This window comes from Rathayibacter sp. VKM Ac-2835, from assembly GCF_013266705.1.
Classification (GTDB): Bacteria; Actinomycetota; Actinomycetes; order Actinomycetales; family Microbacteriaceae; genus Rathayibacter.
This window is the reverse complement of record NZ_JABSNQ010000001.1, coordinates 113231-170901: the sequence shown is the minus strand read 5'-3', so window position 1 is coordinate 170901 and position 57671 is coordinate 113231. Positions and strand designations below refer to the sequence as shown.

The window sequence follows — 57671 nt, the reverse complement described above, 5'->3', positions numbered from 1 at the left end:
ACGAGGGCTTCGACGCGACGCTCGGGTCGGGCGTCTCGGTCGGCCACAACGCCGTCCTGCACGGCTGCACCCTCGAGTCCGACGTGCTCGTCGGGATGAACGCGACCGTTCTGAACGGCGCGGTGATCGGCTCCGGGTCGCTCGTCGCCGCGGGCGCCGTCGTCCTCGAGGGCACGGTCGTGCCGCCCGGCTCCCTCGTCGCCGGCGTGCCGGCGAAGGTCCGCCGGGAGCTGTCCGAGCAGGAGCGCGACGGGATCCGCGGGAACGCCGCGTCGTATCTCGTCCTGGCCGATCTGCATCGGGGAGCGGCCACCGCCGGCGGAACGGCCTGAGGCGGTCAGGGAGCGCCAGGGGACCGAACGGCGCCAGAAGTTCCGGAGCCGGCGGGGCCGTTCTCTATCGTTCGGGGACAGGTTCCGCCGACGCTCTCCGGTGCGCGGTCGCCGCCCTCGGATCGACGGCTCTCACGTCGATCGGACACCTCCGCCTCCGTCCCCGACCACTCTTCTCGAGGAGAACCGTGTCCCAGCACCGACCCCGCCGTTCGCCCCTGATCGCCCTCGCTCTCGCCGCGGCGGTCCTCGCCGGAGGGGCGGTCGCCCCGGCCGCGTCCGCTGCGGCGCCGCCCGACCTGTCCGTCGTCGCCTTCGGCGACTCGATCACCCGAGCCGCGGCGACCTGCGGCACGGAGGACGACTGCCCGGTCAACTCCTGGGCGACCGGTTCCGCGCCCGAGGTCCGCTCCATCGCGACCCGCCTCCAGGAGGTGGACCCGCAGCGCACGGTCACGACCGACAACCGCGCGAAGTCCGGCAGCCGGATCGCCGAGGTCTCGGCGGCGGTCACCGCGGCACAGGCGGCGGGAGCGGCCCCGAACGTGGTCACTCTCCTCATCGGCGGGAACGACCTCTGCAGTCCGGAGGTCCCGGCCGGGCCCGACGGCTACGCGATGACGACCGCCGCGGACTTCTCCGCCTCGGCGTCGACGCTGCTCGGGCAGATCAGCTCGACGTGGCCCCGGGCGACCGTGCTCCTCGGGTCGATGCCGGACATCGCGTCGGAGTGGCAGGCCGTCCAGGGGACACCCGGGAAGCTCTTCTGGGGGCTGTTCAGCGTCTGCCGGACCACTCGCGGCGCCAAGGCCGACAACCACGTCCAGAAGGGGGCGGCCTACGAGGCGGCGGTGGCCGCCGCCGCGGAGCGCACGCAGCAGTACAACGACGCCCTCGTCGCGGCGTGCTCCGCAGCGGGACCCCGCTGCGTCTGGGACGGCGGCGCTCTCACGCGGACGCCCGTCACGAAGGACGTCCTCTCGACCGTCGACTACTTCCACCCGAACGTCGCCGGCCAGGCGCTGGTCGCGAGCGTCCTGTGGGGCCCGGCGGCGGTCCCCGGCTGGGCGGTTTCACAGCCCTCGGCTCCTCCGGTCCCTGCGGACATCCCGACCCTGGATGAGATCGGCACCGCCGATTCGAGCTACGGAACTCCCGACCACTCGAGGACGCGGGTCGGCATGCCCGAGAACGTGACCGAGAGGGTGAAGCTCGGCCGCCCGGCCGGAGCGCAGCCGTCCGAGGGAACCGGGTCTCCGGCGGAGATCCCGCAGCCCGTGAGCGTCGGCCGCTAGCGCCGAGGCGGCGCGATCGTCATCGGATCACGCCAGATGATCAGGAACGGACAGGGGCCCAGGAAGCGCCAGTTGATCGGTTCGCGCCACAAGGTGGCGGGAGGTGGAGGGCCGGAATTACCGTTCCCCACTAGGTTCCGCCGACCTCGTCGCGAGCCGTCCTGCGGCCACCCGGCCGACGGAGCCGAAGGCCGATCGGTCTCGCTCCGCCCTCCTTCATCACCGCCTTCGAGAAGAGCCATGTCCGTCCGTTCCCGCCTGTCCACCCTCGCCCTCGCAGCTCTGCTCCTCGCCGGAGGAGCGGCCGCCGCCCCGTCCGCCGTCGCCGCGAAGGCCCCCGCGCTCTCGGTCGCCTCGTTCGGCGACTCGATCACCCGCGCCGCCACCACCTGCGGGGGCCGGGGAGACTGCCCCGTCAACTCCTGGGCCACCGGGTCCGCTCCCGCCGTCCACTCCGTCGCGACCCGCCTTCAGGAGCTGAACCCGGGTCGTCGCGTCACGGCGACGAACTACGCGAAGTCGGGCAGCAGGGTCGCGGGAGTCGCCTCGGCGGTCTCCGCCGCGGCGGCCGCTGGGGCCCGGCCCGACGTCGTGACGCTGCTCATCGGCGGCAACGATCTCTGCCACCCCGATCTCCGCGCTGCCGCCGACGGCTACGCGATGACGCCCGCCGACGCGTTCGCCGCGTCCGCGACGAGTGCGCTGCACCGGATCAGGTCCGCCTGGCCGGAGGCGACCGTCCTCGTCGGGTCGGTCCCGGACGTGGCGTCCGAGTGGGCTGCGGTGCAGACCGGCGCGGGTGCGAGGACCTGGCCGTCGGCCAAGCTGTGCCGGACGACGCGAGGAGCCCTCGCCGACGACGTCGTCCAGACCGGTGACGCCTTCACCTCGACGGTGGCGGCCGCGGCCGAGCGCACCCGTCAGTACGACGACGCCCTCGCCTCGGCGTGTGCCGCCCTGGGTCCGCACTGCGTCTGGGACGGCGGCGCCCTCAGTCGCACGGAGACCCGCCCGGAGATCGTCTCGAGCGTCGACTTCTTCCACCCGAACGTCCAGGGCCAGGCCCTGATCGCGCGGGTGCTCTGGGGTCCGGACGCGATACCCGCCTGGGCGGCGCAGCTCACGTCGAGGGCCTCTGCTCCGACCAGCACCTCTGCTCCGACCAGCACCTCTGCTCCGACCAGCACCCCTCTTCCGACGAGCTCTCCTGCTCCGACGGCGGCTCCTGCTCCCAGCGGCACTCGCCGAGCGGCGAAGACGGTGACTCCCGCACGACCCGCCACCCCCGCGCCCGCGGCCTCACGCACGCCGGCGCCCCGTCCGGCCCCCGAGTCGTCCGGTCGAGCGCTGGTCGGCGCGAAGGACTCGACCGCCCCGGCGGTGCGGATCACGAGCCCGATCACCGGAAGCACCGTCACCGGGAACGCCGTGCTGACGGCGGTCTCGGACGCCGACACCGCCTCGCTCGTGTTCTCGAGCGGTGGCCGCCGGATCGGCGCGGCGAAGCAGGCCTCGAGCGGTGACTGGTCGCTGACGGTCTCGACGAGAGGCTTCCCGAAGGGCGAGCACGACCTCGTGGCCATCGCGACGGACCGCTCGGGCGACACAGGGACGAGCGCCCCGGTCACCGTCACGATCCGCTGACCCGGCCGGACACCTCCGCGCGGGGGAGCGAGGCCTTGCCGCGCGGACGCCGCCGCGCCATGCTCGTCTCAGCTCCCCTCGTCCCACCCCGCTCAGCGGCGGATCACACCCGGCTCGCCGTGCCGTGCGACCTCCCCTCGACGCTCCACGAAGGCACCGCCATGCGCGCGCGTCCGAACCGCCACCCGCTCCGCTTCGCCGTCGCCCTGGCGGCCGCGATGCTCGTGCTCGCGAGCGCGGCCGTCCCGGTCGCCGCGGCCGAGCGCGCCACGATCTCGGTCCTCGCGCTCGGCGACTCCATCAGCCAGGGGAGAGCCAGCTGCACGACCAAGGCCGACTGCCCGGTCAACTCCTGGTCGACCGGTTCGGCGCCCGCGGTCCGCTCCATCGCCACCCGGTTGCAGGAGATCGCTCCGGGCAGCGTCGTCAGCACGGCCAACTACGCGAAGTCCGGGAGCAGGATCCGTGCCGTCGCTGCCATGGTGACCACCGCGGCGGCGGCGGGAGCGTCGCCCGACGTCGTGACCCTGATGATCGGCGGCAACGACCTCTGCCACGGCGACCTCTACCCGGCGGCCGACGGCTACACGATGACGACGGCGGCGGCGTTCTCGACGTCCGCCTCCAGTCTGCTGCAGCAGATCGGCAGTACCTGGCCCACCGCGACGATCCTGCTCGGCTCGGTTGCGGACGTGGCCTCGGAGTGGGCGGGACTGCGCGGGGGACCGGCGGAGCCCGTCTGGGTCGCCGGCAAGCTGTGCCGGACGACCCGCGGTGTGACCGACACGGGCGTGCCCTTGACCGGCGAGGCGCGGCCCGCCTCGGCGGTCGCCGCGGCCCTGCGCACCGAGCAGTACGACCGCGCGCTGGCCTCGGCCTGCGCCGCGGTCGGTCCGCGCTGCGTGTGGGACGGCGGCGCCTTCACCGCGACGCCGCTCACCCCCGACATCGTGTCGACCGTGGACTGGTTCCATCCGAACGCGCGCGGTCAGGCGCTGATCGCCGACGTGCTCTGGGGCCCGGAGCGAGTGCCGGCCTGGGCAGCGCGCTTCGCCGCGCCGCCGTCCCCGCCGCTTCCGTCCGTGACGCCGGCACCGACTCTCGAGCCGACGGCGACTCCGACTCCGGCTCCGGAGCCGACGGGTACCCCACTGCCGACGGACACTCCGGTTCCGGCGGGCGGTCCCCTTCCGACGGTCACGCCCACGGCGACCGCACCCGCGGAGCCCGAGCCCACCGCCGCCCCGACAGCGCAACCGACCTCCGCGCCCAGCTCGCCCGCGACACCTGCGCCCACTCCGTCCGCGACGCCGACGGCGGACACTCCGGCACCGACTCCGATTCCGACTGCGGCGCCGACGCCGATCCCGACTCCGAGCCCGACCTCGACCCCGACTCCGACGCCTACGCCGTCCGCGATGCCGACGGCGACGCGCACGCCGACGGCGACCCCGACCCCGACGCGCACGCCGACCCCGACCCGCACTCCCTCCGCGACACCGACGCCGACTCCGGTCCGCGACACGACCGCCCCCGTCGCGCGCATCACTAGCCCGGCCGCCGGCAGCACGGTCGTCGGAACGGTCACGCTGGTCGCGGTCTCCGACCCCGACACCGCCTCGCTCGTCTTCTGGTCCGGCACGACCCGCATCGGAGCCGGGAAGCAGGCCGCTGACGGCAGCTGGGCGCTCACGGTCTCGACGGGCGGATTCGCGAAGGGATCGCACCCGGTCACCGCGAAGCCGGTCGATCGCGCGGGCAACATCTCGACGAGCGCGGCCATCACCGTCACCGTCCGCTGACCAGGGGCGGCGCACCGAAGGATTCGACTTGTGCCGCGCCTCACCTATGGGGGGAGCAGCCCGGTCGTGAGGCGGCATCGAGCTGCGGTGGTGTCGGCCAGGCTCGGATCAGCCGGCCCCGCCGGAGAGGTCCGGCTCCCGCAGCGGTCCTTCATCGGGCGGGATCCGGCCGTTCCCCTCCCCGTCCCCCCGGTCGCCCGGTCGACTGAGCCCGCGCCCCCGCGGTGCTCCCTCGCCGCGGCGCCACGTCGTCCCACGAGAGCAGAGTCATGCCTCCGCGCCCGGCCCGCCGTTCCCCCCTGTCCGTCCTCCTTCTCCTCCTCGCGCTCCTCGCCGGCGGTGCCGCCGTCCCCGCCGCAGCCGCCGAGTCCGCGTCCACCCTCTCGGTCGTCTCCTTCGGCGACTCCATTACCCGCGGGGCCTCGAGCTGCGGCACACGAGCCGACTGCCCGGTCAACTCCTGGTCGACCGGGAGCGCGAGCGCGGTCCGCTCGATCGCCACCCGGCTCCAGGAGGTGAACCCGGGCAGCGTCGTCACGACGGCGAACTACGCCAAGTCGGGCAGCCGGATCAACACCGTGCCGGCGACCGTGACCGCCGCTGCCTCGGCCGGCGCGGACCCCGACGTCGTGACCCTCCTCGTGGGCGGCAACGACCTCTGCCACCCCGACCTCACCGCAGCCGCCGACGGGTACGCCATGACTCCCGCCGCATCCTTCGCCGCGTCGGCGTCGAGCATCCTGCGCCAGATCGGCTCGACCTGGCCCGAGGCGACCGTCCTCGTCGGCTCGATGCCGGACATCGCGTCCGAGTGGGCCGCCCTGCGCGGAGGCCCCGCTGAGGCGGGCTGGCCGGCGAACCGCCTCTGCCGCACGACCCGCGGCGCGACGGCCGACAACGTCGTCCAGACCGGAGACGCCTTCGCGGCGGCGGTCACCGCCGCAGCGCAGCGCACGCAGCAGTTCAACGAGGCGCTCGCCACGGCCTGCGCGGCCGTCGGCCCCCGCTGCATCTGGGACGGCGGCGCCTTCACCGCCGCCGGAGTCTCGCTCGACATCGTCTCGACCGTCGACTACTTCCACCCCAACGTCCGCGGGCAGGCCTTCCTCGCCGGCATCCTCTGGGGCCCCGAGGCGGTGCCCGCCTGGGCCGCCCCCGCGGGCACGCCGACGGCCACGCCGACGCCGACCGCGGCGCCGACGGCGACCGCGACGCCGACGCCGACCGCGGCGCCGACGGCGACCGCGACGCCGACGCCGACCGCGGCGCCGACGCCGACCGCGACGCCCACGGCGACCGCGACGCCGACGCCGACCGCGACGCCCACGCCGACGGCCACGCCCCTCCCGACCGCGACTCCGACTCCGACTGCCACGTCGGCTCCGAGCGCGACTCCGACAGCGACACCGGAGCCAGCCGACTCGCCCGTGCCGACGGCGACCCCCGCGCCGACCGCCGCTCCGAGTCCCACCGCCACGGCGACTCCGGCGCCCACGGCGACTCCGGCGCCCACGGCGACTCCGACGCCCACCCCGGCTCCGACGCGCACGCCGACGCCCACCCCCGCTCGCGACACGACGGCGCCGACCTCGCGGATCACCAGCCCGACCGCGGGCAGCACCGTCGTCGGCACGACCACCCTCGTCGCAGTCGCGGACGCCGACACCGCGTCGCTGGTCTTCTGGACCGGCAGCACGCGCATCGGGACGGCGAAGCAGGCGGCCGACGGCACCTGGAAGCTGACCGTCTCGACCAAGGGCTTCCCCAAGGGCGAGCACCAGGTGGTGGCCAAGGCGACCGACGCGGCAGGCAACACCGGGACGAGCGCCCCGGTCGCCGTCACCGTCCAGTGACCTCCGGCCCCGCCTGCTGATCGAGTAGCCCTCGCAGAGGGCGTATCGAGGTCCACCCTGCTCGGCACGGCGGGTCTCGATACGCCGCTGCGCGGCTGCTCGACCAGCAGGGGGCAGGCGCGCCGAGTCGCCTGCTGATCGAGTAGCCCTCGCAGAGGACGTCTCGAGATCCACCCCTGCTGGGTACGGCGGCCTCGATGTGCCGCTCTGCGGCTGTTCGACCGGCATCGGGGAGAAAAAGAACTGGAGGGGCTGACGAGAATCGAACTCGCATCATCTGTTTGGAAGACAGAGGCTTTACCACTAAGCTACAGCCCCGGAATCGGCGGTGGAGGTGCTCCGCCCCGGGTCGCCCTCTCGAGCGAGGCCCGTCGTCTCGACCGGGCACCAGGACACTGTAGTACAGGACGGGGAGCGGCGGCGACGCCGTCCCGCCCGCGGGTCCCGCGAGCCTGTTCCGGGCGCAGGAGTGCGGTGCAGTACACTTGCGAAGGCCATTTCGGCGTGTCGCGCCAGTGACCGTGCAGGAAGGGCTCGACGAGAGTCCTCATCGGCACGGTGCACAGCCCGCGCAACCGGGGCGTAGCTCAGCTTGGCTAGAGCGCCCGCTTTGGGAGCGGGAGGTCGCAGGTTCGAATCCTGTCGCCCCGACCACGAGTACTCATCGTGACGACATCGACCCGTGACGACCGGTCACACGGCGCCGACACCAACCAGCACAGGAGATCCCCTCACGTGAAGACCACGGTAGAAAAGCTGAGCCCGACCCGCGTCAAGCTCGCGATTTCGGTCACCCCGGACGAGCTCGGCCCCAGCATCACCCACGCGTACGGCCACATCGCCGAGCAGATCAACGTCCCCGGCTTCCGCAAGGGCAAGGTCCCGCCGGCGATCGTCGACCAGCGGGTCGGCAAGGCCGCCGTCCTCGAGCACGCGGTCAACGAGGGGCTCGACGGCTTCTACCGCGAGGCCGTCCGCGAGACCGAGGTGCGCCCCCTGGGCCGCCCGCAGGCCGACATCGTCGCCTGGCCGAGCGACAAGGACTTCACCGGCGACCTCGAGCTCGCCATCGAGGTCGACGTCCGCCCCGAGATCACCGTTCCGGACTACGACGGCCTCGCGCTGACGGTCGATGCGGCCGAGGTGACCGACGCCGATGTCGACGCCGAGCTCGACAAGCTCCGCAGCCGCTTCGGCACGCTCGTCACCGTCGACCGCCCGGCGACGACCGGCGACTTCGCGCAGATCGATCTGATCGCGACCATCGACGGCGTCGAGGTCGACACGGCCAACGCCATCTCCTACGAGCTCGGCTCGGGCGAGCTGATCGAGGGCATCGACGAGGCGCTCGACTCGCTCACCGCGGGGGAGAGCACCACGTTCACCGCTCCGCTGCTCGGCGGCGACCACGCCGGCCAGCAGGCCGAGATCGCCGTGACGCTCACCGCCGTCAAGGAGCGCGAGCTCCCCGACGCCGACGACGACTTCGCGCAGATCGCCAGCGAGTTCGACACCATCGCCGAGCTGCGCGACTCGCTCAAGGAGCAGGCCGCTCAGCAGAAGACCTTCGGCCAGGGCGGCCAGGCGCGCGAGAAGCTCGTCGAGGCCCTGCTCGAGCTCGTCGAGGTCCCCGTCCCCGCCGCGCTCGTCGAGGACGAGGTGCACCGCCACCTCGAGGGCGAGAACCGCCTCGAGGACGCCGAGCACCGCGCCGAGGTCACCGAGGCCAGCGAGAAGACCTTCAAGACCCAGATCCTCCTCGACCACGTCGTCGAGCAGGAGAAGGTCCAGGTCAGCCAGGACGAGCTCACGCAGTACCTGATCCAGGGTGCGGCGCAGTACGGCATGGAGCCGAACGAGTTCATCAAGATCCTGTCCGAGAACAACCAGATCGGCCAGATGGTCGGCGAGGTCGCCCGCAACAAGGCGCTCGCCATCGTCCTGGGCAAGGCGAAGGTCACCGACACGGAGGGCAACGCCGTCGACCTGACCGCTTTCACCGCCGTCCCCGGGGACGACGCGGACGAGACCGCCGCCGACGACGCCGCGACCGACGAGGTGGACGCCCCCGCTGCCGAGGCCGTCGAGGAGGCCGTCGTCGAGGAGGCGCCCGCCGCCGCCGAGGCGCCCGCCGCGGAGGAGGAGGCCGCTCCGGCCCCCAAGAAGAAGCGCGCCCCCGCGAAGAAGAAGGCTCCGGCCGCCGAGGAGACCCCGGCCGCCGAGTAGTCCTCGCCGCAGAACGTCAGGAGCCGCTCCCGGATCGCCGGGGGCGGCTCTCGTCGTCCCGGCCCGGGTCCGGACGCGGGTCCCGCCCGCAGTCCGCCCGGGGCGAACACCGGCCGCTCCGGCTCCGCCCCGGGCGAACACGGCGGAGTCGGCCGGGTGCCGTCCGATAGATTCGCCTCCGAAGCGACAACTGAAACGGAGCGACACATGGCCGAAATGGCGATGCCCAACAGTGTTTTCGACCGCCTTCTCAAGGACCGGATCATCTGGCTCGGTTCTGAGGTGCGCGACGACAACGCGAACGAGATCGCAGCGAAGCTCCTGCTCCTCGCGGCCGAGGACGCCGAGAAGGACATCTTCCTGTACATCAACTCGCCCGGCGGCTCGATCACCGCGGGAATGGCGATCTACGACACGATGCAGTTCGTCCCGAACGACATCGTGACCGTCGGCATCGGCATGGCGGCGTCCATGGGTCAGCTCCTGCTCACCGCGGGGACCCAGGGCAAGCGCTACATCACGCCGAACGCCCGCGTCCTGCTGCACCAGCCGCACGGCGGGTTCGGCGGCACCGCGTCCGACATACAGACCCAGGCGCAGCTCATCCTCGACATGAAGAAGCGCCTCGCCGAGATCACCGCGCAGGCGACCGGCAAGACCGTCGAGCAGGTCAACGAGGACGGCGACCGCGACCGCTGGTTCAGCGCCGAGGAGGCCCTGGCCTACGGCTTCGTCGACCACATCCGCTCCTCGGCGACCGACGTCGCCGGCGGTGGCGGAACCGCCGCCGACAGCTGAGTCCCCCCGACGCGCCGAGAGATCAGGAAGAGACAATGAACACACCCACCTTCGGCGGGACGGCCTTCGGCTCCGGAGCCGCGCCCTCCTCCCGCTACATCCTCCCCACGTTCGAGGAGCGCACGGCCTACGGCTACAAGCGCCAGGACCCCTACGCGAAGCTCTTCGAGGACCGCATCATCTTCCTCGGCGTGCAGGTCGACGACGCGTCCGCGGACGACATCATGGCCCAGCTCCTCGTGCTCGAGAGCCAGGACCCGGACCGCGACATCGTGATGTACATCAACTCGCCCGGTGGCTCCTTCACCGCGATGACGGCGATCTACGACACGATGCAGTACATCCGCCCGCACATCCAGACCGTCGTCCTCGGCCAGGCCGCATCGGCCGCAGCGGTGCTCACCGCGGCGGGCACGCCCGGCAAGCGCCTGGCGCTGCCGAACGCGCGCATCCTGATCCACCAGCCGGCCGTGCAGCAGGGCGGTGGCCAGGCCTCGGACATCGAGATCCAGGCCGCGGAGATCATGCGCATGCGCGAGTGGCTCGAGAAGACGCTGTCCTTCCACTCCAACCGCTCCCCGGAGCAGGTCAAGAAGGACATCGACCGCGACAAGATCCTCGGCGCCGACGACGCGCTCGAGTACGGACTGATCGACCAGATCCTGACCAGCCGCAAGGGCGTTCCCGCCCTCACGGTCTGAGGTCGGGAGACCGGCCGATCGTCGAAGGGCCGGGAGGCGGAGCGATCCGCCTCCCGGCCCTTCCGCGTCCGAGGGCCGATGCGCGCCCTCGAGACGTAGCAAACCGACACGGGCGGGGCAATGGTCCGCCGATCCGGCCCGCCTGCCGAGCCGCCTCGGCTCAGCGGCTAGGCTCGGACCAGAGTTCGGCGGTTCCGCATGACCGCCCTCTGCGAGACGCCCGGGGGCACCGCCGCCCGAAGGCACCGACGCACGACAAGGAAGTGGGGCATCCCCGTGGCACGTATTGGCGAAAGCGCCGATTTGCTGAAGTGCTCGTTCTGCGGCAAGAGCCAGAAGCAGGTCCAGCAGCTCATCGCCGGTCCCGGCGTCTACATCTGCGACGAGTGCGTCGAGCTCTGCAACGAGATCATCGAGGAGCGCCTCTCCGAGTCGAGCGAGGAGACGAGCCACGAGTTCGACCTCCCGAAGCCGAAGGAGATCTACGGCTTCCTCGAGGAGTACGTGATCGGCCAGGAGCAGGCCAAGCGCGCCCTCGCCGTCGCGGTCTACAACCACTACAAGCGCGTGCGGGTGCGCAACACCATCACCGCCGCGGACGCGATCCACGACGAGATCGAGATCGCGAAGAGCAACATCCTGCTGATCGGCCCGACCGGCTGCGGCAAGACCTACCTGGCGCAGACCCTGGCCAAGCGGCTGAACGTGCCGTTCGCCGTCGCCGACGCGACGGCGCTCACCGAGGCGGGCTACGTCGGCGAGGACGTCGAGAACATCCTGCTGAAGCTGATCCAGGCCGCGGACTACGACGTCAAGCGGGCCGAGACCGGCATCATCTACATCGACGAGGTCGACAAGATCGCCCGCAAGGCCGAGAACCCGTCGATCACGCGCGACGTCTCGGGCGAGGGCGTGCAGCAGGCGCTGCTGAAGATCCTCGAGGGCACCGTGGCCTCGGTGCCGCCGCAGGGCGGGCGCAAGCACCCCCACCAGGAGTTCATCCAGATCGACACGACGAACGTGCTGTTCATCGTGGCCGGCGCCTTCGCCGGGCTGGAGGACATCATCTCGTCGCGCGCGGGCAAGCGCGGCATCGGCTTCGGCGCCCCGCTGCACAACAAGCAGGACGAGATCAACATCTTCAGCGAGGTCCTCCCGGAGGACCTGCACAAGTTCGGGCTCATCCCCGAGTTCATCGGCCGCCTCCCGGTCGTCACCACCGTCACCCAGCTCGACCAGGTCGCCCTGATGCAGATCCTGACCGAGCCGCGCAACGCGCTGGTCAAGCAGTACCAGCGGATGTTCGAGATCGACGGGGTCGAGCTCGAGTTCGACCGCGGCGCCCTCGAGGCCATCGCCGATCTCGCGGTGCTGCGGCAGACCGGGGCCCGCGGTCTCCGCGCCATCCTCGAGGAGGTGCTCGGCCCGATCATGTTCGAGGTCCCGTCCTCCGACGAGGTCGCCCGCGTGGTCGTCACCCGGGCCGCCGTGCTCGACAACGCGGCGCCGACCATCGTCCCGCACGCTCCCCGCCGCCAGGAGAAGAGCGCCTGAGTCCCTCTCGCCGGGCCGTCGCGTGACCAGTTCACGCTGATTGGCCCGGCGATCGGCGTCTCGGTGCGGACGCGGTTCCCTACTCTGGCGGAGCGCATCGCCGATGCGTCCGCCGGCCCCAGCGCCCGGGCGGGTCAGCGACCGGAGGCACCGCCATCGTCCAGCCGCTCCTCGCCGGGATCGTCGCCGCTCTCACCGGCTTCTCCAGCTCCTTCGCCATCGTTCTCGCGGGCGTCGTCGCCGTCGGCGCGACCGACGTGCAGGCCGCCTCCGGTCTTCTCGCGGTCTGCGTGCTGCAGGGTGTGCTCTGCATCGCCCTGAGCGTGCGCTACCGGGTGCCGATGACGTTCGCCTGGAGCACCCCGGGCGCCGCGCTGCTCGCCGCCACCGCGACCCTGCCCGGCGGCTTCGACCGCGCGGTCGGCGCCTTCCTCGTCGCCTCCGCGCTGATCGTCGTGACCGGGCTCTGGCCGGCGCTCGGCAGGCTCGTGGCGCGGATCCCGCGGCCCCTCGCGAACGCGATGCTCGCCGGCATCCTCTTCCCGCTCGTCCTGGCGCCCGTGCGGGCCGCGGTCGAGATCCCGCTGCTCGCGCTGCCCGTCATCGCGCTCTGGCTGATCCTGCTCCGTCTCCTGCCGCGCTGGGCGGTGCCGGCGGCGATCGCGCTCGCGATCGTGCTGCTGCTCGTCACCGACGGCGCCGCCCTCGCGGGGGCGCCGCTGCTGCCGGTGCCGGTGCTCGTCGCCCCGGTCTTCGAGATCGGCGCGATGGTCGGCATCGGCCTGCCGCTCTACGTCGTGACGATGGCGGGGCAGAACATCCCCGGCATCGCGGTGCTGTCGAGCTTCGGGTTCGAGGCGCACTCGCGGCCGGCGATCGTCTCCAGCGGTCTCGCCTCGGGCGTCTCCGCGGTGTTCGGGGGAGTCCCGGTCAACTACGCGGCACTCAGCGCGGCTCTCACCGCGGGGCCGGAGGCGTCGCCGCAGCCGGAGCGCCGCTGGATCGCGTCGGTCTCGGCGGGGGCGTCCTACCTGGTGCTCGGCACGGTCGCCGGAGCGGCCGCCGCCCTGGTCTCCTCGGCCAGTCCGCTGCTGATCGAGGCCGTCGCCGGGCTCGCGCTGCTCGGCGTCTTCGTCTCATCGGTGCAGGCCGCCGTCGAGGACGCGCGACTGCGCCTCCCCGCGGCGGCGACCCTGCTCGTCACGGCGTCCGGCATCGCGGTCGCGGGGATCGGCTCCGCGTTCTGGGGACTCGTGGTGGGGCTGGTCGTGCTCACCTGGCTGCAGCCGCGCCGGGACGCCCGCCACTCCTGACCCGGGGGAGGTGCGGGAGCAGCCGTCGGCTCAGGCGAGTCCGCGGCGCCGGAGAAGCGGTTCGGTGCGCGCATCCCGCCCGCGGAACTCGCGGTAGGCGACGAGCGGATCTCGCGAGCCGCCGATCTCGAGGATCTGCCGGCGGAACCGCTCGCCGGCCGCGCGGTCGAGTCCGCCGTTCTCCTCGAACCACTCGACCGTGTCGGCGTCGAGGATCTCGCTCCAGATGTAGGAGTAGTAGCCCGCGGAGTAGCCGCCCGAGAAGACGTGCTTGAAGAACGTGCTGCGGTAGCGCGGCGGGATCGCGGGGATCAGCAGTCCGGCGGCGTCCAGCGCGTGCGCCTCGAACTCGCCGACGTCGACCCGCGGGGCCCCCGCCGGCGTCTCGTGCCAGGCGAGGTCGAGCAGCGCGGCGGCGAGGTACTCCGTGGTCCCGAAGCCCTCGCCCCAGAGCGCGGCAGCCTCGAGCTGCTCGACCACCGCAGGCGGCAGGGACTCACCGGTCTCGACGTGCCGGGCGTAGGCGGGCAGCAGCTCCGGGTGCCGGATCCACATCTCGTTGACCTGGCTGGGGAACTCGACGAAGTCGCGGAACACGCTCGTCCCGCCGAAGCGCGGGTAGCGCGTGGTCGCGAAGAGGCCGTGCAGCGCGTGCCCGAACTCGTGGAAGAGGGTCTCGACCTCGTCGACGCTCAGCAGTGCCGGCTCGCCGTCCCCGGGCGCCGAGATGTTCAGCGTGTTCACGACGACGGCGGAGTCGCCGAGCAGCGTCGTCCGGGTGCGGAGGGAGTTCATCCAGGCCCCGCCGCGCTTGGAGTCGCGCGTGAACGGGTCGAAGAGGAAGAGGCCGAGCGGCGCGCCGTCCTCCTCGACGACCTCGAAGACCCGGACGTGCGCGCTGTGCCCGATCAGGTCGGGCCGCTCCGCGAACCGGACACCGTAGAGCCCGGTGGCGGCGGCGAAGACGCCCTCGCGCAGGACGCGCTCGAGCTCGAAGTACGGGCGGAGCGCGCTGGAGTCGACGGCGTAGCGGGCAGTGCGGACCCGCTCCTCGTAGTAGGCGCGGTCCCAGGCCTCGAGCGTGAAGCGCGGCCGACCCGCGGCGTCCTGCTCGGCGTCGGCCTGCTGCTGCATCTGCTCGAGCTCGGCGCCGGCGTTGTGGGCGGCGGGGATCGCGAGCTCCTCGAGGAGGGCGCGGACGCGCTCCGGAGTGCCGGCCGTCTGGCCCGAGATCACGTACTCCGCGTGCGAGGAGTACCCCAGGAGTGCGGAGCGCTCGGCGCGCAGGGCGACGATCTCGAGCAGGAGCTCCCGGTTGTCGTGCGGTCCGCCCTCCTCGGCGCGGCCGAGCGAGGCGCGCAGGATCCGCTCGCGGACGGAGCGCTCGCGCAGGCGCGCGAGCCACGGGTGCCCGGAGTAGAGGGGGAGCGTGACGAGGTAGCCGTCGGCACCGCGATCCGCGGCGGCGCGGGCGGCGGCGGAGATCTCGGACGCGTCGAGCCCGTCGAGCTCCTCGGCGCGGTCGAGCAGCACGGCCCGGTCGTTGGTGTCCGCGAGGAGGTTCTTGTCGAATCGCGTGGTGAGGCTCGAGAGCTGCTCGTTGAGCGCGCTGAGGCGCGACTTGCCCGCGTCGTCGAGGAGTGCGCCGGCGCGCTCGAAGCGCAGGAGGACGCGTTCCAGCAGGTAGGCGGTCTCGTCGTCGAGGTCGAGGTCGGCCGCCCCGTCCGCGAGCGAGCGGACGCGCGCGTACAGGCGCGGATCGAGGGTGATCGCGTCGTCGTGCGCGGAGAGGAGCGGAGCGAGCTCCTCCTCCACAGCGTCGGTCAGCGGCGTGCGGTCGGAGGCGCCCACGGTGAAGAAGACCGCGCTGACCCGGCGCAGCTCCCGGCCGGAGCGCTCGAGCGCCACGAGGGTGTTCTCGACCGTCGGCTCGTCCGGTGAGGAGGCGATCGCCTCGATCTCGGCCCGGTGGCGCCGCAGTGCCTCGTCGAAGGCCGCGCGGTACGCCTCCGGATCGACCGCGGCGAAGTCGGGCAGCCCGTGCGGCAGCCCGCTCGGCTCGAGGAGGACGGCGACGGCGGTGGGAGTGCTCATCCAGCGAGCCTAGGGGCGCCGATGCTGCGGGCGGGGTCCGCAGTCCGGCCCTCCTGGTGAAGGCCGGCCTCGATGCGCCGCTGCGCGGCTACTCGACCAGCATGAGGGGAGCACGCTGATCGAGTGACCCGCGCAGCGGCCCGCTCATGGTGATCGAGTAGCCCCGCAGGGGCGTATCGAGATCCACCCGCATCAGGACCTGCGGAGCGGGTCAGCCCCAGTCCTCGTCCTCGCCCTCGACGCGGCCCTGCGGCTGGGTGATGTAGGCGGCGTCCTCGTCCGGGCGGTAGGTGATGGTGGTGCCGTCGTCGAGCTCGAGCACCGGCTTGCCCTCGAGCCAGGTCAGCGTCCAGCGCCAGGCGGAGCTGTCCGTGCCGGCGGAGGCGAGCTCGCCCTCTACGTCGCGGACGGCGGTGACGACGATCTCGGGCAGGGTGGACGGCGTGTCTCCGCCGACCGGCCAGCGCGTTCCGAGCTGCATGGTGCGTTCCTCTCGAGAGAAGGGAGGGGAGCGGGCCGCGGCCCGCTCCCCGGGTGATCAGGCGGTCGGCTCGGTCTCGAGCTCGATCTGCACGGACAGCGCATCGCCCTCGGCGAAGTCGAGCGCGGCGATCCGGCCGACGGCCGCGAGGTCGCCCGCGGCGAGCCGCAGGGACGCCACCAGCTCGGCCGGCGCGGTGACGACGGCGGAGCGGGCGGGCGTCTTCTGCGAGGCCTTCGCGTCGGTCTTCGCCCGGCGGATCGCGGTGAGCACGGTGCTGGCGGCGGTCAGCACGGCCGGGTCACCGCCGAGCGCGGCCTGCTCCGGCCAGGGCTGCAGGTGCACCGAGCCGTCGTGCGACCAGGACCAGGTCTCCTCGACCGCGAACGGGATGAACGGCGCGAACAGCCGCTGCAGCACGTCCAGCGCGCGGTGCAGGGCGGCGGCCGCGGAGGCGCCGTCCTCGCCGTAGGCGCGCTCCTTCACCAGCTCCAGGTAGTCGTCGCAGAACGTCCAGAAGAACGCCTCGGTGGTCTCGAGCGCGCGGGCGTGGTCGTAGTTCTCCAGCGCGGTCGTGGCGTCCGCCACCACGCCGTCGAGAGCGGCGAGCATGCTCAGGTCGAGCGGGTCGCTCACCGTCGCGCCCTCCGGCAGCGGGAAGCCGTGGATGAACTTCGCCGCGTTGAGCACCTTGATCGCCAGACGCCGGCCGATCTTGATCTGCGTCGGGTTCTGCGGGTCGAACGCGGCGTCCGTGCCCAGGCGCGAGGAGGCGGCCCAGTAGCGCACCGCGTCCGAGCCGTGCTGCTCGAGCATTCCGGCCGGCGTGACGACGTTGCCCTTCGACTTCGACATCTTCTTGCGGTCGGGGTCGACGATGAAGCCGGAGACCGTCGCGGTGCTCCACGGCGCGCGGCCGTCCTCGAGCTGCGAGCGCAGCAGGGTCGAGAAGAGCCAGGTGCGGATGATGTCCTGACCCTGGGGGCGGAGGTCGTAGGGCGCCACGAGCTGCCAGAGCTCGTCGTCGCGCTCCCAGCCGCCGGCGAGCTGCGGCGTCAGCGACGAGGTCGCCCAGGTGTCCATCACGTCGAGCTCGCCCTGGAAGCCGCCGGCCGTGCCGCGCTGGTCCTCCGAGTAGCCGGGGGCGGCGTCCGAGGACGGGTCGACGGGCAGCGACGACTCGTCGGGCACGATCGGCGCGTCGAAGACCGGGTTGCCGTCGCCGTCGAGCGGGTACCAGACGGGGATCGGCACGCCGAAGAAGCGCTGGCGCGAGATCAGCCAGTCGCCGGCGAGGCCGTTCACCCAGTTCTCGTAGCGGACGCGCATGAACTCGGGCACGAACCGCACGTCGCGGCCGAGCTCGAGCAGGCGCTCCTTGAGCGCCGCGTCGCGGGCGCCGTTGACGATGTACCACTGCCGGGTCGAGACGATCTCGAGCGGCTTGTCGCCCTTCTCGAAGAACTTCACCGGGTGCACGATCGGGCGGGGCTCGCCGACCATCTCGCCCGACTCGGTGAGCAGCGCGACCACGGTCTGCTTCGCGGAGAACACCGTCTTGCCGGCGAGCTGCGCGTACGCGGCCCGGCCGGCCTCGCTCTCGATGGCGGCGGGCGCCTCGGAGATCAGGCGGCCGTCGAAGCCGATGACCGCGCGATTGGGCAGGTCGAGCTCGCGCCACCAGACGACGTCGGTCAGGTCGCCGAAGGTGCAGATCATCGCGATGCCCGAGCCCTTGTCCTTCTGCGCGAGGTGGTGCGCGAGCACCGGCACCTCGACGTCGAAGAGCGGGGTGCGCACGGTCGTGCCGAAGAGCGCCTGGTAGCGCTCGTCGTCCGGGTGCGCCACGAGGGCGACGCAGGCGGGCAGCAGCTCGGGGCGCGTCGTCTCGATGAAGACGTCCTCCGCGCCGTCGCGGTGGAAGCCGATGCGGTGGTACGCGCCGGGCTGGTCCTTGTCCTCCAGCTCGGCCTGCGCGACCGCGGTGCGGAAGGTGATGTCCCAGAGGGTCGGCGCCTGCGCCTGGTAGGCCTCACCGCGGGCGAGGTTGCGCAGGAACGCGCGCTGGGAGGCGGCCTGCGACTCCTCGCCGATGGTGCGGTAGCTCTGCGTCCAGTCGACCGAGAGGCCGAGGGTGCGCCAGAGGTCCTCGAACTGCTTCTCGTCCTCGACGGTGAGGCGCTCGCACAGCTCGATGAAGTTGCGGCGCGAGATCGGCTTCTGGTCGGCCGCCTTGCTGCTCTTGTTGTCGCCGCCCTCGAACGGCGGCACGAAGTCCGGCGTGTAGGGCAGCGTCGGGTCGCAGCGGACGCCGTAGTAGTTCTGCACCCGGCGCTCGGTGGGCAGGCCGTTGTCGTCCCAGCCCATCGGGTAGAAGACGCTCTTGCCGCGCATGCGCTGGAAGCGCGCGACGACGTCGGTGTGCGTGTAGGAGAAGACGTGCCCGATGTGCAGCGAGCCGGAGGCGGTCGGCGGCGGGGTGTCGATCGAGTAGACGTCGGCGCGGGAGAGCCCGGTGCGATCGAACCGGTAGGTGCCGTCCGTCTGCCAGACGAGGCCCCACTTGCTCTCGAGGCCCTCGAGGGCGGGCTTGGCGGGGAGGCGGTCGGCGACGGTCATGGTTCTCCGGTTCGATATGGGCGGCACCGCGTCGGTGGTGATGATGCCTGGGTGGGGGCTCTCGGAGCGTGTCGCTCACCGGCCGCGACGATCCTACCGCGGGGCCGGGGAGGCGCGGCGGGCGGGCGCGGTCAGCCGACGACGGGCGCGAAACCGCGGCAGACCGGCGTCAGCGCCTCGTCGAGGTAGGGCACCAGCTCGCCCCGTGTCGGCCCTGCGGCCGCCCAGGCCTGCACCGCGGCGACCGCCGCCCCGACGCTCGCGTAGGCGATCGCGTGCGCCACATGGGCCGGCAGCGGACGACCGGCGCGGGCGCGCACGAACTCCGCGACGACCGCCGCCTGCCGCGCGAGCCGCGAGAGCGCCGAGGCCTGCAGCTCGTGCACGCTGCCGATCAGCTCGGTCTGGGTCAGCGCCCAGGGCACGCTGGACGGACCGAAGCCCGCGCCGACCGCGAGCAGCGCGCCGCGCAGGGCGTCCATCGTCGACGCGTCCCGCGACGCGGCCTCGAGCGCCGCCGGGAGCTCGGCGAGCCGGTCGTCGACGAGCACCCAGAAGACGTCGCTCTTCGAGGCGAAGTAGTTGAAGAAGGTGTTGCGCGAGACGCCGGCGCGCTGGGCGATCTGCTCGACCGTCGTCCCCGCGTAGCTCTGCTCGACGAAGAGATCGAGGGCGGCGTCCTCGAGCATCGATCGCGACGACGCGCGCGGCCGCCCGCGACCCGCTCCCGCTGTCCGCGCCATGACCGCCTCCGCCCCTGCCCGGCGACCGCCGACGCGCTAGGATAACGGCTGGACGACTTCGACCCGGCCATCACCGGTGAGTCTCCGGAAGAACAGCCCGGCTCCGGCCGCGGCCCAGTAGACCCGGACGGGTACGGCCCGTGACAGCCGATCGAGTGGGAACGACCAGGGACAGTCCGCGAGGGCCGGTCCTGGGCGGTTCAAGCGAGGTGGTACCGCGACCCGGCCCGGGGTCTGAGATCCGGGCGGGCCGTCCTCGTGCAGACCAGCAGCACTGCCAGGAGACCGCACGTGACCTACCCCCTGACCCCGCCCACCCCCCGCGACGCCGAGAGCACCGGCGATTCCGAGCGCATCGGAGTCGCCGCGAGCACCGGCTCCGCCTTCGGCCGCGGCGTCCCCGCGTCGCCGCGGTTCCCGGAGATCGAGGAGAAGGTCCTCGCCTACTGGAAGGCGGACGACACCTTCCAGGAGTCGATCCGCTCCCGCGAGGGCGCCCGGGAGTGGGTGTTCTACGACGGCCCGCCCTTCGCCAACGGCCTGCCGCACTACGGGCACCTGCTGACCGGCTACGCCAAGGACGTTTTCCCCCGCTTCCAGACGATGCGCGGCAAGCAGGTGCACCGCCGCTTCGGCTGGGACACGCACGGCCTGCCCGCCGAGCTCGAGGCGGAGCGGCAGCTCGGCATCACCGACAAGTCGCAGATCGAGGAGATGGGCGTCGCCGCGTTCAACGCCGCCGCCAAGGAGTCGGTGCTCCGCTACACGGGGGAGTGGCAGGACTACGTCACCCGCCAGGCGCGCTGGGTCGACTTCGACGACGACTACAAGACCCTCGACCCCACCTTCATGGAGTCCGTGATCTGGGCCTTCAAGCGGCTCTACGACAAGGGCCTCGCCTACGAGGGCCACCGCGTGCTGCCCTACTGCTGGCGCGACCAGACGCCGCTCTCGAACCACGAGCTGCGGATGGACGACGACGTCTACAAGATGCGCCAGGACCAGACGGTCACGGTCACCTTCCCCCTCGTCGGCGAGACCGCCGAGGCGCTGAACCTCACCGCCGTCCGCGCCCTCGCCTGGACGACGACCCCGTGGACCCTGCCCACCAACGCCGCGCTCGCCGTCGGCCCCGACATCGAGTACGCCGTGCTGGCGGCCGGGCCGAACGGCGCCGCCGACGGCAAGGGCGAGCCCGAGGAGCGCGAGCTCTCGGCCGAGTACCTGCTCGCCATCGACCAGGTCGGCGCCTACGCCAAGGACCTCGGCTACGAGGACGCGGAGTCGGCGCTGGCCGCCGTCTCGCGCACGCACCGCGGCAGCGAGCTCGAGGGCATCAGCTACGACCGCCTCTGGGACCACTACGCCGACATCGAGCAGTGGGGCACGCAGAACGCGTGGCGCATCCTCGTCGCGGACTACGTGACCACCAGCGAGGGCACCGGCATCGTGCACCAGGCGCCGGCCTACGGCGAGGACGACCAGAAGGTCTGCGAGGCGGCGGGGATCCCCGTCATCATCTCCGTCGACGACGGCGGCCGCTTCCTGCCGCAGATCAGCGAGGTCGCCGGCCTGCAGGTCTTCGAGGCCAACAAGCCGCTGACGCAGCTGCTCAAGGCGCAGCACCGCCTGCTCCGCCAGGCCAGCTACGAGCACAGCTACCCGCACTGCTGGCGCTGCCGCAACCCGCTGATCTACAAGGCCGTCTCCAGCTGGTTCGTCCGCGTCACCGCGATCCGCGACCGGATGGAGGAGCTCAACCAGGAGATCACCTGGGTCCCCGAGAACGTCAAGGACGGCCAGTTCGGCAAGTGGCTCTCCGGCGCCCGCGACTGGTCGATCAGCCGCAACCGCTACTTCGGCTCGCCGATCCCGGTGTGGAAGAGCGACGACCCGGACTATCCGCGCATCGACGTCTACGGCTCGCTCGACGAGCTCGAGCGCGACTTCGGCGTGCGCCCGGAGGACCTGCACCGCCCGTACATCGACGAGCTCACCCGCCCGAATCCCGACGACCCGACCGGCCGGTCGACGATGCGCCGCATCAGCGACGTGCTCGACGTCTGGTTCGACTCCGGCTCGATGCCGTTCGCACAGGTGCACTACCCGTTCGAGAACTCCGACTGGTTCGACTCGCACAACCCGGCCGACTTCATCGTCGAGTACATCGGGCAGACCCGCGGCTGGTTCTACACGCTGCACGTGCTCTCGACCGCGCTCTTCGACCGGCCGGCCTTCCGCAACGTCGTCAGCCACGGCATCGTGCTCGGCAACGACGGGCAGAAGATGTCCAAGTCGCTGCGCAACTACCCGGACGTCGCCGAGGTCTTCGACCGCGACGGCTCCGATGCGATGCGCTGGTTCCTGATGTCGAGCCCGGTGCTGCGCGGCGGCAACCTGGTCGTCACCGAGGAGGGCATCCGCGAGGGCGTGCGCCAGGTGCTGCTGCCGCTCTGGAACACCTGGTACTTCTTCTCGCTCTACGCCAACGCGTCCGTCGACGCCGCGGGCGAGGGCTACAGCGCGACCCGCCGCACCGACTCCGGGGACGTGCTCGACCGCTACCTGCTGGCCAAGACGCACGACCTGATCGAGACCGTCACCGGCCACCTCGAGGCGCTCGACTCGACCCTCGCGGCGGCCGCGCTGCGCGACTTCGCCGACGTGCTGACCAACTGGTACGTCCGCCGCTCGCGCGACCGCTTCTGGCAGGGCGTCGACGCCGAGGGCCGCGGCACGGAGGCGTTCGACACGCTCTTCACCGTGCTCGAGACGGTCTGCCGGGTCGCTGCGCCGCTGCTCCCGCTGATGACCGAGGAGATCTGGCAGGGGCTGACCGGCGGGCGCAGCGTGCACCTGGCCGACTGGCCGGACGCGGCCGAGTTCCCGGTCGACGAGTCGCTCGTGCACGCGATGGACGCCGTCCGCGGCATCTCGTCGACGGCGCTGTCGCTGCGCAAGCAGGCCGGCCTCCGGGTCCGTCTGCCGCTCGCGCGGCTCACCGTGGTCGTCGAGGACGCCGCCGAGCTGGCGCCGTTCGAGGCGATCCTGCGCGACGAGCTGAACGTCAAGGAGGTGTCGCTGGTCCCGCTGGTCGAGTCCAGCGCGGCCGACTACGGCGTCACCTCGCGCCTCTCCGTCAACGCGCGGGCCGCCGGTCCGCGCCTCGGCAAGGGCGTGCAGACCGTCATCAGGGCCGCGAAGGCCGGCGACTGGAGCGAGACCGACGGCGTCGTCACCGCCGGCGGCGTCGAGCTCGTCGAGGGCGAGTACGAGCTGACCCTCGAGGTCGGCGGCTCCGGTGCCGACGACCGCGCGATCGCGCTGCTGCCCCGCGGCGGCTTCGTGCTGCTCGACACCGCGACCACGCCGGAGCTGGAGGCCGAGGGCCTGGCCCGCGACCTGATCCGCGCCGTGCAGGACGCCCGCAAGGCCGCCGGACTCGAGGTCAGCGACCGCATCGAGCTCGAGATCGTCCTGGACGAGATGAGCATGGCGGCCCTCGAGCCGCACGCGCTCTGGATCGCCGAGGAGACCCTCGCGACCGGCTTCGCCTTCGCCGCGCTCACGACGGCGCTGGAGGGCGGCGAGGGTGCGATCGCCTTCGGGCCCGCCGGCACCGCCATCATCCGCGTCGAGAAGGTGGAGGCCTCCGATGTCTGACAAGGACCGCTACTCCGAGGAGGACGCCCGGCTCGCGCGTGAGGCGGCCGACGCCGTCTACGCGAGCCTGCTGAAGCGGCTCGGCGAGGCGAACCCCCGCCCGCGGCTCGCACCGACGCGGCGGGCCGTCGACTACATGGGCGACCCGCAGCAGGCCTACCCCGTCATCCAGGTCGCCGGCACCAACGGCAAGACGTCGACCAGCCGGATGATCGAGAGCCTGCTCCGCGCCCACGGGCTGCGGGTCGGCCTCTTCACCAGTCCGCACCTCGAGCGCTTCAACGAGCGCATCGTCATCGACGGCGAGCCGATCTCGGACCTGAGCCTCGCCACGAACTGGATCGACGTCGAGCCCTACCTCACCATGACCGACGCCGAGCTCGTCGGCCGGGGCGAGAGCACGCTCTCGTTCTTCGAGGCGCTCACCGTGCTGGCCTACGCGGCCTTCGCGGACGCCCCGGTCGACGTCGCGGTGATCGAGGTCGGCATGGGCGGCGAGTGGGACTCCACGAACGTCGCGGACGCGCAGGTCGCCGTCTTCACGCCGATCGCGCTCGACCACACCCGGCAGCTCGGCGCGACGATCGAGGAGATCGCCCGCACCAAGTCCGGCATCGTGAAGCCCGCCGCCGCCGTGGTGTCGGCGAAGCAGACCAGCGAGGCGGAGGCGGTGCTGCGGCAGGCGGCCGAGCTGACCGAGTCGACGATCGTGTTCGAGGGCGCCGACTTCGACGTCGAGTCGACCACGGTCGCCGTGGGCGGCCAGCTCGTCTCCGTCCGCGGTCTCGTCACCCGCTACGAGCAGCTGCTCCTGCCGTTCTTCGGCGATCACCAGGCCGAGAACGCGGCGGTCGCGATCGCCGCGGTCGAGACGTTCCTCGGCGGCGGCACGCAGGAGCTGACCGGGAACGTCCTCGACGAGGGCTTCGCCGCCGCGACCTCGCCCGGCCGCCTCCAGATCGTCGGCCAGTCGCCCCGCACCGTCGTCGACGCCGCGCACAACCCGCACGGCGCCGCCTCCCTCGCCGCCGCGATCGAGCGCTACTTCGACTTCGACCGGGTCACCGCGGTCATCGGGGTCCTCGCCGAGAAGGACGCGGAGGGCATCCTGCGCGCTCTGCTGCCGGTGGTCGACGAGCTGATCGTCACCACGGCGCCGAGCGACCGCGCGGTCCCGGCCGAGGAGCTCGCCGAGCTCGCTCGCACCGTCTTCCCTGCAGAGTCCGTCCGCGTCGCGGCGGACGCCGACGGCGCCCTCACGGCCGGCCGGCTGCTCGCCGCCCGCACCGACAAGGGCGCCCTGCTCGTCACGGGCTCGATCACCCTCGTCGGCCGGACGATCACCGTCGCCCGCGACGAGAACTGGCTCGGCGCGTGAGGGCCGGCCGGCCGCGCCGCACCCGGACCGTCCGCGAGAGCCTCGGCTCGATCGTCCTCGGCTTCGAGTCCGTCATCGTCTTCCTCGCGACGCTCGTCGCCTTCGGGCTGAAGGCCGCCGATCCGGTCGTCGTGCTCGTCGGGGGAGCGGTGGTCTGCCTCGCCCTCGTCGCGACGCTCGGCCTGCTGAACCGGCCGGCCGGCTTCCGGCTCGGCTGGATCCTCCAGTTCGTTATCGTGGCCACCGGTGTCCTGGTCCCGATCATGTTCGTCATCGGTGCGGCGTTCGTCGCCCTGTGGACGTACTGCATGGTCACCGGCACCAAGCTCGACACCCAGGACCGCCGCGCGGCGGACGGGCCCACCGACCCCACCCCCACCTAAGGAGACCGCTGAACCATGGCCATCCAGGAGACCCTCGTCCTCGTCAAGCCCGACGGCGTCGCCCGCAACCTCACCGGCGAGATCCTCCGCCGCATCGAGGCGAAGGGCTACTCGCTCGTCGACATCAAGCTCGTCGAGGCCGACCGCGAGCTGCTCGCCGCCCACTACGCCGAGCACGAGGGCAAGCCGTTCTACGAGCCCCTCGTCGAGTTCATGGAGAGCGGCCCCATCGTCGCCCTCCGCATCGCCGGCGACCGCGTCATCGAGGGCTTCCGCTCCCTCGCGGGCACGACCGACCCCACCACCGCCGCCCCCGGCACCATCCGCGGCGACCTCGGCCGCGACTGGGGCCTCAAGGTCCAGCAGAACCTCGTCCACGGCAGCGACGGTGTCGAATCCGCGGAGCGCGAGCTCGCGCTCTGGTTCGCCTGAAAGGCGAACCTCCGCGAGAGCTCGCGCTCCGCGGTGTTTCGCGGTAATCCGCGAAACCGCGGTCGGCTCTAGGAGGCGGGCGCGCTCCGCAGAGCGTCCTGCGTTCGGCGACGGGAAAGCGCTGACACGCGCTTTCCCGGATGCGCCTCCGAGGCGGTCGCCCGCGTGCTCAGGTCCTTCGGCGAGAGCTGCCCGAGCGGGCTGGTCCTCTTAGCTGGGGACGGGAGCGCACATGCTGATCGAGTAGCCCGCGCAGCGGACGTATCGAGATCCACCGGGGTCAGCAGGCTGGTCTGCAGGCTCCTGTCCTGACGACGGTGGGTCTCGATACGCCGCTGCGCGGCTACTCGACCAGCATGTGGCGCGCCGCATCCCGCGGAGGCCGACCGGCATGTGGCGCGCCGCGTCTGGCTTCGGTCGCCCCGCGCATGCTGAAGGCAGTGCGATGGCCCGCATGCATGCTGATCGAGCAGGCCGCGCAGCGGGCGTATCGAGATCCTCCGGGGGCGCCGTCGGCTGTCAGCCCGGCAGCGTCAGAGGTAGGACAGCACGTCCAGGCGGATCTGCGCCATCACGGCGATCGCCAGGTAGCAGACCAGCGTGATGAACGGCACCCAGCCGTACGCGGCGCCGGCGAAGCGCCGGACGGCGGCGGGGACCGGGAACACGCCCTCGCGGAGGTTGCGGAGCGTCACCAGCCAGAAGGCGGGGATGACGACGGCCCAGGTGAGCATGCACCAGGGGCAGAGCGTCCCCAGCGCGAAGATGCTCGTCGCGACGAGCCAGCCGACGAAGCCGAGCGCGAAGACGAAGCCGAGGTTGAACAGCGCCCAGAACCAGCGGTCGAAGCGCGCCCCCGCGAGCAGCCCGGCGCCGACGACGATCGGGGCGATCCACGCGGCGACGCCGATCAGCGGGTTCGGGAAGCCGAAGATCGCGCCCTGCGCCGACTTCAGGTTCGCGCTGCACTGCACGAGCAGGCTGAAGTCGCAGCCGAGGGCCTCGGACGACCCGCTCAGCGAGGTGAACTTGTCGAGCGTCAGCGTGAACGCGGCGATCCACCCGATCACGCCGAGCACGATCAGGAGCACCGCGAAGAGGACCGGACGCTGCTGGCGGGGGGCGCTCGGCACCTCGGGATCGCTGGACACCGGGGGATTATGGCACGCGGCGAATCGGCGCCTCTGGGAATGCGTGCGATAATCGGAGCCGTCGGCCCGGAAGATCCCGCGCCGGCGCGAAGAAGGTTTACCGGGCGAGCACCGGGCCACAGGAGATCGACAGCGTTCCGCGAATGAGCGCGATGGATCCCCACGTGTCGGATAGTCAGTTCCGAGGAGAAGCTGCAACCGGAGTCCTGCGCCACGTGAGCGACGGGACCGGGGGAGCGGAAGGATTCGCGGCGGGCCGAGGCCCGTCGCTCGAGAACAGCATCCGGGTCGACGGCGCGGCGCACGACCCGGCCGAGGAGTGCACCAGGAATGGTGGAAGACAACAGCACAGGCGGATCCGAACCGGACCGCGACGAGCCCCGCAGCGGGGCCAGGAAGATCAGTCGCCTCTTCGGTGGCCGTCGGACGAATCGACGGGCCGGATCGAGCGCATCAGCGACAGGGGAAACGATCATCGACACGAACGAGACCGAGCAGAACGGGTCGGACACGACCGCCGCCGACACCACCGCGGAGGTCGCAGAGGCCGAGGAGTCGGTCCCGACCGGCGCCGTCGACACCCGGACGGAGACGCCGGCGGACGCCGAGCCGGCCGCGCCGCAGGAGTCGGCTCCCCGCCGTCCGCCGCTGCCGAGCACGTCGCTCCTGTTCCAGGCGCCGATCCTGCCGGACTACGTCCAGCTCACGCCGCTCCCGCCCCGGGGCGCCCCGCTCGGCGTCCGCGACGAGCGCGACGAGCCGGAGGAGGAGCAGGGCTCCGTCCGCCGCCGGTCGCGCCGCCGCAGCGGCGAGAGCGACCGCACCGGCTCCGACGACCCCGAGAACACCGTCGTCCGGGTCCGCCAGCCGCGCGAGCAGCGCGAACCCCGTGAGGCCCGCGAGCCGGAGCTGATCACCGAGCCGCAGCGCATCAAGGGCTCGACCCGCCTCGAGGCGAAGAAGCAGCGCCGCCGGGACGGGCGCGACGCCGGCCGCCGCCGCACGGTCGTCACCGAGTCGGAGTTCCTCGCCCGCCGGGAGGCCGTGGATCGCGTCATGGTCGTCCGCTCGAAGGAGGACAGCATCCGCATCGGCGTGCTCGAGGACGGCGTCCTCGCCGAGCACTACGTCGCCCGCTCGCAGGAGGCGTCGCTGATCGGCAACGTCTACCTCGGCCGCGTGCAGAACGTCCTGCCCAGCATGGAGGCGGCCTTCGTCGACATCGGACGCGGCCGCAACGCCGTGCTCTACTCCGGCGAGGTCGACTGGGACGCGGCGAACAACGCCGGCGGCCCGCGCCGCATCGAGCTGGCGCTCAAGCCCGGCGACCGCGTGCTCGTCCAGGTCACCAAGGACCCGGTCGGTCACAAGGGCGCCCGCCTCACCAGCCAGATCTCGCTGCCGGGCCGCTACCTCGTCTACGTGCCCAACGGCTCGATGAACGGCATCTCCCGCAAGCTCCCGGACACCGAGCGCGCGCGTCTGAAGAAGATCCTCAAGGAGGTCCTGCCGGAGAACGTGGGCGTCATCGTCCGCACCGCCGCGGAGGGCGCCACGGAGGAGCAGCTGACCGTCGATGTCGAGCGCCTCACCGCGCAGTGGACCGCGCTCAGCACCAAGGCCGCGACCGGCCAGGCGCCGGCGCTGCTGCACAGCGAGCCGGACCTGCTGATCAAGATCGTCCGCGACGTCTTCAACGAGGACTTCGAGAAGATGGTCATCGCCGGCGACGACGCCCGCGAGACCATCGAGCTCTACCTCAGCCAGGTCGCCCCCGACCTGCTCGAGCGCGTCGAGGTCTACGGCGGCGAGCAGGACGCGTTCGACGAGTTCCGGATCACCGAGCAGATCGAGAAGGCGCTCGAGCGCAAGGTCTGGCTGCCCAGCGGCGGCTCGCTCGTGATCGACCGCACCGAGGCCATGACGGTCGTCGACGTGAACACCGGCAAGTTCGTCGGCTCCGGCGGCAACCTCGAGGAGACGGTCACCAAGAACAACCTCGAGGCCGCGGAGGAGATCGTCCGCCAGCTCCGCCTGCGCGACATCGGCGGCATCATCGTCGTCGACTTCATCGACATGGTCCTCGAGTCCAACCGCGACCTCGTGCTCCGCCGCCTCGTCGAGTGCCTGAGCCGCGACCGGACGAAGCACCAGGTCGCCGAGGTCACCTCGCTCGGCCTCGTGCAGATGACCCGCAAGAAGCTCGGACTGGGCCTCCTCGAGACCTTCAGCGAGAACTGCGAGGTCTGCGCGGGCCGCGGCGTGATCGTCCAGCACGACCCCGTCGTCAAGCACCGCTCGACCGCCGCCCCGCAGCAGGAGCGCCGCCGCGGCGGCAAGCCGGTGAACGAGCAGCCCTCGAACGGCCGCAACGGCTCGGCCGGGCAGAACGGCTCCCCCGCCCAGAGCGGCACGGGCGGGCAGAGCGGCTCCAAGCCGGTCAGCACCCACGCCATCACCGACGACGCCAAGAACGCGCTGGCCCAGATCGCCGCCAGCACGATCCATCCGGCCGCCGTCCGCCACGCCGCGGAGGAGGCCGTCGCCCTCGTCGACGAGGCCACGACCACCGCGGCGGAGTCGGAGCCGATCGAGCAGCCGGCCGACCAGTCCGCGGAGCGTCAGGGCGACTCGTCCGGCCGCCGCGAGCGTCCCGCCCGGGGCGAGCGCCGTCGCCGCGGTCGCGACCGCGAGCCGCGCCAGGAGACGCCCGAGTCCGGCGAGCAGCAGGAGTCCGCTCCCGCCGCCCGCGACACGACCCAGGAGGGCGCGCAGGAGGCCGCACAGGCGCCCGCGGCCCGGGCCGAGGCTCCCGTGGCTCAGGCCCCGGTCGTCCCGATCCTCGACATCCCGATCCCGCCCGCTCCGGTCGTCGCCGAGCGCCGGGTCCCCACCGCGGTCGCCGAGCACCTGCTCGACTCCGTTCTCGACGCGCTGCCCGCGCCCAAGCAGCCCGGCCAGGGCCGCGCCAAGAGCCGTCGCGTGACCACGGCGGCGCTCACCGGGATCGCGGTCGTGCCCGAGCAGACGCCGCGCCGCGCGCAGTAGCGGTCGCTCGCGAGAGTCAGTGGGGCCCGGTGCCCGGCGCGAGCCGGCGCCGGGCCCTCTCCGCGTCCCGGTCGCGGCCCTTGACCCGCAGTCCGCTGTCCCGGAGCCGCTCGACGAGCTCGCGGCTGCCCACCGGCAGCGCACCGGCCGCGAGCAGCTCCTCGCGGCGCGCCGCGGGCACGTCGTAGTGATCGAGGTCGAAGCCGCGCTCCGGCAGCCCGACCCGGCGGGCGAAGGCGTGCAGCTCCTCCAGGGAGGAGTCGCTGACGAGGTGGGCCCAGAGGGTGTCGTGGGCGGGCCAGCGCGCCGCGTCGAGGAGGATCGCCATCCGTCGATCGTAGGCGGCGCGCCTGCCCGATCCGCGGTGCGGCCTGCACTATCGTGACGGGGTCGTCGGTCGGACGGCGCCCCCTCCGGGGCGGTGCCCGTTTGACCGGGGAGCACGGATCCCGTACTCTTGACCGTTGGTGTGGCGCGATCCATGTGCTCACGCAGATTTCCGTTGCCGCTCGGCCCCTCCCGGGGTGCGAGCCGCGGTGCCGGTCCCCTCGTCTCGTACGAGAGACGGGTACGACCGGGAAGACCGGGGTCCGACCCCGTCCTTACAAGCCCCGGACAGCGCTCACGCGCCGTCCAGATGAGAAACAGGTACGAGAAGTGGTTTACGCAGTTGTGCGCGCCGGTGGCCGGCAGGAGAAGGTCGAGGTCGGCACCATCGTGACGATGGACCGCATCAAGGCCGACGAGAACGGCACCGTGCAGCTGGCTGCCGTGCTGCTCGTCGACGGGGACTCCATCACCTCGGACGCCGCGGCGCTCGAGAAGGTGTCGGTCACGGCCGAGGTGCTCGAGGAGCTCCGCGGTCCGAAGATCATCATCCAGAAGTTCAAGAACAAGACCGGGTACAAGAAGCGCCAGGGGCACCGTCAGGACCTCACGCGCGTCAAGGTCACGGGCATCAAGTAACACCCACACTTCGCTGATCTGCGGCGGGAGCCATCGCTCCGCAGAGCATCAGCACGGGGCTGCGGCCCCCCGGTCTCGAGGAGATGAGAAATGGCACACAAGAAGGGCGCAAGCTCCACCCGCAACGGTCGCGACTCGAACGCACAGCGCCTCGGCGTGAAGCGCTTCGGCGGTCAGGTCGTCAGCGCGGGCGAGATCATCGTCCGCCAGCGCGGAACCCACTTCCACCCCGGCGTCAACGTCGGACGCGGTGGCGACGACACCCTGTTCGCCCTCTCGGCCGGCGCGGTCGAGTTCGGCCAGAAGGGCGGCCGCAAGGTCGTCAACATCGTGGTGGCCGCCGCTTAGGCAGCTCTCCTCGGCCGAGCAGGCACAGGACGCAAGGGGCGGGCTTCGGCTCGCCCCTTGCGCGTTGCAGCGGCACCCGCTCTTCGGGCGCGCCGCTCCCCGCACCTCGCCCTCCGCCATCCGGCGTCGGACACTCCGGCGCCTCCATCTCCACATCGGACGGAACACACCATGGTCACCTTCGTCGACAACGTCACGCTGCATCTGCGCGCCGGGCACGGCGGGAACGGCTGCGTCTCCGTCCGCCGCGAGAAGTTCAAGCCGCTCGCCGGCCCCGACGGCGGCAACGGCGGTCACGGCGGCGACATCGTGCTCGTCGCCGATGCGCAGACCACCACGCTGCTCGCCTTCCACCGCCACCCGCACCGCTCCTCCGCCAACGGCGGCCCCGGCATGGGCGACCACCGCGCCGGCGGCAACGGCGACCTCCTCGAGCTGCTGGTCCCGGTGGGCACCGTCGTCAAGTCGCCCACGGGCGAGGAGCTGCTCGACATGGACGAGCCCGGCCTGCGCTTCGTCATCGCCCCCGGCGGCCAGGGCGGCCTCGGCAACGCCTCGCTCGCGACCACCAAGCGCAAGGCCCCCGGCTTCGCCCTGCTCGGCACCCCGGGCTGGGAGGGCGACGTCGTCCTCGAGCTGAAGACCGTCGCCGACGTCGCGCTCGTGGGCTTCCCCTCGGCCGGCAAGTCCAGCCTGGTCGCGGCGATCTCGGCGGCGAAGCCCAAGATCGCGGACTACCCCTTCACCACGCTCGCCCCGAACCTCGGCGTCGTCCAGGCGGGGGAGTCTCGCTACACGGTCGCCGACGTCCCCGGCCTGATCGAGGGCGCGAGCGAGGGCAAGGGCCTCGGCCTCGAGTTCCTCCGCCACGTCGAGCGCTGCACCGCCCTCGTCCACGTGCTCGACTGCGCCACGCTCGAGCCCGGCCGCGACCCGCTGACCGACCTCGACATCATCCTCGGCGAGCTGGCCGCGTACCCGGTCGGCGACGGCCAGGTGCCGCTGCTCGAGCGCCCGCAGCTGATCGCCCTCAACAAGGTCGACGTGCCGGAGGCGCAGGAGCTCGCCGACTTCGTCCGCGCCGACCTCGAGGCCCGCGGCTACCGCGTCTTCGAGATCTCGACGGTGAGCCACTCGGGACTGCGCCAGCTGACCTTCGCGCTCGGCGAGATCGTCGAGCAGCACCGCCTCGCCCTCGCCGCCGAGCCCAAGCCCGAGCGCATCACCATCCGCCCGCGCGCCGTCGACGAGAAGGACTACGAGATCCGCGTCGAGGGCGGCTCGTACGGCAACGTCTACCGCGTGCTCGGCACCAAGCCGCAGCGCTGGGTCGCGCAGACCGACTTCACCAACGACGAGGCCGTCGGCTTCCTCGCCGACCGGCTCGCGAAGCTCGGCGTCGAGAACGGGCTCTTCTCGGCCGGGGCCGTCGCCGGTTCCACCGTCGTCATCGGCCCGGGCGACGGGGTCGTCTTCGACTGGGAGCCCACGCTCACCTCGACCGCTGAGCTGATCACCGCCCCGCGCGGCACCGACCTCCGCCTCGAGGAGAACAACCGCAAGACGCGCAGCGAGCGCCGCGACAACTACCTCGAGCGGATGGACGCGAAGGCGGCCGCCCGCGCCGAGCTCGACCGCGAGCGCCAGGGCGGCGTCTGGCGCGTCTCGGACGAGGACGACCTGGTGGGCGACGCCGAGGAGGTCTGACTCCTCGGCACCTCCCTCGGCGAGGCGCCGTCTGCGAATACACTGGCCGGATGCCGCAGACGACCCTCGACAGCTCCGTCCTGACCGAGCGGTTCGCCGCCTCCCGCACGGCCTCCCGGTCGCTGCGCAGCGCCACGACCGACCTCAAGAACCGCGCCCTCCTCGCGATCGCCGACGCCGTCCGCGGGGCCGTCGAGCGGATCGTCCCGGCCAACGAGCTCGACCTCGCGAACGGCCGCGAGAACGGCATAAGCGCCGGCCTGCAGGACCGCCTCCGCCTCGACGAGGCGCGTCTCGGCTCGCTCGCGGATGCCGTGGTCGCGGTCGCCGGTCTCGTCGACCCGGTCGGGCAGACGGTCCGGGGCTCGAACCTGCCCAACGGCGCCTCGCTCACCCAGGTCCGGGTGCCCTTCGGCGTCGTCGGCGCCATCTACGAGGCGCGGCCCAACGTCACGATCGACATCGCCGCCCTCGCGCTGAAGAGCGGCAACGCGGTGATCCTCCGCGGCGGGAGTGCGGCCGAGAACACCAATCGCGTCCTCGTCGAGCTGCTGCAGGAGGCGGTCGCCTCGGTCGGGCTGCCCGCCGAGCTGGTCCAGACGGTCGACGACTTCGGCCGCGAGGGCGCCAAGGCCCTGATGCGCGCCCGCGGCTACGTCGACGTCCTCGTGCCCCGCGGCAGCGCCGGCCTGATCGAGTCGGTCGTGACCGAGTCGACCGTGCCGGTCATCGAGACGGGCGCCGGAGTGGTGCACGTGTTCCTCGACGCGAGCGCGGACGAGCAGTGGGCCGTCGACATCGTGCACAACGCCAAGACCCAGCGCCCGAGCACCTGCAACGCCCTCGAGACGCTGCTCGTGCACCGCGACGCCGCCGAGCGCCTCCTGCCGCCGGTCCTCGGCCGCCTCGCCGCCGCCGGAGTCACCGTGCACGGCGACGAGCGGGTCCGCGCGATCGTCGCGGACGCCGTCCCGGCGACCGAGGAGGACTGGACGGCCGAGTACTACTCGCTCGACATCGCGGTCGCCGTCGTCGACGACCTGGACGCGGCGATGGACCACATCGCCCGCTACTCCACCCACCACACCGAGTCGATCGTCACGAACGACCTGCGCAGCGCCGAGCGCTTCCTCGCCGAGGTCGACTCCGCGGTGGTGATGGTGAACGCGTCCACCCGCTTCACCGACGGCGGCGAGTTCGGCTTCGGCGCGGAGGTCGGCATCTCCACGCAGAAGCTGCACGCCCGCGGCCCGATGGGACTCCCCGAGCTGACGAGCACCAAGTGGCTGCTGCGCGGGTCGGGTCAGGTCCGCTCATAGCGCCGCACCCGGCCCGCGGCGGTGTCCGGGTAGACTCGACGACGCCCTGAGTGGGCGATCCCGATTCCAAGGAGCACCGCATGTCCCTCGTGACGACCGTCCTCGCTGAAGCAGCGCACACCGAGCTGCCGATGCCGACCATCGTCTACGGGCTGATCGCCGTCGTCGCCTTCACCGCGCTCGGCTTCGTCACGTGGAGCTACCGCGACGTCGCCAACCGCCACTCGCACAAGACCGGTGCCGGCTCGCACGACTCCCACGGCCACGGCCACTAGTCCGGCGGCCCTGCGATCGTGACGTCCGCCGCGAGCGGAGACCCGCGGCGTCCGCGCATCGGCGTGATGGGCGGCACCTTCGACCCCATCCACCACGGACACCTCGTCGCCGCCTCCGAGGTGGCGCAGTCGTTCGACCTCGACGAGGTCGTCTTCGTGCCCACCGGCCGGCCGTGGCACAAGAAGACGGTCACGCCCCCGGAGCACCGCTATCTGATGACGGTCATCGCGACCGCCTCCAACCCGCGCTTCACGGTCAGCCGTGTCGACATCGACCGCGTCGGCACGACGTACACGATCGACACGCTCCGCGACATCCACCTCGCGCACCCCGACGCCGAGCTGTTCTTCATCACGGGAGCCGACGCCGTCGAGCAGATCCTGAGCTGGAAGGACTACGACGAGCTCTGGGAGCTGGCGCACTTCGTCGCCGTCAGCAGACCGGGTCATGCTCTGTCCGTTTCGGGATTGCCGGCTCAGGACGTATCCTTGTTGGAAATTCCGGCGCTAGCGATTTCCTCGACGGACTGTCGGAGCCGCGTGAACCGGGGTGATCCGGTCTGGTATCTGGTTCCCGACGGTGTCGTCCAGTACATCTCGAAGCACCACCTGTATCGGAGCACGCCATGACAGTTCAGCACGAGGGCGCGCCGCTCACCCGGCGCGAGATCCGCGAGCGCGAGCGAGCCGCGGCCGGAGCCGCGCCCGCCGCCGCACCGACGACCTCCCGCCGCGCCGCGACCGCGTCCGTCACCGCCGCGGGCGAGATGCCCGTCCTCACCGCGACCCAGGCCCTGCGCGTCCCGGTCGTCGCACCGAGCCCCGCCAGCGAGCCCGAGCTGAGCACGTCCGCCATCGAGGTCGTGCTCCCCGAGGGGGTCGACCGCAGCACGCTCACCCGGCGCGAGCTGCGCGCCCTGCTCGCGCAGCAGCAGGCGGAGCAGGTCGCCGCCACCCCCGAGGTCGCGCCCGCCGACGTCGAGCATGATTCGGCGAAGGCCGAGTCCGAAGCCGCCGCCGAGGAGACCGCTGCCGAGGAGACCGCTCCCGAGGTGTCCGACGTCGAGCAGCCGGCCGACGAGTCCGAGCAGTCGGACGACGAGCCCGAGCAGCCCAAGCTCAACACCGCCCTCTTCGCCACCGTCGGCACGCTCGACATCGCGGACGAGAAGGCCACCGAGATCACCGGCAGCTTCCACCCGCCGATCGAGCACCTCGCCATCACCGACGAGCTCGACAGCAAGTCCAAGGAGGAGGTCGACGCCTCCTTCGACTCCCTCATCGCGAGCGGAGTCGCCGCGACCGGCGCCGTCACCACGACGAACGCCCTCATCCTGCCGACCGCGGGCGACGCGTCGCCCGTCCGCACGGACACGGGGGAGGTGCTCGTCACGGGCTCCTTCGACCTGCCGCGGAGCCTCGGCTCCACCGGTCAGCACCCGAACCTCTACGACTCGCCCGATGTCGACCGCTACGTCGACCGCATCGACCGCGAGCAGCCCGCCTCCGACTCGGAGCCCGTCCGGGCGTCGAGCGCCGTCTCCACCCACGCCGCGGGCACCGCGATGATCGCCCCGCAGAAGCGCCGCGCCGTCAGCGTCCCCGTCGTGCTGGCCATCACCGCCGCCGTGCTGCTGGTCGCCTCGATCGCGCTGTTCATCGGCGGCTTCGTCCTCAACATCTTCTGATCCACCACCGACACTGAAGGCTTCATGACTGCGACCGCTTCCGCCCGCGCCCTGCTCGACCTCGCGGCCACCGCCGCCGACTCCAAGGGCGGGGAGGACCTCGTCGCGCTGGACGTCTCGGGACCGCTGCCGCTCGTCGACATCTTCTTCCTGGTGACCGGGCGCTCCGAGCGCAACGTCGTCGCCATCGCCAACGAGGTGGAGGACCGCCTCAACGAGTCCGGCGCCAAGCTCCTGCGCCGCGAGGGCCGCGCCGAGGGCCGCTGGATCCTGCTCGACTTCGGCGACCTCGTCGTCCACGTCTTCCACGAGGAGGACCGGATGTACTACTCGCTGGAGCGCCTCTGGAAGGACTGCCCGGTCGTCCCGATCACGGTGGCGAACGCCGTTCCCGCCGACTCCGCAGCCTCCTCGAACTGAGGAACACGCCCGGCGTCGCTGCTCGATTTCGCTCCACGCGCTTCGTGTTGTAGTTTATTCGAGTTGCTTCCGCCGGGCGGAGGAGCGGGTCGCAAGGCCGGCACCTCCAGTTCGAGAAGCGCACCAAGGGTCCGTGGCGCAGCTGGTAGCGCACCTGCATGGCATGCAGGGGGTCAGGGGTTCGAATCCCCTCGGATCCACCGCAGGCAGAGAGCCCCGCACTTCTCCGGAAGCGCGGGGCTTCTCTCGTCTCCGGACGGCGCGCGAGCGGTACCGGCTGGCGCTGGAGAGCTGAGTGCTCCGCCAGAATGGCGGGATGCCGACTCCGACCGCGCCGCGCGGCCTCATCACCCAGTTCTCCATCGTCGACGCGCTGCTGGCCGGTCTGTTCGACGGCGTCGTCACCCGTGCCGAGGCCGACGAGGCCGGCGACTTCGGGCTGGGCTGCGGCGACCACATGGACGGCGAGCTGGTCGTGCTCGACGGCGTGCACCGGCTGTTCCGCGGCGACGGCTCGGTCGTCGTCCTCGAGCCGGAGGACACGATCGCCTTCGCCGAGCTGGCCCGGTTCGCTCCGGACAGCACGGAGACGGTCGAGGCGGTGCCGTCGCTCGACGCCCTGCTGACGGCGGTGCGGCGGACCGTGCGGAGCCCGAACGTGTTCGTCGGCGTCCGTCTCCGCGGCCGCGTCGAGTACCTGACGCTGCGGCAGCCGATCGCCCAGGTGAAGCCGTACCTCCGTCTCGCCGACGCGATGCGCGACCAGCGCGAGGTGCACCTGCGCGACGTCGAGGGCACGATCGTCGGCTTCTACGGCCCGAAGCCGTTCCAGGGGATCAGCGTCGCCGGGCTGCACACCCACTTCGTCGACACGAGCGGCACCGTCGGCGGCCACGTCCTCGCGGCGTCCGGGCTGAGCGGCGAGCTGGCGGTCGAGCAGTACGCCGGGCTCACCGTGCGCCTCCCGGAGTCGGAGGACTTCCTCGCCGCGGACCTCGACGACGAGGTCGGCAGCTCCGACGCCGCCATCCGCGCCGTCGAGACCGACCACGCGCACTGAGGCGCACTCCTACGGGGGAGCGGCGGCCCTACCCTGGACGCATGCCCACGCTGCGCGACGTCCACGCCGTCATCGACCGACTCTGGCCCGAGGGGGCCGCGGAGGACTGGGACGCTCCCGGCCTCGTCACCGGTGACCCGGCCGCGCAGGTCGAGCGGATCCTCCTCACGGTCGACGTCGTCGCCGACACCGTCTCCGAGGCCGTCGACGGCGGCTACCAGCTGCTCCTGGCCCACCACCCGCTCCTGCTCCGCGGGGTCACCTCGATCGCGGAGGACGGCTACAAGGGCCGCCTGCTCGCCGAGCTGATCCGACACGGCTGCGCCCTCGTCTCCGCTCACACCAACGCCGACATCGTCGCGGACGGCGTCTCCGACGTGATCGCGACCCGGCTCGGACTCACCGGCACGACGCCGCTCGTCCCGGGGCAGGACCCGTCGGTCGGCCTCGGCCGCGTCGGCGACCTCGCCGAGGAGGTCACGCTCGGCCGCCTGGCCCGCGCCGTGGCCGAGCTGCTGCCCGCCACCGCCGGGGGAGTGCGCGCTGCCGGCGACTACGAGGCGCCCGTCCGCCGGGTCTCGCTCTGCGGCGGGGCGGGGGACTCCCTCCTCGACAGCCCTGCGGTCCGCACGAGCGACGTCTACATCACGGCCGACCTCCGGCACCACCCGGCGTCGGAGGCGCGCGAGAAGGCCCGCCACGGCACCGGGCCGGCGCTGCTCGACGTCTCGCACTGGGCGAGCGAGTGGCTCTGGCTCGACATCGCCGCGGCGGCGCTGCGCACCGCGCTTCCGGGGGTCGTCGTCGACGTCAGCGAGACCCGCACCGACCCCTGGGATTTCGCCATCGTCCACTGACGCTGCGTGAGCGCGCGAGAATGGAGCCGGCACGCCCACCCTCCGTGCCGGGAACGAGGACCGCGACGTGATTGCCAGCCCCGCCGACCAGCGAGAGCTCCTGACTCTGCAGAGTCTCGACACGAGGGGCAACCAGCTCCGTCACGCCGTCGCCACCCTGCCGCAGATCGCGGCGATCAAGGCGATGCAGACCCGCGACAACGAGACCCGCCGCGCCCTCGCGGAGCGCAACGGCCGGCTGGAGGACGCCCGCACCGAGCTCGGCCGCATCGAGTCCGACGTCGAGGTCGTCGACAAGCGCCTCGCCCGCGACCGCGACCGCCTGCAGACCGCGTCGTCCGCGAAGGACATCGCCGCGCTCGAGGGCGAGATCACCTCGCTGGTGAAGCGCCGCGGCGACCTCGAGGACATCGAGCTGACGCTGATGGAGCGGATCGAGGGCATCGAGGCCGAGGTCGCCGCCGCCCAGGCCGAGCGCGACGAGGTCGTCGCCGGCATCGCGACCCTCGCCGAGGAGCGCGACGCCCAGGCCGAGAAGCTGGCCGGCAAGCAGGAGGCGCTCGCCCGCGACCGGGCCTCCCTCGTCGAGAAGATCCCCGCGGACCTGGTCGAGCTCTACGAGAAGCAGCGCGCCCGCTACGGCGTCGGCGCTGCCCTCCTGCGCGGCAAGGTGTCGGAGGGGAGCGGCGTCGCCCTCACCGAGTCCGACCTCGCCTGGATCCGCACCACCGCGCCCGACGAGGTCGTGCTCTGCCCGGACAGCGGCTGCATCCTCGTCCGCGGCGACGAGTCGACGCTCGCCTGACCCGCGCCGTACACTGGTCCCGCGAACGGGCCGGCAAGACGGTCGCGTCGCCGGGGTGAGAGCTCCGGCGCCGAGGAACGTCCGGGCTCCGCAGAGCAGGGCGGTGGGTAACACCCACCCGGGGCGACCCGCGAGACAGTGCCACAGAGAACAGACCGCCACGGGCCCCGGCCCGCGGTAAGGGTGAAACGGTGGTGTAAGAGACCACCAGGGGCCGGAGTGATCCGGTCCGCTCGGTAAACCTCGCCCGGAGCAAGGTCAGACAGAGGACGATGCGGCTGCTCGTCGGGTCCTCGGGTAGACCGCTGGAGGGTCACGGTGACGTGCCCCCGAGAGAGATGGCCGTCCAGCGCCCGCCGAGAGGCGCGGCGTGAACAGAACCCGGCGTATCAGCCTGCCCCTTCGCCCCGAAATGCCCCGCTTCGCGGGGCATTTCGTGTCTCGGGGCAGGCTGGTGCTTGTTACCGCGGCGGTCCCTGCCCGCCGCGGCGCGGTCGGCTCGAGCGGAGGGTCGCGTTCCGCAGAGCGTCCCGCGTCCGGCTCCGGAGAAACGCTGGCACGCGTTTCTCCGGCTCGCCTCGGCGCTGCTTCCGCATGCTCCTGAAGAGCGCCGTCCGCCCGTGCATGCTGATCGAGTACCCCTCGCAGAGGGCGTATCGAGATCCGGCCCTGCTGGACGCGGGCTCGGGGTCGCCGTTCGGTGATGTGGGTCTCGATACGCCGCTGCGCGGCTACTCGACCAGCAAGAAGGGGAGGGCACCCGACCGCAAGTGGGGGTGGGTGTCAGGGACGCAAGCCCTGCAGACCGCCCTCGCGCGGCGAGGCTCACCGGCGGAACGCGTGCCAGCGTTTCGTCGTAGCCGAAGGCGAGACGCCCTGCGGAACGCGGCCGCCTGTCGGGGCCGACGGCGCCGCGGCGGGCAGGGACCGCCGCGGAAGGGACGCCGCGACTGCGCCGCGGCGGGCGGGGACCGCCGCGGAATGGGCTCAGCGGCGGACGCCGCCGCCCGCCAGGGCCGCCGCGCCGAGGATGCCGGCGTTGTTGCGCAGCGCCGCCGGCACGATCGGGGTGCGCAGGTCGAGCAGGGGCAGGAACTCCTCGTGGTGCTTGGAGATGCCGCCGCCGACGATGATGAGGTCCGGCCAGAGGAGCGCCTCGAGGTGGGAGTAGTAGCGCTGCAGGCGCTTGGCCCAGTGCTTGTAGTCGAGGTCGTCCCGCTCCTTCGCAGCGAAGGACGCCTTCTTCTCGTAGTCGCCGCCGTGGATCTCGAGGTGGCCGAGCTCGGCGTTGGGGATGAGGACGCCGTCGTAGATCTGCGCGGTTCCGATGCCGGTGCCGAGCGTCGTCATCAGGACCAGGCCTTTCTTGTCCTTCGCGGCGCCGAAGCGCGACTCGGCGTAGCCCGCGGCGTCCGCGTCGTTCACGAAGAAGATGTCGCGGCCGATGGCGTCCTCGAACAGCTTCTCGGCCTCGAGGCCGATCCACTCGTCCGAGACGTTCGCTGCGGACATGGTGCGCCCGTGCACGACGGCGGCCGGGAAGCAGATCCCCACGGGGGTGTCGGCCGGTGCGTCCGGGAGCATGCCCAGGATCTGCTGCACGGTGGCGACGATGTCCTTCGGGCGTCCGCCCTCGGGGGTGGCGACCTTCATCCGGTCGCTGAGGAGGGCGCCCTCGCCGAGGTCGACGTAGGCCCCCTTGATGCCGGTCCCTCCGATGTCGATTCCGATCGCGGTCGCAGCAGCAGTCATACGGGCCATGCTAGCGAGACGCGAGGGGCAGCGGCCGGTGACCGGCCTCGGCGTAGGATCGCCGCATGTCTGACGGTGATGCGAACTCCTGGTGGTACAACCTCAAGTCCGGCGCGGTGGAGCAGGGCTTCGAGTCCCCGTCCGTCGACCGCGCGGGCCCCTACTCGTCGCGCGAGGAGGCCTCCCACGCTCTCGAGAAGATGCGCGAGAACACCCGCCGCTGGGACGAGGAGGACGCCGAGGACCGCTGATCCCGCGCTGACCCGGGTCGCGCCCCGCTACTCGTAGCTGTGCTCGGCTCCGGGGTACGCGCCGGCCTCGACGTCCTCGCGGAACGCGGTGACCGCTCCGGTGAGGACGCCCCGCAGGTCGGCGTACTGCTTCACGAAGCGCGGCACCCGGCCGGTGGTGAGCCCGGCGAAGTCGGTCCAGACGAGCAGCTGACCGTCCACGTGCGGACCGGCGCCGACGCCGATCGTCGGGATGCGGAGCTCCTCGGTGACCTGACGGGCGGCCTCGCTGGGCACCATCTCCAGGACGACGGCGAAGGCGCCGGCCTCCTGGACGGCGCGCGCGTCGGCGAGCAGCTGCTCGATCCCCTCGCCGCGGCCCTGGATCATGTGCCCGCCGAGGCCGTGCTCGCTCTGCGGGGTGAAGCCGATGTGCGCCATCACGGGGATGCCGGCCTCGACGATCCGCCGGATCTGCTCGGCGGAGCGGACGCCGCCCTCGAGCTTCACGGCGTGGGCGTGCGTCTCCTTCATGAAGCGGAACGCGGTGTGCAGCGCATCGTCCGCACCGGACTCGTAGGAGCCGAAGGGCAGGTCGGCGACGACGAACGCGCGCTCGACGGCGCCCGCGACGGCCCGGGCCAGCGGGATCAGCTCGTCCACGGTGACGGGCAGGGTCGTGTCGTAGCCGAGCACCGTGTTGCCGGCCGAGTCGCCGACGAGCAGGAAGTCGATGCCCGCCTGGTCGAAGATGCGGGCCGTGAGCACGTCGTAGCTGGTGAGCCCGGTGATCCGCACCCCCGAGTCCTTCGCGGTCTGGAAGTGGCGGGTTCTCACGCGTTTCACGGGCTGCGCTGACATGCGTTCGAGTCTATCCGCGCCCTGTCCCGCCTCTGCGGGGGACGGCAGGGCGCCCAGCGCGCACGGGGCGGAGCCACTAGCCTGGAGGCGAAACAGGAAGGGCCTTGATGGACAAGCAACGGGACTTCGTTCTTCGCACCATTGAAGAGCGAGGGATCAAATTCGTTCGCCTCTGGTTCACGGACGTCGTCGGCACGCTCAAGTCGGTCGCGATCGCGCCGGCCGAGGTCGAGGGGGCGTTCGCCGAGGGTCTCGGCTTCGACGGCTCCGCGATCGAGGGGCTGACCCGCTCCTACGAGGCCGACGTCCTGGCCCACCCGGACCCGTCGACCTTCCAGATCCTGCCGTGGCGCGGCGAGATCGACCCGACGGCGCGGATGTTCTGCGACATCACCACGCCCGACGGCCAGCCCGCCGTCGCGGACCCGCGGAACGTGCTCAAGCGCACGCTGGCGAAAGCGGCCGAGCGCGGGTTCACCTTCTACACGCACCCCGAGATCGAGTTCTACCTGCTGAAGTCGTCGACGTTCGGTGCCGAGGGCCCCGAGCCCGTGGACTCCGCCGGCTACTTCGACAACGTCCCCGGTGGCACGGCGCACGACTTCCGCCGCCGCTCGGTCCGCATGCTCGAGGACCTCGGCATCTCGGTCGAGTTCAGCCACCACGAGGCGGGCCCCGGTCAGAACGAGATCGACCTCCGCTACGCGGACGCGCTGACCACGGCCGACAACATCATGACCTTCCGCACGGTCATCAAGGAGGTGGCGATCGAGCAGGGCGTCTACGCGACCTTCATGCCGAAGCCGCTCTCCGGCCACCCCGGTTCGGGCATGCACACCCACCTCTCGCTCTTCGAGGGCGACATGAACGTGTTCTACGAGCAGGGCGCGCAGTACCAGCTGTCCAAGCTCGGTCGTCAGTTCATCGCCGGGCTGCTCAAGCACGCCCCCGAGATCACCGCGGTGACGAACCAGTTCGTGAACTCGTACAAGCGGCTCTGGGGCGGCGACGAGGCTCCCAGCTACGTGTCCTGGGGCCACAACAACCGCTCCGCGCTCGTGCGCGTGCCGCTGTACAAGCCCAACAAGGGCCAGTCCTCGCGCATCGAGTACCGGGCGCTCGATTCGGCCGCGAACCCGTACCTCGCGTACTCGCTCCTGCTGGCCGCCGGGCTCAAGGGGATCGAGGAGGGCTACGAGCTCCCCGCCGAGGCGGAGGACAACGTCTGGACGCTGTCGGACGCCGAGCGCCGCGCCCTGGGCTACAGCCCGCTGCCGGCGAGCCTCGACCGCGCGATCTCGCTGATGGAGGAGTCGGAGCTCGTCGCCGAGACCCTCGGCGAGCAGGTGTTCAACTTCGTGCTGCTCAACAAGCGGAAGGACTGGGCCGAGTACCGCGCCCAGGTCACCCCCTACGAGCTGCGCAGCAACCTCGAGATGCTCTGACCCCTCGCGCCATGCCCCGCGAACGCACGCTGAGCGAGGTCGCCCGCCTCGGTTTCGCCGCCCTCGGCGAGACCGGGGCGCGGCTCGCCGAGGCGGAGGAGCTCGCGGGCCGATCGCTCGAGTCGGTGGTGCCGGCCTTCGCGACGGTGGCCGATCCGGACGCGGCGCTCGGCGCCCTGCTCGATCTGCTGCGCAGTCATCGCGACCGGATGGACGCGGTCCTCGCGGACGACGCCGCGATCACGCGCCTGCTGCTCGTCCTGGGGGCGTCCTCCGGTCTCGCGGACTTCCTGCAGCGCCGGCCGGACGAGCTCGTCGGCTTCCTCGACCCCGTCCGGGTCCTTCCGGGTCGCGGTGAGCTCAAGCAGGAGCTGCTCGACTCGGTCGGCGCCGTCGACGGCGTCGCGGCGCTGCACGAGGAGGACGGCTGGACGGCCCTGCGCGTCCGCTACCGCCGGCTGCTCACCCGCGTCGTCGTGCACGACCTCGGCCAGGCGGATCCGGTCGCGGCGATCGATCGGGTGGCGCGCACCCTCGCCGATCTGGCCGGAGCGGCGCTGGAGGCGTCCCTCGCGGTGGCCCGCGCCGACCTGATCGCGGGGTCCGGCCCCGGCCGATTCGACCGCGAGGAGGTGGAGGCGACGCGCTTCGCCGTCATCGGCATGGGCAAGGCCGGCGCCTCCGAGCTCAACTATGTCAGCGACGTCGACGTGATCTTCGTGGCCGAGGGCGACCCCGAGCGCGGTCTCTCGAACGCCCGCGCGATCGACATCGCGACGCGGCTCGCCGTCCTCCTGATGCGCGGCACCTCGGCGCTCGCCCTCGAGCCGGACCTGTGGGAGGTCGATCCGAACCTCCGCCCGGAGGGCAAGCAGGGCGCGCTGGTGCGGACCCTGGAGTCGCACATCACCTACTACGACCGCTGGGCGAAGAGCTGGGAGTTCCAGGCCCTGCTGAAGGCCCGCCCGCTCGCGGGCGACCTCGAGCTCGGCCGCGCCTACGTCGACGCCGTCGCGCCGAAGGTCTGGTCGAGCGCGTCGCGGGAGAACTTCGTCGAGTCGGTGCAGCGGATGCGCGAGCGGGTCACCGAGAACATCCCGCAGAACGACGTCCACTACCAGATCAAGCTCGGGCCGGGCGGGCTGCGCGACATCGAGTTCACAGTCCAGCTGCTCCAGCTCGTGCACGGCCAGACCGACGACGAGATCCACATGCCGGGCACCCTGCTGGCCCTCGGTGCTCTCGCCGACCGCGGCTACATCGGCCGCGCGGCGGCGGAGGAGTTCGCGCAGGACTACCGGGCGCTGCGCCTGCTCGAGCACCGGCTCCAGCTGCGCAGGCTCCGGCGCACCCACCTGATGCCGCGGGACGAGCACGAGCTGCGGACACTGGCCCGGGCGAGCGGTCTCGCCCGCAGCGCCGAGGAGCTCCTCACCGTCTGGAACTCGATCAAGCACCGCGTCCGCGGGCTGCACGAGCGGCTGTTCTACCGCCCGCTGCTCTCCGCGGTGGCGGCACTGCCCGACGGCGGGATCGAGCTGTCGACCGGACAGGCGGAGGCGCGGCTGGCGGCGATCGGCTTCGCGGACGCCCGCGGCGCCCTCGGCCACATCGCCGCGATGACCTTGGGCGTCTCGCGGCGCGCGAGCATTCAGCGTCACCTCGTCCCCGTCATGCTGCAGTGGTTCGCCGACGGGGCTGACCCCGACTACGGGCTCCTCGCCTTCCGGCGCCTCAGCGACACCCTCGGCGGCACGCCCTGGTTCCTCCGGATGCTGCGCGACTCCTCCGGGGCCGCGAAGCGCCTGACGACGGTCCTCTCCGGCTCGCGCTTCGTCGGCGAGCTGCTCGACCGCATCCCCGAGTCCGCGGCCTGGCTGGAGGACGACGATGCCCTACGTCCCCGCCGTGCCGACCGGCTGGCGGAGGAGGTGCGCGCGGTCCTCGCGCGCCACGACACCCCCGAGGCCGTCGCCACGGCGCTGCGGGGCATGCGCCGCCGGGAGGTGCTCCGCACGGCGATGGGCGGCGTCCTCGGGCTGAGCACCATCGAGGAGATCGCGACGAGCCTCTCCGACATCATCTCCGCGCTCCTGGGCGGCGTGCTCGCGGCCGTCCGGCGCTCGAGCAGCGGTCGTCGCGGATCCGCCGCGGAGTTCGCCGTGATCGGCATGGGGCGCTACGGGGGAGCGGAACTGGGCTTCGGCTCCGACGCCGACGTGATGTACGTGCAGCGACCGGGCGGAGAGGATCCGCACGAGGCGCAGCTCTACGCGCAGTTCCTGGTCGCCGAGCTCGTCCGCCTGACCGAGGACTCGCGCCTTCCGCTCGACCTCGACGCCGATCTGCGCCCGGAGGGCAAGAACGGCCCGCTCGTGCGCTCGCTCGACTCCTACCGGGCCTACTACGCGCGCTGGTCGCTGACCTGGGAGGCGCAGGCGCTGCTGCGCGCCCGCGGCGTGGCCGGCGACGCGGCGCTGATCGCCGACTTCGAGGAGCTGGCCGACGGCGTCCGCTACCCGGCGGCCATCTCGGACCGCGACATCCGAGAGGTCAAGCGGATCAAGGCCCGCGTCGAGAGCGAGCGGCTGCCGCAGGGCGCCGACCCCAAGCGCCACCTCAAGCTCGGCCGCGGCTCGCTGAGCGATGTCGAGTGGCTGGTGCAGCTGCTGCAGCTGCAGCACGCGCGCACCATCCCCGCGCTGCGGACGACCTCGACGCTGACCGCGCTGAGCGTGGCGGAGGAGGCGCAGCTCGTCTCCCCGCCCGACGCGGAGCGCCTGCGCGCGGCCTGGATCCTCGCGTCGCGGGTGCGCTCGGCGATGACGCTGTTCCTCGACCGCACCGCCGACGTGCTGCCCGCCGACCGCCGCCAGCTGGACGGGGTGGCGCGACTGCTCGAGTACCCCGCCGACTCGGCGACGCAGCTCGAGGACGACTACCTCGGCGTCACCCGCCGGGCCCGCGCCGTCTTCGAGCGCCGCTTCTACGGCCCGGTCGAGGTCGACGCGCCGACCTACCGCTGACGCTCCCGGGTCGGCCCGGGAACGCGGAAGGGCCGCTCCTCCGAGGAGGAACGGCCCTTCGTGCAGGGCGCGAGCGCTGCGGTGCGTCGGATCAGACGCCGTAGTACAGCTCGAACTCGAAGGGGTGCGGGCGCTGCGCGAGGGGCTTGATCTCCTTCTCGCGCTTGTAGTCGATCCAGGTCTCGATGAGCTCCCGGGTGAACACGCCGCCCTGGAGCAGGAAGTCGTGGTCGGCCTCGAGGGCGGCGAGGGCCTCCTCGAGCGAGGCGGGGACCTGCGGGATGAGCTTGGCCTCCTCCGGGGGCAGCTCGTACAGGTCCTTGTCGACCGGCTCGTGCGGCTCGATGCGGTTCTTGATGCCGTCGAGGCCCGCCATCAGCTGGGCGGCGAACGCGAGGTACGGGTTGCCGGAGGCGTCGGGCGCACGGAACTCGATGCGCTTGGCCTTGGGGTTCGTACCCGTGATCGGGATGCGGATGGACGCGGAGCGGTTGCCGGCCGAGTAGACCAGGTTGACCGGCGCCTCGAAGCCCGGGATCAGGCGGTGGTACGAGTTGACCGTCGGGTTCGTGAACGCGAGGACGGCGGGGGCGTGCTTGAGCAGGCCGCCGATGTACCAGCGGGCGACGTCGGAGAGTCCGCCGTAGCCGTTCTCGTCGTAGAACAGGGGCTTGCCGTCGTTCCACAGCGACTGGTGGGTGTGCATGCCCGAGCCGTTGTCGCCGAAGAGCGGCTTCGGCATGAACGTGGCGGTCTTGCCCCACTGCTCGGCCGTGTTCTTGACGATGTACTTGAACTTCAGGATGTCGTCCGCGGAGTGGACCATCGTGTCGAAGCGGTAGTTGATCTCGGCCTGGCCGCCGGTGCCCACCTCGTGGTGCGAGCGCTCGAGGATGAGGCCGGCGTCGATCAGCTTGAGGCAGATGTCGTCGCGGAGGTCGGCCTGCTTGTCGACCGGGCTGACCGGGAAGTAGCCGCCCTTGTAGGGGGTCTTGTTGCCGAGGTTGCCGCCTTCTTCGACGCGGCCCGAGTTCCAGGCGCCCTCGACGGAGTCGACGGAGTGGAACGCGGAGTTCTGAGTGACCTCGTAGCGCACGTCATCGAAGATGTAGAACTCGGCCTCGGGGGCGAAGAACGCGGTGTCGGCGATGCCGGTCGAGGCGAGGTACTTCTCGGCCTTCTTGGCGACCTGGCGCGGGTCCTTCGAGTAGATCTCCCCGTTGCGCGGGTTGTAGATGTCGAAGACGATGATCAGCGTGCGCTCGACGCGGAACGGGTCCACGTAGGCGGTGGTCACGTCAGGGATCAGCTGCATGTCCGATTCGTGGATGTTCGCGAATCCGCGGATCGAGGACCCGTCGAAGAGCTGGCCGACGGAGAAGAACTCCTCGTCGACCGTCGAGGCGGGGATGTTGAAGTGCTGCTGGACACCGGGGAGATCGGTGAACCGGATGTCGAGGAACTTGACGTCCGTGTCCTTGATGAACGTGAGCACCTCGGAAGAATCTTTAAACATGCAAAGGTCTCCTATGGCGTAACGGGTTGCTGCAGAGCGCAGCCGTTCCAGGGTAGTCATGGGGGGTTTCCCCACCGTGTCCCGTTTGTTTCGAGCGTGTTACGCGAAGCTCTGTCGAGCGCGTCGTGGCGGGGAACGGGTTCCCGGCGGGCGCCGGGGTGGCGCGGGTAGCATCGGAGGATGCCAGCACCGGAACGCAGGACCTTCGCCGACGTCGCCCCGAGCACGCGGCCGGGGGAGCGGCTCGGCCTCCCTGAGACAGGCCGCATGTCGATCGCCCGGCCCGGCCGCCGCTTCGCCGCGCTCGCCGTCGACTTCGCGATCGTCGCTCTGCTGTCCTTCGTCTTCTTCGGCTACGACCGCTGGGCGAGCATCATCCTCTTCGTCGTGCTGCAGGCGGTCTTCATCCCCACGATCGGCGGCAGCATCGGCCACCGGCTGCTGGGGCTGCGAGTCGTCCGCCTCGGTGGCGGCTGGGTCGGCGTCTGGCGGCCGCTGGTGCGCTCGGTGCTCCTGGCCGTCCTGGTGCCTGCTCTCGTCTGGGACTCGGACCAGCGCGGCTTCCACGACAAGGTGGCGGGAACGGTGCTCGTCCGATACTGATCGGGTAGACGTTCCGGAGACGACGAACGGGCCGGCGGGAGTGATCCCGACCGGCCCGTTCCTCCGTCCACCGAGGCGGGGATCAGCGCGAGCGCTGCGGGCGCACCTTGAACGGGTCGACGCCCTTGGGGATCGGCAGCGAGGTGTTGAGCGAGGCGAGGCGGTTCTTCACGGCCAGGACCTCGGCCTTGGTGAGGACCTTCTTGGTCTTCGCGAGCGTGCGGGGGACCTTGTGCAGCGGCACGGCACCCTCATCGGGACCGACGTTGACGAAGGTGACCGGGACATTGGGGAGGATGCGGCTCACCTTGCGGCGCTCGTCCTCGAGCATGCGCTTGGTGCGGCCGGTCGGTCCCTCGGCGATCAGCACGACGCCGCCACGGCCGACCGCGCGGTAGACCGCGTCCTGGGTCTTGCCGTTGACGGCCACCGGCATCTCGCCTCCGGTCCAGGTGCCGCGGAGACCGCTGCGAAGGACGGCGCCGACGGCGCCCGGCTGCCCGGCGATCTGACCGTAGGCGGCGCGCTCGGCCCGGCGGGAGAGGACCGCGAGACCTGCGACCAGCCCGGCCATCACGCCGACGACGATCCACAGCGCGATGACGAAGCCGTTGCCGTCGCTGAGGAGGACTCCGAGGAGAACACCGATCAGGATCGGGACGGCGAGGGCGAGGAGGATGATCCAGACCGCGCTGCTGTCGTAGCGGCGGGTCATCTGGAACACCTGCCACATCTGCTTGAGACGTCCGGGTTCCTTGACCGCCTTCGTCGACGGTTCCGTGCTGCGTGCCATTCCTCCAGGATACCGAGCGGACCCGGCGGGGGAGACCGATCCGAGCGGATCCGCCGGATCGCCGCTCCTCCCCAACGGCATTGAGTCCGATCACTCCACGGATGCGGCGGTCGGCCCCACGGCCGGTGGACCCGGCAGGCACTCTCGGAGCATGGCAGCGAGCGGCGAGCGGAACGGGAGCGGAGAGCGGTCCACGGAGCGGATCGCCGGCTTCGCCGTGGCGGGGGCGGGAGCGCTGGGCGCGCTCGTCCACGACGGTGATGGGCGGCGCCTGAACGCCGCTCTCCTCTCGCGGGAGCGGGCGGAGGCCGCGCTGCGCTCGGGGCTCGACCGGCTCGGACGGCACGACCACCGCCAGCGGCTCGTGGACGTCGGTGTGCATCGCGACGGTCTCGTCCTGCTGACCGAGCCACCGGTCGTCACGACCCTCGAGGAGGTCCTCGAGTCCGATGTCGCGCTGCCACCGGGCGTCGTCGTGACCCTTCTCGCTCCGATCATCGGCGCTCTTCGGGACTGCATGGCAGCGGGCGTGCTCCCGGCGCCCGGTGCGGAGGCGATCGGGCTGACCGAGGAAGGGCGCCCGGTGCTGCTGCTGAGCGAGGCGGCCGCGGCGGCGTCGGAGTACGAGGTCCGTTCGGCGGTCCGCGGTCTCCTCGCCCGGTGCCGGCAGCGCTGCCCGGAGTGGCACGGGAGTCCCGGGGAGGACGACGACCTCGAGGCGGTCGAAGCGCTGCTGTACCGCACTGCGGTCCCGCTGCCGCTCGGGGCGTCCCCGCGCGTGGCGCGAGCGGCGGAGGGGCTGGAGCGAGCGCGCGAGGTCTCGCCGGGTCGTCACCGTCGGACCCATCCGCTGGACGGCTGGCGGGACCGCGCGATCGCCGTCGTCGTCCGTCGGCGCGGACCCCTCGCCGCGGCTCTGGTCATCCTCGTCGGCGCACTGGCGATGACGGCGTGGGGACCGGAGCGGGTCTCGGGCGCGCAGTCCGCGGCCCAGGAGCGTCCCCCGGTCGCCACGCCGCTGACCCCGGCGCCGCTCACTCCGTCACCGACCGCGACACCTTCACCGGCGCCGGCGCCGACACCGTCCCCGGCGGCCGCATCACCACGGACGCCGTCCCCTGAATCCGCGCCCGCGGTGCAGCCGCCGCCCGCGGACCTGGGTGCGGAGGCGGCGGCGGTCGCCCTTCTCGCCGCCGTCCGCGACTGCCGTGCGGCGAGCCGGGCCTGCGCGTCAGCGCTGACCACGACCGACTCCCCGCTCCGGTCGGAGTGGGCCGCCGTCGCCGTGTCTCTCCGGCACGAGACCGCCGTCACCGCCGTCCACGCGGACGTGAACGGTGCCTCCGCGGTCGTCGCGATCGGGCCGGACCCGGGAACGACGACGGCCTCCGTCCTGATGATCAGGACGGAGGCCGTCTGGCTGCTGCGCGACGTCTTCACCGACGGGGGCCGCTAGTGCGGCGCGTCAGCGATGGGGCGTCAGATGCCGAGGTCGTTCTCGAACGAGCCCTCCTCGAGGCGCTCCTTGATGGCCACCAGGAAGCGGGCCGCGTCGGCGCCGTCGACCGTGCGGTGGTCGTACGAGAGGGCGAGGAACACGGTCGAGCGGATCGCGATCGCGTCGCTGCCGTCGACCTGCACCACGGCCGGCTTCTTCGTGACGATGCCGGTGCCGAGGATCGCGGTCTGCGGCAGGAACACGACGGGCGTGTCGAACAGCGCACCGCGCGAGCCGGTGTTGGTCAGGGTGAAGGTGCCGCCGGCGAGCTCGTCGGGCTTGAGCTTGTTGTTGCGGGTGCGCTCCGCGAGGTCGCCGATGGTGCTGGCGATCTGCGCGAGGGTGAGCTCCGACGCGTTCTTCAGGACCGGGGTCAGAAGGCCGCGCTCGGTGTCGACCGCGATGCTGATGTTCTCGTGGTCCGGGTAGACGATCGAGTCGCCGTCGAGCGTCGAGTTGATCACCGGGTAGGCCTTGAGGGCCTCGGCGGCCGCGAGGGCGAAGAACGGCAGGAAGGACAGCTTGGCGCCGGTCTTCTCGTTGAAGGTCTTCTTGACCGAGTCGCGGAAGCGGGCGACGGCGGTGACGTCGACCTCGACGACCGAGGTGAGCTGGGCGGTCGACTGCATCGACTCGACGGCGCGCTGCGCGAGCACCTTGCGCAGGCGGGTCATCGGCTGGGTCGTGCCGCGAAGGGGCGAGGTCTCGAGCGGCGTGCGGGCGGCCTTCGCCGCGGCCGCGGCGGGAGCCGAGACCGGGGCGGGAGCGGACTTGGCGGCCTCGACTGCGTCGAGCACGTCCTGCTTGCGGATGCGGCCGCCGACACCGGTGCCGGTGAGGGTCGAGAGGTCGATGCCGTTCTCGCCCGCCAGCTTGCGCACCAGCGGGGTGACGTAGCCGGGGTTCGAGTCGGTGGGCTCGGGGGTCGCAGCCGGCGCCGGGGCGGCGGCGGCAGAAGCCGGAGCAGCGGCGGCGGGGGCCGGGACCGACGGAGCGGGCGCGGATGCCTCGGGAGCGGCGGGCTTCTCGGCGGCGGGGGCCGGCTCGGGCTCGGCGGGGGCCGGAGCCTCCTCCTCGGTCTCCGCGTCGACGGAGGGGGTGGCCTCGTCTGTCGGCTCGGTCTCGGCGGCCTCGGCCTCGGGCGACTCCTCGGCGGCCGGGGCCTCCTCGGCGGGGGCCTCGGGCTCGGCCGCGGCAGCGGCTCCGGAGCCGTCGCCGATGCGGACCAGCTCGGCGCCGACCTCGACGGTCTCGTCCTCCTGGACGAGGATCTCCTCGATGACACCGGCGACGGGCGACGGGATCTCGGTGTCCACCTTGTCGGTCGAGACCTCGAGCAGCGGCTCGTCGACCTCGACGCGGTCGCCGACGTTCTTCAGCCAGCGGGTGACCGTTCCTTCCGTGACACTCTCTCCGAGTGCCGGGAGGCTGACGGATTCGCTCATGAGCCTGTCTCCTTAAAACGCTTGTGTTCGTTGCTTCAGTTTAGTGAGGCGGGAGCGGCCGGTCGCCGCCCCGCGATGGTTCTAGAGGGCGTGCAGCGGCTTGCCCGCGAGAGCGAGGTGCGCCTCGCCGAGCGCCTCGTTCTGCGTGGGGTGCGCGTGCACGAAGGGCGCCACGTCCTCGGGGTGCGCCTCCCAGTTCACGATGAGCTGGGCCTCGCCGATCAGCTCGCCGACGCGGGCGCCGATCATGTGCACGCCGACGACGGGACCGTCGACGACGCGCACGACCTTGACCGAGCCGGCGGTGCCGATGATCGTGCTCTTCGCGTTGCCGCCGAGACCGTAGTCGTAGCTCGCCACGCGCTCGGCGCCGTACTCGGCGATGGCGCGCGCCTCGGTCAGGCCGACGGACGCGACCTCCGGGTCGCTGTAGGTGACCTTGGGGATGTTGAGGTCGGCGACCGTCTGCGGAGCGAGACCGGCGAGCTCCTCGGCGACGAAGATCCCCTGCTGGAAGCTGCGGTGCGCGAGCTGCAGGCCGGGCACGATGTCGCCGACGGCAAAGACGCCGGGGACCGAGGTCTGCAGGCGCTCGTCGGTGAGCACGTAGCCGCGGTCGAGCGTCACGCCGATCTCCTCGAGGCCGAGCCCCGCGGTGACCGGGCCGCGGCCGACCGCGACGAGGAGGAGGTCGCCCTCGACGCTCGCCCCGCTCTCGAGCGAGACCGAGACGCCGTCGTCGGTCTGGACGACGCCGGTGACGCGCGAGCCGAGGGTGAAGGAGATGCCGCGCTTGCGGAAGGCGCGCTCGAACTGCTTGCTGACGCTCTCGTCCTCGTTCGGCACAAGGTGGGGGAGCGCCTCGACGATCGACACCTCGGCACCGAAGGAGCGCCAGACGCTGGCGAACTCGACGCCGATGACACCGCCGCCGAGCACGACGACCCGCTCCGGCACGTGGTCCAGCTCGAGGGCCTGGTCGCTGGTGATCACGCGGCCGCCGATCTCGATGCCCGGGAGGGTGCGCGAGGCGGAGCCGGTCGCGACGACGATCGAGCCGCCGTGCAGCACGTGCTCGCCGACCGTGACGGTCGTCGGCCCAGTGAGCCGGCCCTCGCCCGAGACCACGGTGATGCCGCGCGAGGAGACGAGGCTCTGCAGGCCCTTGTACTTGCCGGCGACGACGCCCTCGCGGTAGCGCGTGACGCCGGGGACGTCGATGCCCTGGAAGCCGGCGAGGACGCCGTACTTCTGCGCGTCGCGGGCGCCGTCGGCGAGCTCGGCGGCGTGCAGGAGGGCCTTGGTCGGGACGCAGCCGCGGTGCAGGCAGGTGCCGCCGAGCTTGTCGCGCTCGACGATCGCCACGCTCATCCCGAGCTGGGTCGCGCGCAGAGCCGCCGCGTACCCGCCGCTGCCACCTCCGAGCACGACCAGGTCGTAGCGCTCTTCCGACACCCAGTGACTCCCTTGCGACGTGCGGTTCCCCTCGCCTCCGCGGATCCCCGCGCCTGTGCGCGGGCCGGTCGGAGGGGGGACGAGGCGGGAGATCCCGCCCCGTCGACCCTACTACGCGCTCGCCAGGCCCTCGGCCAGGGCGAGGAGGGCGCGGACCGAGACCCCGGTGGGGCCGGTGCCGGTGAAGCCGTACCCGCCGCCGCCGTTGTTCGCCGGGCCGGCGATGTCGAGGTGCACCCACGGGATGCGCGCCGCGTCCGGGCCCTCGCCACGGCTGCCGACGAACTCCTGGAGGAAGTGCGCGGCGATCAGCATGCCGCCGGCGGTGTTGCCCGGCTTGATGTTGGCGATGTCGGCGATCTCGGAGTTGAGCAGCGGGCGGAGCTCCGCGGGGAGCGGCATGTGCCAGAAGAGCTCGCCCGTGCTGCGCGCCGACTCCAGCACGGAGGCGACCAGCTCGTCGTCGCCGAACACGCCCGTGTAGCGGTTGCCGAGCGCGACGACGGCCGCGCCGGTCAGCGTCGCGACGTCGACGATCGCGTCGGGCTGCTCCTCGCTCGCGGCGACGAGGCCGTCGGCGAGCACGAGGCGGCCCTCGGCGTCCGTGTTGAGGACCTCGACGGTCTTGCCACCGCGGATCGTGAGCACGTCGTTCGGGCGGATGGCGGTGCCGGAGGGCATGTTCTCGGCGATGCAGAGCCAGGCCGTGACCCGCACGGGCAGACGCAGCTCGGCGACCGCGCGCACGACGGCGTAGACCGTGGCCGCACCGGTCATGTCGTCCTTCATGCCGATCATCGAGGCCGGCGGCTTGAGCGAGAGTCCGCCGCTGTCGAAGGTGATGCCCTTGCCGACCAGCGCGAGGTGCTTCGGCGCCGCCGACTCCACTGTGCCGTCGGGGGAGTGAGCGACTTCGGGCGAGTAGGCGATCTTGACGAGGCGGGGCGGGCGCGAGGAGCCGCTGCCGACGCCGAGGATTCCGCCGAAGCCGTCCCGCTCCAGCGCCGTCTCGTCCCAGACCGTGACCTCGAGAGGCAGTCCCTCGACGCCCTCCAGCACGGCCTCGGCCAGCGTCTGCGGGTAGAGGTGCGACGGCGGGGCGTTGACCAGGTCCTTCACCGCGGAGACGGCGCGGCCGACGACCAGGGCGCGCTCGAGGACGGCCTCGTCGGCGGAGTCGTCGGTGGTGACGAGGAGCACGCTCTCGACGGGAGCCTTCGCCGACTCGAGGGTGCTGTGACGGAAAGCGGTGTAGCTGTAGGAGCCGAGCGCGGCTCCCTCGGCGACGGCCGCGAGCGCGCCCTCGCCGCCGGTGGGCAGCGCGAGGGCGACCGTGGCGGTGCCGGCGAGGCTGCGGACGGCGAGGCCCGCGGCGGTCCGCAGGACCGTGGCACTCGGCTCCGCCGATCCCAGGCCGACGAGCGCGAGGACGCCCGCGCGGACCGAGGAGGGGACGCGCGTCAGCGATTCCGCGGCGCCGGTGACCCCGAGTGCCGGGAGGGCGGCGACCAGGTCGTCGAAGCCGTCGACGCCGACGAGACGCGGGCCGTCCGGCCCGGGCGCGACGCCGAGGACGAGGGCGCCGGTGTCGAGGTCGGAGACGGGAGCGGTCGTGTACTCGAGAGAGGAGAGGGGCATGAGCGCAATGCTAGGCGCGGCTGCGACGCGGCTCCGTCGCCCCGGCTCGGCTGTTCGCTCAGGGCTCAGCGCCGCCGGGGAGGCGCCGCCGTGGGCCGTCTAGGGTTGATCGCATGCCGGATCCTGCAGACCTGTTCGCGATCGAGGGCGACCTCGCCGACGTCCCGCGGGGCCTCCACCTCGTGGCCGGCCTCACCGGGTTCGCCGACGCGGGCGGCGCCGTCGGGCAGCTCGCCGAGCACCTGCACGGGACGCTCGAGCACCGGACCGTCGTCGAGTTCGACCCGGACCAGCTGCTCGACTACCGTGCGCGCCGGCCGATCATCACCTTCGATCAGGACCACCTCGCCGACTACACGCCGGCGACCCTCCGCCTGTCGCTCGCGCACGACGAGCTGCACCAGCCGTTCCTCCTGCTCACCGGCTTCGAGCCGGACTACCAGTGGGAGCGCTTCACCCGGGCCGTGCTCGAGCTCATCGATCGGCTCGAGGTCGCGAGCACCACCTGGGTGCACGCGATCCCGATGCCCGTCCCGCACACCCGACCGGTCGGCGTGACGGTCAGCGGCAACCGCGAGGACCTCATCGAGGCCATGTCGGTCTGGAAGCCGGTCACCCAGGTGCCCGCGAACGTCCTGCACCTGCTCGAGCTGCGGCTCTACGACCGCGGGCTCCCGGCTGTCGGCTTCGCCCTGCTCATCCCGCACTACCTCTCCGACACCGCCTACCCGCAGGCGGCCGTCGCGGCGCTCGAGAGCATCTCGGCGTCGACCGGGCTGATCTTCCCGACCGACAGCCTGCGGGAGAGCGGTCGCGAGTTCCTCGCGAAGGTCGACGAGCAGGTCGGCTCGAACGAGGAGCTGCAGAAGCTCGTCGCGGCGCTCGAGTCCCGGCACGACACCTACATGGAGGGGACGAGCCTGCGCTCGCCGCTCACCGACGAGGACGGCTTCGTCCCGACCGCCGACGCGCTCGCGGCCGAGCTGGAGAAGTTCCTGGCGATCAAGCGGCCCGGCGAGGAGCCCACGGCCCAATAGGAGGCGGGCCGCGCTTGGTAGTCTCGGGCGAGTGCGATCTCGTCGAGCCTGGTTCGTCTTCGGTGCCGGTGCTTTCGCGTACCTGGTGGCGGTCCTCGACCGCACGACGCTCGGAGTGGCGGGCGTCGACGCGGCGGAGCGCTTCGGCATCTCGGCCGCGATGCTCTCCTCGCTCGCGGTGGTGCAGCTCATCGTCTACGCCGGGATGCAGATCCCGGTCGGCATCCTGATCGACCGCTTCGGCCCCAAGACGCTGATCCTCAGCGGCACCGCGCTGATGATGGTCGGGCAGATCGTCCTGGCCTTCGCGCCGTCCCTCGGCGTCGCGATCCTGGGCCGCATCCTGGTCGGCGCGGGCGACGCCGCGATCTTCACCTCGGTGATCCGCCTGACGGTGACCTGGTTCAGCGGCCCGATCGTGCCGCAGCTGTCGCAGTGGATCGGGAACATCGGCCAGGTCGGCCAGATCCTCTCCGCGCTGCCCTTCGCCGCGATCCTGCACGCCGCGGGCTGGACGCCCGCCTTCCTCTCGGTCGCCGGCATCGGGGCCGTCGCGTTCCTCGGCGTCCTCCTGCTGATCACCGACGTCCCGCCCCGAACCGAGCCGATCGTCCTGGTGCCCCCGACGCTCCGCGCGACCGTCGCGCAGCTGGGCGTGAGCCTGCGCCGGCCGGGGACGCAGCTCGGCTTCTGGTCGCACTTCGTGACGCAGTCCTCCGGCACCGTCTTCACGCTGCTCTGGGGCTACCCCTTCCTCGTCTACGCGATCGGACTCGAGCCGGGGGTCGCCGCTCCGACGCTCACGATCGTCGTGGTCGCCGGCATCGTCGTCGGTCCGATCCTCGGCGTGCTCACCGCCCGCCACCCGATGCGGCGGAGCAACCTCGTGCTCGGCATCGTCTCGGCGATGGCGGTGGCGTGGACCGTCGTCCTGCTCTGGCCGGGCGTCCCGCCGTACTGGCTGGTCGTCCTGCTGCTGATCGTGATCGGCGCCGGCGGCCCGGGATCGATGATCGGCTTCGACTTCGCGCGCACCTTCAACCCCTCGCGGAGCCTCGGGGCCGCCAACGGCGTCGTCAATGTCGGCGGCTTCCTCGCGAGCTTCACGATGATGTTCCTGATGGGCCTGCTGCTCGACTCGCTCGCCGGGCCGGGAGCGGACTCCGCCCAGCTCTACTCGATGGACCACTTCCGGCTCGCCTGGTGCATCCAGTACGTCGTCGTCGGCGCGGGAGTGATCGGGCTGATCACCGCGCGCCGCAGGACCCGGCGCCGGCTCGCCGAGGACGAGGGAATAACGGTGGCCCCTCTGTGGGTTGCATTGAACGACCGTCTCCGTCGTGGCCGCGCAGGACGCTGACCGTCACCACCGCCCTTCCCTGTCCTCCCGCGATGCCCCGCCTGGTCTCGCGTCGGA

At 72.1% G+C, this 57671-nt stretch carries 46 protein-coding genes, 3 tRNA genes and 1 other RNA gene (1 of these 50 cut by a window edge); 36 read left to right on the top strand and 14 right to left on the bottom strand.

Translation table 11 applies throughout. The annotated features are described in order from the left end of the window. The 5 genes from HRK28_RS00765 to HRK28_RS00745 all read left to right on the top strand — a co-directional run. Window positions 1-332: the 3' portion of a gamma carbonic anhydrase family protein gene (locus tag HRK28_RS00765; RefSeq protein WP_173250100.1), read on the top strand. The gene continues 223 nt to the left of window position 1, outside the view; only the last 332 of its 555 coding nucleotides appear in the window; the start codon falls outside the window, past its left edge; its stop codon occupies window positions 330-332. A gap of 188 nt (window positions 333-520) precedes the next feature. After that, complete coding sequence (locus HRK28_RS00760) at window positions 521-1627, top strand: GDSL-type esterase/lipase family protein (RefSeq protein WP_173250098.1); 1107 nt, start codon at window positions 521-523, stop codon at window positions 1625-1627. Between the two features lie 240 nt (window positions 1628-1867). Beyond that, window positions 1868-3271 carry a GDSL-type esterase/lipase family protein gene (locus tag HRK28_RS20400; protein ID WP_173250096.1) on the top strand — a complete coding sequence of 468 codons (1404 nt, stop codon included), beginning with the start codon at window positions 1868-1870 and terminating at the stop codon, window positions 3269-3271. A 161-nt stretch (window positions 3272-3432) separates the two neighbouring features. Then, window positions 3433-5073: a GDSL-type esterase/lipase family protein gene (locus HRK28_RS00750; RefSeq protein ID WP_173250094.1), complete on the top strand. Its 1641-nt coding sequence runs from the start codon at window positions 3433-3435 to the stop codon at window positions 5071-5073. 269 nt (window positions 5074-5342) lie between these two features. Next, complete coding sequence (locus HRK28_RS00745; RefSeq protein ID WP_173250093.1) at window positions 5343-6926, top strand: GDSL-type esterase/lipase family protein; 1584 nt, start codon at window positions 5343-5345, stop codon at window positions 6924-6926. 244 nt (window positions 6927-7170) lie between these two features. Here the strand turns inward: HRK28_RS00745 and HRK28_RS00740 are convergent. Beyond that, a tRNA-Gly gene (locus HRK28_RS00740) sits at window positions 7171-7244 on the bottom strand. Between the two features lie 258 nt (window positions 7245-7502). On the opposite strand from HRK28_RS00740, the gene HRK28_RS00735 reads away from it, so the two are divergent. The 6 genes from HRK28_RS00735 to HRK28_RS00710 all read left to right on the top strand — a co-directional run bounded on the left by HRK28_RS00735 (window position 7503) and on the right by HRK28_RS00710 (window position 13518). Beyond that, window positions 7503-7580, top strand: a tRNA-Pro gene (locus HRK28_RS00735). An 81-nt stretch (window positions 7581-7661) separates the two neighbouring features. Next, window positions 7662-9152, top strand: coding sequence for a trigger factor (gene tig, locus HRK28_RS00730; RefSeq protein ID WP_173250091.1), 1491 nt, complete (start codon window positions 7662-7664; stop codon window positions 9150-9152). Window positions 9153-9308: 156 nt separating this feature from the next. Then, window positions 9309-9950: an ATP-dependent Clp protease proteolytic subunit gene (locus tag HRK28_RS00725; RefSeq protein ID WP_279630792.1), complete on the top strand. Its 642-nt coding sequence runs from the start codon at window positions 9309-9311 to the stop codon at window positions 9948-9950. Between the two features lie 35 nt (window positions 9951-9985). Then, complete coding sequence (locus tag HRK28_RS00720; protein ID WP_123445811.1) at window positions 9986-10651, top strand: ATP-dependent Clp protease proteolytic subunit; 666 nt, start codon at window positions 9986-9988, stop codon at window positions 10649-10651. Window positions 10652-10927: 276 nt separating this feature from the next. Then, window positions 10928-12205, top strand: coding sequence for an ATP-dependent Clp protease ATP-binding subunit ClpX (gene clpX, locus HRK28_RS00715; protein WP_123445812.1), 1278 nt, complete (start codon window positions 10928-10930; stop codon window positions 12203-12205). A gap of 155 nt (window positions 12206-12360) precedes the next feature. Then, entirely contained in the window at window positions 12361-13518 is a 1158-nt protein-coding gene (locus tag HRK28_RS00710) for a benzoate/H(+) symporter BenE family transporter (protein WP_173250947.1), read from the top strand. A gap of 30 nt (window positions 13519-13548) precedes the next feature. On the opposite strand, the gene HRK28_RS00705 is transcribed toward HRK28_RS00710, so the two are convergent. The 4 genes from HRK28_RS00705 to HRK28_RS00690 form a co-directional block, all read right to left on the bottom strand. Then, window positions 13549-15612 (bottom strand): M3 family metallopeptidase, encoded by a 2064-nt coding sequence (locus tag HRK28_RS00705; RefSeq protein WP_173250089.1) that lies wholly within the window; start codon window positions 15610-15612, stop codon window positions 13549-13551. A 211-nt stretch (window positions 15613-15823) separates the two neighbouring features. Continuing rightward, the gene (locus tag HRK28_RS00700; RefSeq protein WP_160089097.1) at window positions 15824-16093 is read right to left on the bottom strand and encodes a hypothetical protein; all 270 of its coding nucleotides are present in this window, start codon (window positions 16091-16093) and stop codon (window positions 15824-15826) included. 57 nt (window positions 16094-16150) lie between these two features. Further along, window positions 16151-18712, bottom strand: a complete 2562-nt coding sequence (valS, locus tag HRK28_RS00695) for a valine--tRNA ligase (protein ID WP_173250087.1) — start codon at window positions 18710-18712, stop codon at window positions 16151-16153. A 131-nt stretch (window positions 18713-18843) separates the two neighbouring features. After that, window positions 18844-19455, bottom strand: a complete 612-nt coding sequence (locus HRK28_RS00690) for a TetR/AcrR family transcriptional regulator (protein ID WP_173250085.1) — start codon at window positions 19453-19455, stop codon at window positions 18844-18846. Window positions 19456-19809: 354 nt separating this feature from the next. On the opposite strand from HRK28_RS00690, the gene ileS reads away from it, so the two are divergent. From ileS to ndk, 4 genes are read left to right on the top strand one after another with little or no spacing between them, the layout of a single operon-like run. After that, entirely contained in the window at window positions 19810-23118 is a 3309-nt protein-coding gene (ileS, locus tag HRK28_RS00685) for an isoleucine--tRNA ligase (RefSeq protein WP_367948361.1), read from the top strand. After that, a complete protein-coding gene (locus HRK28_RS00680) occupies window positions 23111-24496 on the top strand; it encodes a folylpolyglutamate synthase/dihydrofolate synthase family protein (RefSeq protein ID WP_160089103.1) in 1386 nt (461 codons plus the stop codon). The genes ileS and HRK28_RS00680 overlap by 8 nt, the downstream gene beginning before the upstream one ends. Beyond that, a complete protein-coding gene (locus HRK28_RS00675) occupies window positions 24493-24879 on the top strand; it encodes a DUF4233 domain-containing protein (protein ID WP_244231591.1) in 387 nt (128 codons plus the stop codon). Before HRK28_RS00680 ends, HRK28_RS00675 begins: the two co-directional genes overlap by 4 nt. A 15-nt stretch (window positions 24880-24894) precedes the next feature. Then, window positions 24895-25311 (top strand): nucleoside-diphosphate kinase, encoded by a 417-nt coding sequence (gene ndk, locus HRK28_RS00670; protein WP_123736920.1) that lies wholly within the window; start codon window positions 24895-24897, stop codon window positions 25309-25311. A 533-nt stretch (window positions 25312-25844) separates the two neighbouring features. Here the strand turns inward: ndk and HRK28_RS00665 are convergent. Beyond that, window positions 25845-26462, bottom strand: coding sequence for a vitamin K epoxide reductase family protein (locus tag HRK28_RS00665; protein WP_244231592.1), 618 nt, complete (start codon window positions 26460-26462; stop codon window positions 25845-25847). A gap of 330 nt (window positions 26463-26792) precedes the next feature. Here HRK28_RS00665 and HRK28_RS00660 point away from each other — a divergent pair, with 330 nt between their 5' ends. Then, window positions 26793-29510, top strand: a complete 2718-nt coding sequence (locus HRK28_RS00660; protein ID WP_173250083.1) for an Rne/Rng family ribonuclease — start codon at window positions 26793-26795, stop codon at window positions 29508-29510. Between the two features lie 16 nt (window positions 29511-29526). Here HRK28_RS00660 and HRK28_RS00655 read toward each other — a convergent pair whose 3' ends face one another. Next, on the bottom strand, window positions 29527-29838 hold the full coding sequence (locus tag HRK28_RS00655) for a DUF4031 domain-containing protein (protein WP_160089109.1): 312 nt from the start codon (window positions 29836-29838) through the stop codon (window positions 29527-29529). 329 nt (window positions 29839-30167) lie between these two features. Between HRK28_RS00655 and rplU the strand changes: the two genes are divergently transcribed. From rplU to rnpB, 13 genes are all read left to right on the top strand, one after another. Further along, complete coding sequence (rplU, locus tag HRK28_RS00650) at window positions 30168-30476, top strand: 50S ribosomal protein L21 (protein ID WP_123445822.1); 309 nt, start codon at window positions 30168-30170, stop codon at window positions 30474-30476. Between the two features lie 90 nt (window positions 30477-30566). Continuing rightward, complete coding sequence (rpmA, locus tag HRK28_RS00645; protein WP_123445823.1) at window positions 30567-30824, top strand: 50S ribosomal protein L27; 258 nt, start codon at window positions 30567-30569, stop codon at window positions 30822-30824. A 171-nt stretch (window positions 30825-30995) separates the two neighbouring features. Beyond that, complete coding sequence (obgE, locus tag HRK28_RS00640) at window positions 30996-32531, top strand: GTPase ObgE (RefSeq protein ID WP_160089111.1); 1536 nt, start codon at window positions 30996-30998, stop codon at window positions 32529-32531. A gap of 50 nt (window positions 32532-32581) precedes the next feature. Then, window positions 32582-33850 carry a glutamate-5-semialdehyde dehydrogenase gene (locus HRK28_RS00635; protein ID WP_173250081.1) on the top strand — a complete coding sequence of 423 codons (1269 nt, stop codon included), beginning with the start codon at window positions 32582-32584 and terminating at the stop codon, window positions 33848-33850. Between the two features lie 80 nt (window positions 33851-33930). Then, the gene (locus HRK28_RS00630; protein ID WP_123445826.1) at window positions 33931-34125 is read left to right on the top strand and encodes a hypothetical protein; all 195 of its coding nucleotides are present in this window, start codon (window positions 33931-33933) and stop codon (window positions 34123-34125) included. Window positions 34126-34143: 18 nt separating this feature from the next. Then, window positions 34144-34755, top strand: a complete 612-nt coding sequence (gene nadD / locus HRK28_RS00625) for a nicotinate-nucleotide adenylyltransferase (protein WP_123445827.1) — start codon at window positions 34144-34146, stop codon at window positions 34753-34755. Continuing rightward, a complete protein-coding gene (locus tag HRK28_RS00620) occupies window positions 34752-35813 on the top strand; it encodes a hypothetical protein (RefSeq protein WP_173250079.1) in 1062 nt (353 codons plus the stop codon). Before nadD ends, HRK28_RS00620 begins: the two co-directional genes overlap by 4 nt. Before the next feature lie 24 nt (window positions 35814-35837). Then, on the top strand, window positions 35838-36233 hold the full coding sequence (rsfS, locus tag HRK28_RS00615; protein ID WP_123445829.1) for a ribosome silencing factor: 396 nt from the start codon (window positions 35838-35840) through the stop codon (window positions 36231-36233). Window positions 36234-36360: 127 nt separating this feature from the next. Then, a tRNA-Ala gene (locus HRK28_RS00610) sits at window positions 36361-36433 on the top strand. 116 nt (window positions 36434-36549) lie between these two features. After that, complete coding sequence (locus HRK28_RS00605; protein WP_173250077.1) at window positions 36550-37293, top strand: acetolactate decarboxylase; 744 nt, start codon at window positions 36550-36552, stop codon at window positions 37291-37293. 41 nt (window positions 37294-37334) lie between these two features. Beyond that, window positions 37335-38150 (top strand): Nif3-like dinuclear metal center hexameric protein, encoded by an 816-nt coding sequence (locus tag HRK28_RS00600; RefSeq protein ID WP_173250075.1) that lies wholly within the window; start codon window positions 37335-37337, stop codon window positions 38148-38150. 67 nt (window positions 38151-38217) lie between these two features. Continuing rightward, entirely contained in the window at window positions 38218-38955 is a 738-nt protein-coding gene (locus tag HRK28_RS00595) for a zinc ribbon domain-containing protein (RefSeq protein ID WP_160089121.1), read from the top strand. A 26-nt stretch (window positions 38956-38981) separates the two neighbouring features. After that, window positions 38982-39360, top strand: an RNA gene (gene rnpB / locus HRK28_RS00590) — RNase P RNA component class A. Between the two features lie 582 nt (window positions 39361-39942). Here rnpB and ppgK read toward each other — a convergent pair. Continuing rightward, entirely contained in the window at window positions 39943-40707 is a 765-nt protein-coding gene (ppgK, locus tag HRK28_RS00585) for a polyphosphate--glucose phosphotransferase (RefSeq protein WP_132437043.1), read from the bottom strand. 65 nt (window positions 40708-40772) lie between these two features. Here ppgK and HRK28_RS00580 point away from each other — a divergent pair, with 65 nt between their 5' ends. Further along, window positions 40773-40958: an SPOR domain-containing protein gene (locus HRK28_RS00580; protein WP_173250073.1), complete on the top strand. Its 186-nt coding sequence runs from the start codon at window positions 40773-40775 to the stop codon at window positions 40956-40958. Window positions 40959-40985: 27 nt separating this feature from the next. On the opposite strand, the gene panB is transcribed toward HRK28_RS00580, so the two are convergent. Continuing rightward, window positions 40986-41798: a 3-methyl-2-oxobutanoate hydroxymethyltransferase gene (gene panB / locus HRK28_RS00575; protein ID WP_173250071.1), complete on the bottom strand. Its 813-nt coding sequence runs from the start codon at window positions 41796-41798 to the stop codon at window positions 40986-40988. 107 nt (window positions 41799-41905) lie between these two features. Between panB and HRK28_RS00570 the strand changes: the two genes are divergently transcribed. Together HRK28_RS00570 and HRK28_RS00565 are read left to right on the top strand one after the other, a co-directional pair. Then, window positions 41906-43243 (top strand): glutamine synthetase family protein, encoded by a 1338-nt coding sequence (locus HRK28_RS00570; RefSeq protein ID WP_123736929.1) that lies wholly within the window; start codon window positions 41906-41908, stop codon window positions 43241-43243. An 11-nt stretch (window positions 43244-43254) separates the two neighbouring features. Next, window positions 43255-46269, top strand: a complete 3015-nt coding sequence (locus HRK28_RS00565; RefSeq protein ID WP_173250069.1) for a bifunctional [glutamine synthetase] adenylyltransferase/[glutamine synthetase]-adenylyl-L-tyrosine phosphorylase — start codon at window positions 43255-43257, stop codon at window positions 46267-46269. A gap of 91 nt (window positions 46270-46360) precedes the next feature. Here the strand turns inward: HRK28_RS00565 and glnA are convergent, their stop codons facing one another. Continuing rightward, window positions 46361-47785 (bottom strand): type I glutamate--ammonia ligase, encoded by a 1425-nt coding sequence (gene glnA, locus HRK28_RS00560; protein WP_173250067.1) that lies wholly within the window; start codon window positions 47783-47785, stop codon window positions 46361-46363. Window positions 47786-47965: 180 nt separating this feature from the next. Here glnA and HRK28_RS00555 point away from each other — a divergent pair, with 180 nt between their 5' ends. Continuing rightward, complete coding sequence (locus HRK28_RS00555) at window positions 47966-48388, top strand: RDD family protein (protein ID WP_132437047.1); 423 nt, start codon at window positions 47966-47968, stop codon at window positions 48386-48388. Between the two features lie 82 nt (window positions 48389-48470). Here HRK28_RS00555 and HRK28_RS00550 read toward each other — a convergent pair whose 3' ends face one another. Next, entirely contained in the window at window positions 48471-49181 is a 711-nt protein-coding gene (locus HRK28_RS00550; RefSeq protein WP_160089131.1) for a DUF4191 domain-containing protein, read from the bottom strand. A gap of 151 nt (window positions 49182-49332) precedes the next feature. Here HRK28_RS00550 and HRK28_RS00545 point away from each other — a divergent pair, with 151 nt between their 5' ends. Continuing rightward, window positions 49333-50637: a hypothetical protein gene (locus tag HRK28_RS00545; protein ID WP_173250065.1), complete on the top strand. Its 1305-nt coding sequence runs from the start codon at window positions 49333-49335 to the stop codon at window positions 50635-50637. 23 nt (window positions 50638-50660) lie between these two features. Here HRK28_RS00545 and sucB read toward each other — a convergent pair whose 3' ends face one another. The 3 genes from sucB to HRK28_RS00530 form a co-directional block, all read right to left on the bottom strand. Further along, window positions 50661-52124 carry a 2-oxoglutarate dehydrogenase, E2 component, dihydrolipoamide succinyltransferase gene (sucB, locus tag HRK28_RS00540; RefSeq protein ID WP_173250063.1) on the bottom strand — a complete coding sequence of 488 codons (1464 nt, stop codon included), beginning with the start codon at window positions 52122-52124 and terminating at the stop codon, window positions 50661-50663. An 81-nt stretch (window positions 52125-52205) separates the two neighbouring features. Then, complete coding sequence (gene lpdA / locus HRK28_RS00535) at window positions 52206-53579, bottom strand: dihydrolipoyl dehydrogenase (protein WP_173250061.1); 1374 nt, start codon at window positions 53577-53579, stop codon at window positions 52206-52208. Window positions 53580-53690: 111 nt separating this feature from the next. Continuing rightward, window positions 53691-55217 (bottom strand): leucyl aminopeptidase, encoded by a 1527-nt coding sequence (locus HRK28_RS00530; RefSeq protein ID WP_173250059.1) that lies wholly within the window; start codon window positions 55215-55217, stop codon window positions 53691-53693. Window positions 55218-55330: 113 nt separating this feature from the next. Here HRK28_RS00530 and HRK28_RS00525 point away from each other — a divergent pair, with 113 nt between their 5' ends. Then, on the top strand, window positions 55331-56254 hold the full coding sequence (locus tag HRK28_RS00525) for a proteasome assembly chaperone family protein (RefSeq protein ID WP_173250057.1): 924 nt from the start codon (window positions 55331-55333) through the stop codon (window positions 56252-56254). A gap of 31 nt (window positions 56255-56285) precedes the next feature. Further along, a complete protein-coding gene (locus HRK28_RS00520) occupies window positions 56286-57614 on the top strand; it encodes an MFS transporter (RefSeq protein WP_173250055.1) in 1329 nt (442 codons plus the stop codon). The last annotated feature ends 57 nt before the right edge of the window (window positions 57615-57671 follow it).

What these genes read in the sequence shown, in the direction of transcription:
- HRK28_RS20400 (WP_173250096.1), top strand. Translation starts at nt 1,868, where the DNA reads ATGTCCGTCCGTTCCCGCCTGTCCACCCTCGCCCTCGCAGCTCTGCTC.
- HRK28_RS00750 (WP_173250094.1), top strand. Translation starts at nt 3,433, where the DNA reads ATGCGCGCGCGTCCGAACCGCCACCCGCTCCGCTTCGCCGTCGCCCTG.
- HRK28_RS00745 (WP_173250093.1), top strand. Translation starts at nt 5,343, where the DNA reads ATGCCTCCGCGCCCGGCCCGCCGTTCCCCCCTGTCCGTCCTCCTTCTC.
- HRK28_RS00720 (WP_123445811.1), top strand. Translation starts at nt 9,986, where the DNA reads ATGAACACACCCACCTTCGGCGGGACGGCCTTCGGCTCCGGAGCCGCG.
- HRK28_RS00705 (WP_173250089.1), bottom strand. Translation starts at nt 15,612, where the DNA reads ATGAGCACTCCCACCGCCGTCGCCGTCCTCCTCGAGCCGAGCGGGCTG.
- HRK28_RS00700 (WP_160089097.1), bottom strand. Translation starts at nt 16,093, where the DNA reads ATGCAGCTCGGAACGCGCTGGCCGGTCGGCGGAGACACGCCGTCCACC.
- valS (WP_173250087.1), bottom strand. Translation starts at nt 18,712, where the DNA reads ATGACCGTCGCCGACCGCCTCCCCGCCAAGCCCGCCCTCGAGGGCCTC.
- HRK28_RS00690 (WP_173250085.1), bottom strand. Translation starts at nt 19,455, where the DNA reads ATGGCGCGGACAGCGGGAGCGGGTCGCGGGCGGCCGCGCGCGTCGTCG.
- HRK28_RS00680 (WP_160089103.1), top strand. Translation starts at nt 23,111, where the DNA reads ATGTCTGACAAGGACCGCTACTCCGAGGAGGACGCCCGGCTCGCGCGT.
- ndk (WP_123736920.1), top strand. Translation starts at nt 24,895, where the DNA reads ATGGCCATCCAGGAGACCCTCGTCCTCGTCAAGCCCGACGGCGTCGCC.
- HRK28_RS00660 (WP_173250083.1), top strand. Translation starts at nt 26,793, where the DNA reads ATGGTGGAAGACAACAGCACAGGCGGATCCGAACCGGACCGCGACGAG.
- HRK28_RS00655 (WP_160089109.1), bottom strand. Translation starts at nt 29,838, where the DNA reads ATGGCGATCCTCCTCGACGCGGCGCGCTGGCCCGCCCACGACACCCTC.
- rpmA (WP_123445823.1), top strand. Translation starts at nt 30,567, where the DNA reads ATGGCACACAAGAAGGGCGCAAGCTCCACCCGCAACGGTCGCGACTCG.
- obgE (WP_160089111.1), top strand. Translation starts at nt 30,996, where the DNA reads ATGGTCACCTTCGTCGACAACGTCACGCTGCATCTGCGCGCCGGGCAC.
- HRK28_RS00635 (WP_173250081.1), top strand. Translation starts at nt 32,582, where the DNA reads ATGCCGCAGACGACCCTCGACAGCTCCGTCCTGACCGAGCGGTTCGCC.
- HRK28_RS00630 (WP_123445826.1), top strand. Translation starts at nt 33,931, where the DNA reads ATGTCCCTCGTGACGACCGTCCTCGCTGAAGCAGCGCACACCGAGCTG.
- HRK28_RS00620 (WP_173250079.1), top strand. Translation starts at nt 34,752, where the DNA reads ATGACAGTTCAGCACGAGGGCGCGCCGCTCACCCGGCGCGAGATCCGC.
- rsfS (WP_123445829.1), top strand. Translation starts at nt 35,838, where the DNA reads ATGACTGCGACCGCTTCCGCCCGCGCCCTGCTCGACCTCGCGGCCACC.
- HRK28_RS00605 (WP_173250077.1), top strand. Translation starts at nt 36,550, where the DNA reads ATGCCGACTCCGACCGCGCCGCGCGGCCTCATCACCCAGTTCTCCATC.
- HRK28_RS00600 (WP_173250075.1), top strand. Translation starts at nt 37,335, where the DNA reads ATGCCCACGCTGCGCGACGTCCACGCCGTCATCGACCGACTCTGGCCC.
- ppgK (WP_132437043.1), bottom strand. Translation starts at nt 40,707, where the DNA reads ATGACTGCTGCTGCGACCGCGATCGGAATCGACATCGGAGGGACCGGC.
- HRK28_RS00580 (WP_173250073.1), top strand. Translation starts at nt 40,773, where the DNA reads ATGTCTGACGGTGATGCGAACTCCTGGTGGTACAACCTCAAGTCCGGC.
- panB (WP_173250071.1), bottom strand. Translation starts at nt 41,798, where the DNA reads ATGTCAGCGCAGCCCGTGAAACGCGTGAGAACCCGCCACTTCCAGACC.
- HRK28_RS00570 (WP_123736929.1), top strand. Translation starts at nt 41,906, where the DNA reads ATGGACAAGCAACGGGACTTCGTTCTTCGCACCATTGAAGAGCGAGGG.
- HRK28_RS00565 (WP_173250069.1), top strand. Translation starts at nt 43,255, where the DNA reads ATGCCCCGCGAACGCACGCTGAGCGAGGTCGCCCGCCTCGGTTTCGCC.
- glnA (WP_173250067.1), bottom strand. Translation starts at nt 47,785, where the DNA reads ATGTTTAAAGATTCTTCCGAGGTGCTCACGTTCATCAAGGACACGGAC.
- HRK28_RS00555 (WP_132437047.1), top strand. Translation starts at nt 47,966, where the DNA reads ATGCCAGCACCGGAACGCAGGACCTTCGCCGACGTCGCCCCGAGCACG.
- HRK28_RS00550 (WP_160089131.1), bottom strand. Translation starts at nt 49,181, where the DNA reads ATGGCACGCAGCACGGAACCGTCGACGAAGGCGGTCAAGGAACCCGGA.
- HRK28_RS00545 (WP_173250065.1), top strand. Translation starts at nt 49,333, where the DNA reads ATGGCAGCGAGCGGCGAGCGGAACGGGAGCGGAGAGCGGTCCACGGAG.
- sucB (WP_173250063.1), bottom strand. Translation starts at nt 52,124, where the DNA reads ATGAGCGAATCCGTCAGCCTCCCGGCACTCGGAGAGAGTGTCACGGAA.
- HRK28_RS00530 (WP_173250059.1), bottom strand. Translation starts at nt 55,217, where the DNA reads ATGCCCCTCTCCTCTCTCGAGTACACGACCGCTCCCGTCTCCGACCTC.
- HRK28_RS00525 (WP_173250057.1), top strand. Translation starts at nt 55,331, where the DNA reads ATGCCGGATCCTGCAGACCTGTTCGCGATCGAGGGCGACCTCGCCGAC.